The organism is Rheinheimera sp. B2H12, from assembly GCF_059620065.1.
The window spans coordinates 1,959,184-2,015,650 of the sequence record NZ_CM184363.1; the positions used below are offsets into that span (position 1 = coordinate 1,959,184).

General features: G+C 50.2%; 54 protein-coding genes and 3 tRNA genes (2 of these 57 running past the window's edge). 31 read left to right on the forward strand and 26 right to left on the reverse strand.

Translation table 11 applies throughout. The features are described 5' to 3' along the window. The 3 genes in view from AC53GJ_RS08505 to AC53GJ_RS08515 are tightly spaced (each overlapping or abutting the next) and all read left to right on the forward strand, a layout consistent with a single transcriptional unit that may run on beyond the window. Window positions 1–157, forward strand: the final stretch of a protein-coding gene (locus tag AC53GJ_RS08505; RefSeq protein ID WP_496732242.1) for a YjbF family lipoprotein. 566 nt of this gene lie to the left of the window's left edge; the window shows 157 of its 723 coding nt (coding positions 567–723); the start codon falls outside the window, past its left edge; the stop codon is at window positions 155–157. Then, window positions 147–911, forward strand: coding sequence for a capsule biosynthesis GfcC D2 domain-containing protein (locus tag AC53GJ_RS08510; RefSeq protein ID WP_496732243.1), 765 nt, complete (start codon window positions 147–149; stop codon window positions 909–911). The genes AC53GJ_RS08505 and AC53GJ_RS08510 overlap by 11 nt, the downstream gene beginning before the upstream one ends. Continuing rightward, window positions 911–3,010: a YjbH domain-containing protein gene (locus tag AC53GJ_RS08515; protein WP_496732244.1), complete on the forward strand. Its 2,100-nt coding sequence runs from the start codon at window positions 911–913 to the stop codon at window positions 3,008–3,010. The genes AC53GJ_RS08510 and AC53GJ_RS08515 overlap by 1 nt, the downstream gene beginning before the upstream one ends. Window positions 3,011–3,209: 199 nt before the next feature. Here AC53GJ_RS08515 and AC53GJ_RS08520 read toward each other — a convergent pair whose 3' ends face one another. Beyond that, window positions 3,210–4,247: a glycosyltransferase family protein gene (locus AC53GJ_RS08520; protein ID WP_496732245.1), complete on the reverse strand. Its 1,038-nt coding sequence runs from the start codon at window positions 4,245–4,247 to the stop codon at window positions 3,210–3,212. 12 nt (window positions 4,248–4,259) lie between these two features. Further along, complete coding sequence (locus AC53GJ_RS08525; protein ID WP_496732246.1) at window positions 4,260–4,844, reverse strand: thymidine kinase; 585 nt, start codon at window positions 4,842–4,844, stop codon at window positions 4,260–4,262. A gap of 119 nt (window positions 4,845–4,963) precedes the next feature. On the opposite strand from AC53GJ_RS08525, the gene AC53GJ_RS08530 reads away from it, so the two are divergent. The 5 genes from AC53GJ_RS08530 (at window position 4,964) to AC53GJ_RS08550 (ending at window position 7,126) form a co-directional block, all read left to right on the forward strand. Further along, a complete protein-coding gene (locus tag AC53GJ_RS08530; RefSeq protein ID WP_496732247.1) occupies window positions 4,964–5,239 on the forward strand; it encodes a hypothetical protein in 276 nt (91 codons plus the stop codon). A 76-nt stretch (window positions 5,240–5,315) separates the two neighbouring features. Further along, window positions 5,316–5,729, forward strand: a complete 414-nt coding sequence (locus tag AC53GJ_RS08535) for an MAPEG family protein (RefSeq protein WP_496732248.1) — start codon at window positions 5,316–5,318, stop codon at window positions 5,727–5,729. A 43-nt stretch (window positions 5,730–5,772) separates the two neighbouring features. Next, the gene (locus tag AC53GJ_RS08540) at window positions 5,773–6,213 is read left to right on the forward strand and encodes a YqaA family protein (protein WP_496732249.1); all 441 of its coding nucleotides are present in this window, start codon (window positions 5,773–5,775) and stop codon (window positions 6,211–6,213) included. 137 nt (window positions 6,214–6,350) lie between these two features. Then, window positions 6,351–6,749 carry a DUF2750 domain-containing protein gene (locus AC53GJ_RS08545; RefSeq protein WP_496732250.1) on the forward strand — a complete coding sequence of 133 codons (399 nt, stop codon included), beginning with the start codon at window positions 6,351–6,353 and terminating at the stop codon, window positions 6,747–6,749. A 227-nt stretch (window positions 6,750–6,976) separates the two neighbouring features. Then, window positions 6,977–7,126, forward strand: coding sequence for a bacterioferritin-associated ferredoxin (locus AC53GJ_RS08550; RefSeq protein WP_496732777.1), 150 nt, complete (start codon window positions 6,977–6,979; stop codon window positions 7,124–7,126). A 565-nt stretch (window positions 7,127–7,691) separates the two neighbouring features. On the opposite strand, the gene AC53GJ_RS08555 is transcribed toward AC53GJ_RS08550, so the two are convergent. Next, window positions 7,692–8,684: a transposase gene (locus tag AC53GJ_RS08555; protein WP_496732251.1), complete on the reverse strand. Its 993-nt coding sequence runs from the start codon at window positions 8,682–8,684 to the stop codon at window positions 7,692–7,694. A 437-nt stretch (window positions 8,685–9,121) separates the two neighbouring features. Between AC53GJ_RS08555 and AC53GJ_RS08560 the strand changes: the two genes are divergently transcribed. Further along, complete coding sequence (locus AC53GJ_RS08560; RefSeq protein WP_496732252.1) at window positions 9,122–10,033, forward strand: aspartoacylase; 912 nt, start codon at window positions 9,122–9,124, stop codon at window positions 10,031–10,033. A gap of 45 nt (window positions 10,034–10,078) precedes the next feature. Here the strand turns inward: AC53GJ_RS08560 and gloA are convergent, their stop codons facing one another. The 12 genes from gloA to AC53GJ_RS08620 form a co-directional block, all read right to left on the reverse strand. Beyond that, window positions 10,079–10,480, reverse strand: coding sequence for a lactoylglutathione lyase (gene gloA, locus AC53GJ_RS08565; RefSeq protein ID WP_496732253.1), 402 nt, complete (start codon window positions 10,478–10,480; stop codon window positions 10,079–10,081). Window positions 10,481–10,489: 9 nt separating this feature from the next. Continuing rightward, the gene (gene nth / locus AC53GJ_RS08570) at window positions 10,490–11,122 is read right to left on the reverse strand and encodes an endonuclease III (protein WP_496732254.1); all 633 of its coding nucleotides are present in this window, start codon (window positions 11,120–11,122) and stop codon (window positions 10,490–10,492) included. Continuing rightward, a complete protein-coding gene (locus AC53GJ_RS08575; RefSeq protein ID WP_496732255.1) occupies window positions 11,119–11,832 on the reverse strand; it encodes an electron transport complex subunit E in 714 nt (237 codons plus the stop codon). Before AC53GJ_RS08575 ends, nth begins: the two co-directional genes overlap by 4 nt. Window positions 11,833–11,845: 13 nt before the next feature. Next, window positions 11,846–12,466, reverse strand: coding sequence for an electron transport complex subunit RsxG (gene rsxG, locus AC53GJ_RS08580; protein WP_496732256.1), 621 nt, complete (start codon window positions 12,464–12,466; stop codon window positions 11,846–11,848). Then, a complete protein-coding gene (gene rsxD, locus AC53GJ_RS08585) occupies window positions 12,467–13,540 on the reverse strand; it encodes an electron transport complex subunit RsxD (protein WP_496732257.1) in 1,074 nt (357 codons plus the stop codon). Next, window positions 13,537–16,290, reverse strand: a complete 2,754-nt coding sequence (gene rsxC / locus AC53GJ_RS08590; protein ID WP_496732258.1) for an electron transport complex subunit RsxC — start codon at window positions 16,288–16,290, stop codon at window positions 13,537–13,539. The genes rsxD and rsxC overlap by 4 nt, the downstream gene beginning before the upstream one ends. After that, on the reverse strand, window positions 16,291–16,848 hold the full coding sequence (gene rsxB, locus AC53GJ_RS08595) for an electron transport complex subunit RsxB (RefSeq protein ID WP_496732259.1): 558 nt from the start codon (window positions 16,846–16,848) through the stop codon (window positions 16,291–16,293). 1 nt (window position 16,849) lies between these two features. Continuing rightward, a complete protein-coding gene (gene rsxA / locus AC53GJ_RS08600) occupies window positions 16,850–17,431 on the reverse strand; it encodes an electron transport complex subunit RsxA (protein WP_496732778.1) in 582 nt (193 codons plus the stop codon). Window positions 17,432–17,625: 194 nt separating this feature from the next. After that, a complete protein-coding gene (locus AC53GJ_RS08605) occupies window positions 17,626–19,548 on the reverse strand; it encodes an EAL domain-containing protein (protein ID WP_496732260.1) in 1,923 nt (640 codons plus the stop codon). A gap of 202 nt (window positions 19,549–19,750) precedes the next feature. Further along, window positions 19,751–19,827: transfer RNA gene (locus AC53GJ_RS08610), tRNA-Asn, on the reverse strand. 27 nt (window positions 19,828–19,854) lie between these two features. Then, window positions 19,855–19,931 (reverse strand) — tRNA-Asn (locus tag AC53GJ_RS08615). Between the two features lie 29 nt (window positions 19,932–19,960). Further along, window positions 19,961–20,037: transfer RNA gene (locus AC53GJ_RS08620), tRNA-Asn, on the reverse strand. Between the two features lie 538 nt (window positions 20,038–20,575). On the opposite strand from AC53GJ_RS08620, the gene AC53GJ_RS08625 reads away from it, so the two are divergent. The 3 genes from AC53GJ_RS08625 (at window position 20,576) to AC53GJ_RS08635 (ending at window position 24,989) form a co-directional block, all read left to right on the forward strand. Further along, complete coding sequence (locus AC53GJ_RS08625; protein ID WP_496732261.1) at window positions 20,576–21,988, forward strand: MATE family efflux transporter; 1,413 nt, start codon at window positions 20,576–20,578, stop codon at window positions 21,986–21,988. Then, window positions 21,988–23,991, forward strand: a complete 2,004-nt coding sequence (gene uvrB / locus AC53GJ_RS08630; protein ID WP_496732262.1) for an excinuclease ABC subunit UvrB — start codon at window positions 21,988–21,990, stop codon at window positions 23,989–23,991. The genes AC53GJ_RS08625 and uvrB overlap by 1 nt, the downstream gene beginning before the upstream one ends. A gap of 200 nt (window positions 23,992–24,191) precedes the next feature. Beyond that, complete coding sequence (locus AC53GJ_RS08635; RefSeq protein WP_496732263.1) at window positions 24,192–24,989, forward strand: putative porin; 798 nt, start codon at window positions 24,192–24,194, stop codon at window positions 24,987–24,989. A gap of 231 nt (window positions 24,990–25,220) precedes the next feature. Here AC53GJ_RS08635 and AC53GJ_RS08640 read toward each other — a convergent pair whose 3' ends face one another. Further along, window positions 25,221–26,156 (reverse strand): LysR family transcriptional regulator, encoded by a 936-nt coding sequence (locus AC53GJ_RS08640; protein ID WP_496732264.1) that lies wholly within the window; start codon window positions 26,154–26,156, stop codon window positions 25,221–25,223. Window positions 26,157–26,211: 55 nt separating this feature from the next. Here AC53GJ_RS08640 and AC53GJ_RS08645 point away from each other — a divergent pair, with 55 nt between their 5' ends. From AC53GJ_RS08645 to AC53GJ_RS08660, 4 genes are all read left to right on the forward strand, one after another. After that, window positions 26,212–27,357, forward strand: coding sequence for an efflux RND transporter periplasmic adaptor subunit (locus tag AC53GJ_RS08645; protein WP_496732265.1), 1,146 nt, complete (start codon window positions 26,212–26,214; stop codon window positions 27,355–27,357). 3 nt (window positions 27,358–27,360) lie between these two features. Further along, the gene (locus AC53GJ_RS08650; RefSeq protein WP_496732266.1) at window positions 27,361–30,444 is read left to right on the forward strand and encodes an efflux RND transporter permease subunit; all 3,084 of its coding nucleotides are present in this window, start codon (window positions 27,361–27,363) and stop codon (window positions 30,442–30,444) included. A gap of 103 nt (window positions 30,445–30,547) precedes the next feature. After that, a complete protein-coding gene (locus AC53GJ_RS08655) occupies window positions 30,548–31,321 on the forward strand; it encodes a type 2 periplasmic-binding domain-containing protein (protein ID WP_496732267.1) in 774 nt (257 codons plus the stop codon). Further along, window positions 31,318–33,090 carry a M14 family metallopeptidase gene (locus AC53GJ_RS08660; protein WP_496732268.1) on the forward strand — a complete coding sequence of 591 codons (1,773 nt, stop codon included), beginning with the start codon at window positions 31,318–31,320 and terminating at the stop codon, window positions 33,088–33,090. Before AC53GJ_RS08655 ends, AC53GJ_RS08660 begins: the two co-directional genes overlap by 4 nt. A gap of 87 nt (window positions 33,091–33,177) precedes the next feature. On the opposite strand, the gene AC53GJ_RS08665 is transcribed toward AC53GJ_RS08660, so the two are convergent. From AC53GJ_RS08665 to AC53GJ_RS08695, 7 genes are all read right to left on the reverse strand, one after another. Continuing rightward, a complete protein-coding gene (locus tag AC53GJ_RS08665; protein ID WP_496732269.1) occupies window positions 33,178–34,230 on the reverse strand; it encodes an efflux RND transporter periplasmic adaptor subunit in 1,053 nt (350 codons plus the stop codon). Window positions 34,231–34,416: 186 nt separating this feature from the next. Further along, window positions 34,417–35,217 (reverse strand): tryptophan synthase subunit alpha, encoded by an 801-nt coding sequence (gene trpA, locus AC53GJ_RS08670; protein ID WP_496732270.1) that lies wholly within the window; start codon window positions 35,215–35,217, stop codon window positions 34,417–34,419. Between the two features lie 62 nt (window positions 35,218–35,279). Further along, entirely contained in the window at window positions 35,280–36,479 is a 1,200-nt protein-coding gene (trpB, locus tag AC53GJ_RS08675) for a tryptophan synthase subunit beta (protein WP_496732272.1), read from the reverse strand. Beyond that, a complete protein-coding gene (gene trpCF / locus AC53GJ_RS08680) occupies window positions 36,472–37,851 on the reverse strand; it encodes a bifunctional indole-3-glycerol-phosphate synthase TrpC/phosphoribosylanthranilate isomerase TrpF (RefSeq protein WP_496732273.1) in 1,380 nt (459 codons plus the stop codon). The genes trpB and trpCF overlap by 8 nt, the downstream gene beginning before the upstream one ends. Further along, the gene (gene trpD, locus AC53GJ_RS08685; protein ID WP_496732275.1) at window positions 37,835–38,881 is read right to left on the reverse strand and encodes an anthranilate phosphoribosyltransferase; all 1,047 of its coding nucleotides are present in this window, start codon (window positions 38,879–38,881) and stop codon (window positions 37,835–37,837) included. The genes trpCF and trpD overlap by 17 nt, the downstream gene beginning before the upstream one ends. Next, complete coding sequence (locus AC53GJ_RS08690) at window positions 38,878–39,531, reverse strand: aminodeoxychorismate/anthranilate synthase component II (protein WP_496732276.1); 654 nt, start codon at window positions 39,529–39,531, stop codon at window positions 38,878–38,880. The genes trpD and AC53GJ_RS08690 overlap by 4 nt, the downstream gene beginning before the upstream one ends. Next, a complete protein-coding gene (locus AC53GJ_RS08695; protein ID WP_496732278.1) occupies window positions 39,528–41,114 on the reverse strand; it encodes an anthranilate synthase component 1 in 1,587 nt (528 codons plus the stop codon). The genes AC53GJ_RS08690 and AC53GJ_RS08695 overlap by 4 nt, the downstream gene beginning before the upstream one ends. 578 nt (window positions 41,115–41,692) lie before the next feature. On the opposite strand from AC53GJ_RS08695, the gene rnm reads away from it, so the two are divergent. The 5 genes from rnm to rluB all read left to right on the forward strand — a co-directional run bounded on the left by rnm (window position 41,693) and on the right by rluB (window position 45,766). Then, window positions 41,693–42,565, forward strand: coding sequence for an RNase RNM (rnm, locus tag AC53GJ_RS08700; protein ID WP_496732279.1), 873 nt, complete (start codon window positions 41,693–41,695; stop codon window positions 42,563–42,565). A gap of 115 nt (window positions 42,566–42,680) precedes the next feature. Beyond that, a complete protein-coding gene (locus AC53GJ_RS08705; RefSeq protein WP_496732281.1) occupies window positions 42,681–43,301 on the forward strand; it encodes an L-threonylcarbamoyladenylate synthase in 621 nt (206 codons plus the stop codon). Window positions 43,302–43,307: 6 nt separating this feature from the next. Beyond that, window positions 43,308–44,138: a segregation and condensation protein A gene (locus AC53GJ_RS08710; RefSeq protein WP_496732283.1), complete on the forward strand. Its 831-nt coding sequence runs from the start codon at window positions 43,308–43,310 to the stop codon at window positions 44,136–44,138. A 48-nt stretch (window positions 44,139–44,186) separates the two neighbouring features. Next, complete coding sequence (gene scpB / locus AC53GJ_RS08715; RefSeq protein ID WP_496732284.1) at window positions 44,187–44,816, forward strand: SMC-Scp complex subunit ScpB; 630 nt, start codon at window positions 44,187–44,189, stop codon at window positions 44,814–44,816. Beyond that, entirely contained in the window at window positions 44,813–45,766 is a 954-nt protein-coding gene (rluB, locus tag AC53GJ_RS08720) for a 23S rRNA pseudouridine(2605) synthase RluB (RefSeq protein WP_496732285.1), read from the forward strand. The genes scpB and rluB overlap by 4 nt, the downstream gene beginning before the upstream one ends. Window positions 45,767–45,848: 82 nt before the next feature. Here the strand turns inward: rluB and AC53GJ_RS08725 are convergent, their stop codons facing one another. The 3 genes from AC53GJ_RS08725 to fliK form a co-directional block, all read right to left on the reverse strand. Continuing rightward, the gene (locus tag AC53GJ_RS08725) at window positions 45,849–46,043 is read right to left on the reverse strand and encodes a hypothetical protein (protein WP_496732286.1); all 195 of its coding nucleotides are present in this window, start codon (window positions 46,041–46,043) and stop codon (window positions 45,849–45,851) included. A 205-nt stretch (window positions 46,044–46,248) separates the two neighbouring features. Beyond that, the gene (locus tag AC53GJ_RS08730) at window positions 46,249–46,551 is read right to left on the reverse strand and encodes an EscU/YscU/HrcU family type III secretion system export apparatus switch protein (protein WP_496732287.1); all 303 of its coding nucleotides are present in this window, start codon (window positions 46,549–46,551) and stop codon (window positions 46,249–46,251) included. A gap of 35 nt (window positions 46,552–46,586) precedes the next feature. Continuing rightward, window positions 46,587–48,692 (reverse strand): flagellar hook-length control protein FliK, encoded by a 2,106-nt coding sequence (gene fliK / locus AC53GJ_RS08735; RefSeq protein ID WP_496732288.1) that lies wholly within the window; start codon window positions 48,690–48,692, stop codon window positions 46,587–46,589. Window positions 48,693–48,792: 100 nt separating this feature from the next. Between fliK and ccmA the strand changes: the two genes are divergently transcribed. The 10 genes in view from ccmA to AC53GJ_RS08785 are tightly spaced (at most 1 nt apart) and all read left to right on the forward strand, a layout consistent with a single transcriptional unit that may run on beyond the window. Further along, complete coding sequence (gene ccmA / locus AC53GJ_RS08740; protein ID WP_496732290.1) at window positions 48,793–49,404, forward strand: cytochrome c biogenesis heme-transporting ATPase CcmA; 612 nt, start codon at window positions 48,793–48,795, stop codon at window positions 49,402–49,404. Continuing rightward, window positions 49,398–50,063 carry a heme exporter protein CcmB gene (gene ccmB, locus AC53GJ_RS08745; protein ID WP_496732291.1) on the forward strand — a complete coding sequence of 222 codons (666 nt, stop codon included), beginning with the start codon at window positions 49,398–49,400 and terminating at the stop codon, window positions 50,061–50,063. Before ccmA ends, ccmB begins: the two co-directional genes overlap by 7 nt. A 1-nt stretch (window position 50,064) precedes the next feature. Beyond that, window positions 50,065–50,844 (forward strand): heme ABC transporter permease, encoded by a 780-nt coding sequence (locus AC53GJ_RS08750; RefSeq protein WP_496732292.1) that lies wholly within the window; start codon window positions 50,065–50,067, stop codon window positions 50,842–50,844. After that, window positions 50,837–51,052 carry a heme exporter protein CcmD gene (gene ccmD / locus AC53GJ_RS08755; RefSeq protein WP_496732293.1) on the forward strand — a complete coding sequence of 72 codons (216 nt, stop codon included), beginning with the start codon at window positions 50,837–50,839 and terminating at the stop codon, window positions 51,050–51,052. The genes AC53GJ_RS08750 and ccmD overlap by 8 nt, the downstream gene beginning before the upstream one ends. Then, window positions 51,049–51,615 carry a cytochrome c maturation protein CcmE gene (ccmE, locus tag AC53GJ_RS08760; RefSeq protein WP_496732294.1) on the forward strand — a complete coding sequence of 189 codons (567 nt, stop codon included), beginning with the start codon at window positions 51,049–51,051 and terminating at the stop codon, window positions 51,613–51,615. The genes ccmD and ccmE overlap by 4 nt, the downstream gene beginning before the upstream one ends. Further along, window positions 51,612–53,594, forward strand: coding sequence for a heme lyase CcmF/NrfE family subunit (locus AC53GJ_RS08765; protein WP_496732295.1), 1,983 nt, complete (start codon window positions 51,612–51,614; stop codon window positions 53,592–53,594). The genes ccmE and AC53GJ_RS08765 overlap by 4 nt, the downstream gene beginning before the upstream one ends. Continuing rightward, a complete protein-coding gene (locus AC53GJ_RS08770; RefSeq protein WP_496732296.1) occupies window positions 53,587–54,201 on the forward strand; it encodes a redoxin family protein in 615 nt (204 codons plus the stop codon). Before AC53GJ_RS08765 ends, AC53GJ_RS08770 begins: the two co-directional genes overlap by 8 nt. Next, entirely contained in the window at window positions 54,191–54,718 is a 528-nt protein-coding gene (locus tag AC53GJ_RS08775; protein WP_496732297.1) for a cytochrome c-type biogenesis protein, read from the forward strand. Before AC53GJ_RS08770 ends, AC53GJ_RS08775 begins: the two co-directional genes overlap by 11 nt. Beyond that, on the forward strand, window positions 54,715–56,019 hold the full coding sequence (gene ccmI, locus AC53GJ_RS08780) for a c-type cytochrome biogenesis protein CcmI (protein ID WP_496732299.1): 1,305 nt from the start codon (window positions 54,715–54,717) through the stop codon (window positions 56,017–56,019). The genes AC53GJ_RS08775 and ccmI overlap by 4 nt, the downstream gene beginning before the upstream one ends. Then, window positions 56,003–56,467, forward strand: the 5' portion of a protein-coding gene (locus AC53GJ_RS08785) for an MlaA family lipoprotein (protein WP_496732301.1). Its footprint extends 285 nt past the window's final position; the window shows 465 of its 750 coding nt (coding positions 1–465); the start codon lies at window positions 56,003–56,005; its stop codon lies off the right edge, out of view. Before ccmI ends, AC53GJ_RS08785 begins: the two co-directional genes overlap by 17 nt.

A 56,467-nucleotide genomic window follows, 5' to 3' on the forward strand; every position in this document is an offset into this window, starting at 1 on the left:
TCAGAGCATAGCTATTAATCAGTTTTGGTTTGAACGTCGCAGTGGTCGTTTGTTGCAAAGTCAGCAGCAAGCGGCAGCTTTTGCGCCTGTGATGAAGTTGACTCATATCAGTAGCGCTTTGAAATTATTGCCAGCTGAGGTGCAAAGTGCGTCTTAAATTACCTTTGCATCGCCGCTGTTTAGCCGGCTTATGTTTGTTACTGACCACCAGTCTGCAGGCACAATCGCCAGCTGTGCTGGTGGAGTTTAATGGCCAGCAGCAAGGCTATTTCCAACAACCACGGCTAGCCGAAGTGCTGCTGACGGCCAGCAGTGATACCAGTCTGTATTGGCCGGCGGCACGATTATATAAACTTGATCCCAGTCAGATGGTGGCAGCTGAACAGTTACGCGGTGCGGTACTGGAACAATTACGTTTATTAAGTATTCACTGGCAGGCTGAACCGCTGGTGGCAGCTAATTTAATGCAATTACGCAGTCAATTGGCGAACTGGCGGCTGGCACAACCGCTGTCATTAGTACTGGATCCTGATCTGAGTCGGACCCGCGCCGAATTTAACCCCAGACTTGATGCGGGCTTGTACCTGTTACAAGCAAAACGGCGACCTGGTTTTATCACCCTCACCGGTTTAGGTGGTGATCAGTTTGTTGAACATAAAGCTGGCACTCTGGCTTATCAGTATCTGACGCAAGCCTATGGTATCGACCACAGTGGGGTTGATGACATTTATTGGCTGCACGCCGGGCCAGCACCAGTAAAATTACCTGTCGCCAGCTGGAATCGTAATCTGCAGCAATTGCCGCCGGGCAGTCTGTTATTTGTGCCTGTGCCTGCCAAATGGCTACCAGAGCCATGGCAAGATCTAAACCAGCAACTGCTGCAACTGCTGCAATTCAGGGTGTATAAATAATGAAGTGGCCTCAAGTGAAAGTATTTCGTTGGTCGTTGTTAACGCTGGCCTGTCAGTCAGCCTGGGCCGATGTCGAGCTGGCACCTTTGCCTGTGTATAGTCAGTTAAATCAAGGTGGTGTTGGCTTAATCCAAATGCCGACCGCCCGGATGAATGCAGACGGTGATTTTAGCCTTGGCTATCGCGATAACGAAGAATACCGTTTCTGGACTGCTTCAATGCAGTTATTTCCCTGGATGGAAACAACGGTTCGTTATACCGATGTCCGCACCCGGTTATACAGTGATGATCCTGATTTTTCTGGTGATCAGACGCTCAAAGACAAGGGGATTGATGTCAAGTTCAGGCTGTGGCAGGAATCTGCCTGGTTGCCGGCAGTTTCGGCTGGTTTCAGGGATTTTGGCGGCACTGGTTTTTTCGAAAGTGAATACGTCGCGCTTGCTAAACGTTGGGGCGATCTTGATCTGCATTTAGGCATTGGCTGGGGTTATCTTGGCCATCGTGGCAATATCGACAATCCGTTTTGTGATCTTGCTGATCGTTTTTGTAAAAGACCACGTGGCTTTCGTGGCAGCGGTGGCGGTTTTGATACCCAACGCTTTTTTAAAGGACCAGCGGCCATCTATGGTGGTTTTGAATACCAGACGCCGTGGCAGCCATTAAAACTGCAGTTGGAATATGATAGCAATACCTATAAGTTTGACAGGGCTGGGGTGCTAAAACAGGATAGCGCCTGGAACTACGCGGCGGTTTATCGTTATAACGACCAGTTGGATTTAACCCTGAGCCGTCAACGTGGCAATACCATGGGTTTTGGCGTCAATTATCGGTTTAATTTCCATACTGCCAGCCAGATCAAAATTGCACCGGCACCGCGGATGGTACCGGATCAATTACCTGCAGCCAGCAAGCAAGTGGAGAGGTTTGACCTTAGCCATAAGCTGTATTACGAAGCTGGTTTTGTGGTACAGAAATATCAGTTGTTGTCGGATACCGTTATTCTGCAGGGTTATTCGCTCAATTATCGCAATCAGGATGAGTTTATCAACCGGATTGGCCGGGTGCTGGCCACTGAATTACCTGAGACCGTAAAAAGCTATCGGGTGACCGAAGTTTCTGGCGCCATTCCGATGGTTGAAACTGTGATTGATGCCGATAAGTTTGTCCATTTTGCCCGCAGAGACAGCCTGGATGCGCAATTGGCGCCGGCTGTGTTGCGGCAACATCCAGCACCAGTGACGACGGACTGGGCCATGATTGTGGATAATTCCGGTTTTTACACCGGCGCTGATTTATTCTGGATCCAAACCTTTGGCAGTCCGGAACGGTTTTATATGTACCAGGGCGGTGTGCTGCTCAGTGCCGGTTATAACCTCGACAGCAACTGGTCACTAAATTCGACCGTTAAAGTGAATGTGCTGACTAACTTTGATGAGTTTAAATTCAGCCGTGATGCCTTTGAAACTGCTGTCCCCCGTGTCAGAACATTAGTGCGGGAATACGTGCAAGGCAATGATGTCGCCTTGGAAAATCTGTTCGGCTTATGGAAATCCGATCTGCAAAAAGATTGGTATGCTCAGGCCTACGCCGGTGTGCTGGAAACCATGTATAGCGGTGGCGGTGCTGAGGTGTTGTATCGACCGGTAGATTCCAGACTGGCGGTTGGGGTCGATTTAAACTATGTCGGACAACGGGATTACGACCGTACTTTTGGTTTGTTTGATTACCGGGTAATGACCGGGCATGTGACAGCCTACTGGCAGCCAGAGTTTATTGATGATGTGCTGCTGAAAATCAGCGCAGGTCGTTATCTGGCCAAAGACCATGGCGTGACTGTTGATTTCAGCCGCCGTTTTGACAGTGGTATTGTGGTGGGGGCTTATGCCACTAAGACCAATTTATCGGCCAAAGAATACGGCGAAGGCAGTTTCACCAAAGGGTTTTATCTGTCATTCCCGTTTGATGTATTTAGTATTTCGCCATCAATAGGTCGTGGTCAACTGCCGTGGATCCCGATTTCCAGAGATGGCGGCCAGCAACTGAACCGCCCTGCACAATTGTTCAGCCTGACCGATGTACGTTCACCTTTTAGCAAATAAAGCATAAACCGGCTGGAACATGAAAATGGCCAGCCATGTTTGTGTGGGCGAAAATGGGGCGAAGATGGCCAGCCATGTTTAGGCCGAAGATGGCCAGCCATGTTTGATGTAAAACCCTTAGGTTTTAAATGAGATATCGACCGCCAGTTATAGTTCTATCGACACACTGTCGGCTAACCGATGTGCTTTAATTCTGCTCTTAGATAAATTTGGTCTGTAACCACAAGTTTTTACTGTCAAAACTACCGCCAGCGAGCAGTTGACGACAGATATCTGCAGCGACATCCGGATATTGCACCTTGCGGGCAGGTGCTGGTCCTTGCAACCATGTTTTGATGTTGTCGGTGCTCAGTTGATGTTGGCTATCAGCCAATTGCAGTTGTTGCAATGCCAGCGCATTAGATGCTTGCTCCATTTGGCCTTGTAATGGCTTTACCATGATTTTTTTCTGCCATTGTAAGGCTTCGCTAATCAGTTCAAAGCCCGCATTACTTAACACTGCGCCAGCTTGCGCCAAATGTTGCTTAAATGAACTCACCGATGGCGGGTGAAAACGTAGTTGTTGCTGTTGACCCGTGATCCCGGGGCAGCCATAAATCTCAAACTGATAGCCTTTTAGCGGTAACAACCACTGCCTTACCGCTGTTGGATCTTCAAAAGGTAAATAAACTAATACTCGGTTCGGATCTGCGGATGGGAGACTGGATGGTAAATCAATGATGGGTGGCGCTATGGCGGCTCCGACAGCGTGATCAATATCGAAATGGTGCCAATGTAGACCGATATGTTGATCCGATGGAGCAAAATGCCGAAAGACTCTGCGGCTGAACCACGAATTATCCTGCAACGGTATTGGATGCAAAAAAGCGTATTGGTGCCCTAGCGCCAATACAGGTGTCCCCTGACGCTTGGCTGCCCAGGCGGTCACGGGCTCAAAATCGGTGATCACTAAGTCATAGCCGCGGGTATCCAGTGTTTGGATATCACTCCATAACTGGCGTAAATTGGCCTGACATACGCTTCGTAAATAATCAATCCGGCCAGCGCGGCTTGCGAAAGTTAAACCGCGCCTATGTTGCCAGTGGCCAAAGCATGGCATGTCAAATAATTGGTCTGTAGGGCGCCCACTAAACAAAAAGTCGACTTCGACGCCAAGTAGCTGCAGCTGTTTCGCCATCGCTCTGGCTCTGCTGATGTGACCGTTACCCGTTGCCTGGACGCCATATAACAGTCGCATTCATTGACTCCTTTATTCAGCTTGCCAGACTAACTCCTTAAAGTGAGCACGGCACATTGAAACATAACTGTCATTGCCACCAATTTGCACCTGTGAGCCAGTGGTGGCGGCTTTACCATCCTGATCCAACCGCACGACAAAGTTTGCTTTACGGCCGCAATGACAGATGGTTTTCAGTTCAACCAGTTTGTCAGCCCAGGCTAACAAGGCCTGGCTGCCGGCAAAAGTTTCGCCGAGAAAATCTGTTCTCAGGCCAAAAGCCAACACTGGTACATGAAGCTGGTCTACTACGTCGGTCAGTTGTTTAACTTGTTGTTTTGACAAAAACTGTGCTTCGTCAATCAGCACGCAATCAAGTTGTTGCTGTAGTTTTAATTGGCTGCATGCCTGGAAAAAATTTAGCTTATCGTCGAACAGCTGAGCATCCATCGCCAGCCCTATCCTTGAGCTGACTTTACCAATACCAAACCGGTCATCCAGTGCTGCAGTAAAGATGGCAGTATGCATGCCTCTTTCCTGATAGTTATAAGCACTTTGTAATAATGAGGTCGATTTACCGGCATTCATTGCCGAATAGTAAAAATACAACTGAGCCATGGGGATTCTCTTTTAAACACGCGTGCAGCAGTATATCAATTGCCGCTCAAGTTCCAAAGCAAGCCACCCATCAATTTATGGCTTCATATTTACATAAGATTGCGTCAGAAAAGTGACAAATGTTATGGATGGCTATGACTGCTCAAAGGCCAGCAAAAGAAGCTGAAAAGCGACTTATCCAGCAATGCATTTCATGGGGGTATATCTGGCTAAAAATATGCCGAAAAATCGATGGTAACAGTGGATGGCCTGAATTGGTTAGTGGATGGCCTGAATTGGTTATAGCGGCTATGCAAGCTATTTGTAAGCTTGATACAGCCCCTGTGTCGCTGGATGTAGCGAAAAAATCGTATTTTAGTGATCCTTTGGTATCTGTTTTATCTGGCTTAAGATAACTGTCGAATCACGCTGTTTTAATTGTGTCAGATGGTAGAATGCTTTACTTTAGGAGCCGCTTAAAACGGAGGTGGTATGGATAAGTTTTTAGTATTAACCGTTGTGCTGCAGGTGTTACTGATCAGCGTAATTCTGGTGATTATGGGACGTCGGCGCTTCGCTGCGGCCCGGAATAAAGAAATTCATATATCAGCCTTTCGAACAATGGAACTTGCCGGAGCCAACGAGCGGGTGATTACTGCCAGTCGTAACTTCGACAATCAGTTTCAGATGCCGATGCTTTTTATCTTCGGTGTTCTGTTTGTATTGCAGTTTGGTTTGGCTGATTTAGTCTTCGTGTTGTTGGCCTCCATGTTTGTCGTGCTTAGATTGTTGCATGCAGTGGTACATTTGACATCGAATCAGGTGCGGCAGCGGTTTAATTTGTTTCTGGCCAGTTGCGTTGTATTGTGGATTTTCTGGATCCGCTTTGCTGTGAAACTGCTCTAGTAGTGATTGAAGGCGTGATCAGCGCGTGTGATGGGTGTTTTTGATGGCAAATTGGCCTTGGGTATTGTTGTTTTTAAGTGCGTTGAGCTCGGCTACTGTGTTACCAGGCAGTTCGGAAGTTGTGCTGGCAACGATGTGGTGGCAGGGATTTAATCCATGGTGGTTATGGTTAGTGGCAACCAGTGGCAATCTATTAGGTTCATGCTTTAATTGGTGGCTTGGCGGGCAGCTCTTGCGTTTTCAACACAAACGCTGGTTTCCGGTTAGTGCTGAGCAACTTGAGCGGGCGCAAGGCTGGTTTCAGCGTTGGGGGCCGATGTCATTATTAATGTGTTGGTTGCCGGTCGTCGGGGATCCGCTAACCATCATGGCTGGTGTGCTAAAAATGCGACCTTGGCTGTTTTTATTGCTGGTAACTATTGCCAAAGGGAGTCGATATGCTTTGCTTTTGTTGTTGGCTGAACATCTGTTGCCAGCACCATAACGCGATAGCACGGCTAGTTGTCGATTTTTTGGCAGAAACTGTGTTCAAACTGCAGAACAAATGACAAAACTCTAGGCGAAATCACCGCTTTCGGTCATCATAGCGCAATTATTTAGACACCAAGAGAAGGTAATACAATGGAATACGCACTGACCGCAGAAGAACTGAAAAAAGTCACCCAATTGGATGCTGAACAGCGCTACGAGTATTTTATTAATGCAGTAGCCGATCTGGAAAAAATTTGGATCCTGACCGATGAAGAAGGTTTTGTGCTGGTCACCGCTGAAGATGAACGTTGCATCCCGGTTTGGCCTCATGCCGAAATTGCACAACTGTGGATTGAAGGTGACTGGGCAAATTGTTCGGCTCAGGCTGTCGACATTAGCACCTGGATTGACAAATGGACAGCGGGTTTGGATGGCGATGAGTTGTCCATTGCAATTTTCCCGCATGCAGACGAACCAGGCATTGTGATTGGGCCGGTCGAACTGCAGGAAACGCTGTTAGAAGCGATGCAAGATGATGCCAGCCATTAATCGATTGTCTTGAGCTCGTTTTGATTGTGAGCCCGAATATTTCAAGTCTGTGATCGGAAGTATTCGGGTGAGCAAAATTGAAGCAAAATTTCATTTTACTATTGATAACCATTCTTAATTAGATTACGATAACGGTGTTTTCAACATGCCTTATCGGAAACTATATGTATATCTGTGTGTGTAAAGCCGTCACTGACAAAACCATTCGCCAAAAAGTGGCAGAAGGCATGTGCTCTATGCGCGAGATGAAGCAGTGTCTTGGTGTGGGCAGCCAGTGCGGAAAATGTACCCCAGCGGCGCAAGACCTGCTAAATCGAAGCCTTACAGAACAAATGATTCCTTGCCGTGTTTTGGAACAGCAACGCCCAGCCGCATAAGTGAGAACCAATAGATATCTGTGGTTGTAAATCAACTCGACTATTTAAATTCAATCAACCCATCATCCGCTGTGGAATGTTAGCTAGTAGCTATTTTGCTGAAAACATTCTCATTAGCCATGCACCTAGCCACCCATCTTCTTTTTTAATTCACGCAGTGCTAATGCAGGCCATCCATATTTAAGATGTTAAATGTTTTCGTTTCTTGCAGAACCGCAGAACGGGATTTTGTGTAAGTCTGGCAGACTGCCAGTTTCGAAAGTGCTAATACAGGCCATCCATATTTAAAGTGCTAATGCAGGCCATCCATATTTAAGATGTTAAATGTTTTCGTTTCTTGCAGAACCGCAGAACGGGATTTTGTGTAAATCTGGCAGACTGCCAGTTTCGAAAGGAATACCCCGGGGCAAAAGAGATATGATTTTTCACAGCAAGGCGTTCGACTTACCTGCTGTTGACCACTTCAAATTGTGAGCATCGGCAGTAATTTTTGCAAATGTATTGCGTCTGCTTAAGTTCTGACTTTGTCACCATTGCTGCCGGTTGCGATCTGGTACCGAAACAATTACTTGTCACAACTAAAACTCTCAGGAAAGCTTCGCCTGCATGCGCAAATGCCATGTACAGAGTGTAGATTTAAATGCTGGCAATACTGTTTGACGGCACTAACAGTACCTATTACGTGAAAGAAATTTGTTTCAAGATGAAGGCAGTTATGAAGCCAGCGAGCGATAGGCACTCCAAGTCGAACTAACATTGATGGTAGTTTTACATTCATTGTCTGTGGTTTGGCAGCACGAATATGTCGACTCGTCCAGTCTAGAAGTTCAAGATAATCGGAAAAACAGTAGGAGATATGTTCTTGCCCGCTCTTTACATCGATATCATCAGAGAAAGGTAGTAACTTGCCATGAAAGATACCGCGAACAGCGTTGCCGAGCCGATTTTGGATACTGGTATAGTCTGAAGTTTGTGGGGATTCAGCGATTTTTGCGCGCATCGGATTAAGATCAACATACGCCATCACACTGAGTAGCGCTTTTTCCCCCAGCAATGCCTGACATTTAAAACGTCCTTCCCAAAACCGTCCGGTGCATTCGTCTTCAGCATTGGCGAGTCTGGCAATGTGCTCATTTAGACATCGCATAAACCAACTAATATCACAGAGCCGGTTGCGATACTTTTCAACTATTGAATCAACAACTTGTCTTTCAGCTTCGCCACTGGATTCCCCGGCGAGTTCACGTTCAGCCAGTGCAGGTAAATGAAAAAGCATTTGCCAATGTTGTAAAACCTCTAGTTTGCTCCAGCTTTTGGCTTTGGCTGTATCGACCCGGACAACAAGATGATAGTGGTTGGTCATCAGGGCATAAGCGGCAATGTCGATAGCGAACATTTGTGTGAGTAGAGCCAAGCGTTCAGTCATCCATTCTCGGCGATGTTCAAAGTTGTAAGTGTCTGTTATACCACATAAAAAAGCACGTCGAACACATCGACTGACCAAGTGGTAGTAACAAGTTTGGCTTACTGCTATCTGGAATTTACGTGCAGTTGGCATGGCATAATCCAAAATCAATAATTAACTAAATGTAAATATAGATGCAAAAGTGTAATAAGTTAAGGTTTGAATAATTTATTTATTGCGCCGTAAAATTCGGATTAAATTGAAGCCTATTATTTGGAGTCTGGTGCCTTAGAGTCGATCATCTTTTCAGGGATGGCATGCTTATACCTAGCTTGGATGTGTGGCTGGCCTGTATTAGTTCGTACATGGCTGGGTTGAATTCATTTGATAGCTCGTTTTTATGCAGCTCAAATTATGGATGGCCTAAATATGTTTAGCTGAACAATTCACTTTTTATCCTTTATTTTTGCATTTATATATGTTTTTTATTCAAATGAATGCTTTCGTGCGGCATAATGCGATCTTTTGTTGCTGCAGTTTAGTGGTTGCAGCTTATAATTTACCGTTTTTTTGCTTGCTCAGAGGTCGTGATGTATAAAACTCCGCAAACTCCAATTCGTACTGTCGCTGTGGTCGGTGGTACCCATGGTAATGAATTTTCAGGAATTTACCTTGAGAAGCGCTATCGCGCCCAGCCGGAGCTCATCCAGCGTAGTAGTTTTACCAGCCGTACCTTGTTTGCTAATCCGATGGCGCACCAGGCGAATAAAAGGTATCTGGACAGTGATTTAAACCGGCAGTTTAAAACTGTTGATTTAGCAGATGCCAACCTTACGAATTACGAGCAAAGCCGGGCTAAAGTAATTAATGTCGAACTGGGCCCAAAAGGGCAGGCTAAAACGGACTTTATTATCGATTTGCATAATACCACCAGTAATATGGGCGCTTGTCTGATCCTGACCCAGCCTGGCCGGATTTATAATCTATTAGCAGGTTATATCAAATTGAAAATGCCGGAGGCCGTGATTTCCCGAGATGAAGATCATTTTGCTGCCGAAGATCATGCGTTATTGTGCACGGTCGGAACTTTTGGAGTTATCGTCGAAGTAGGACCACAATCCCAGTCAGTATTACGTCAGGATGTGCTGGAACAGATGGATGAAATGACTCAGCATATCCTTGATTTTATTGAACACTACAATCTTGGTACCTTGCCGCAATTACCAGAAAAGGTTGAGGCTTTCCGTTATTTACATAGTATTAAGCTGCCGATGAATGACCAGGGTGAACGTTTAGGTATGGTGCACCGGCAAGTGCAGGATTGTGATTATCAAGCTATTCTGCCCGGACAACCACTGTTTGCCATGTTTGATGGTTCTGAGCAAACCTATCAGGGCACTGAGGTGGTGTATCCAACCTTTATTAATGAAGCGGCCTATTACGACAACAATTTGGCAATGTCACTGAACGATAAAGTCTGGATTGTGATTGCCCAGGATTAATCCACCGGTAGTAAACGGAAGGGCGGCTATTCCGCCCTTTAGTGATTATAATTCGGTGTAATGTGCTTTTTTCTGAATAAGTTCAATTGCATAGTTATCCGGATCTCGAACAAATGCAATTTCAGTTGTACCACCTTTCACTGGTCCTGGTTCACGGCTAATCACGCCACCACGAGTACGGATTTGGTCGCAGGCACTGTAAACATTGTCCACTTCCAACGCGATATGGCCAAAAGCATTGCCCAACTCGTACTGATTTACGCCATAGTTATAAGTCAACTCTAATACGGCGCCGGCAGATTCATCGTGATAACCAACAAAGGCAAGGGTGTATTGGTATTCCGGATTATCAGACTGTCGTAACAGTTTCATTCCCAATACTTCGGTATAGAATTCTATTGAACGTTCCAGGTTAGTCACCCGCAACATGGTATGCAGCATTCTCATCGGACACTCCTAATCGGTTTTCTCTTTAAATTCACACAGATCTTCCACTAAACAACTGCCACATTTTGGCTTACGAGCCATGCAAGTGTAGCGGCCATGCAGGATTAACCAATGATGGACATCCAGTTTAAATTCGGCTGGCACAACTTTGAGTAACTTTTGTTCTACCTCGTCGACATTTTTACCTGGTGCAAAATTCATCCGGTTACTGACACGAAAAATATGGGTGTCCACAGCGATAGTGGGCCAGCCAAAGGCCGTATTCAGCACAACATTGGCCGTTTTGCGGCCAACGCCTGGTAAGGCTTCCAGCGCTTCGCGATTTTCTGGTACTTCACCTTGATGTTTTTCCAGCAAAATACGACAGGTTTTAATCACATTTTCGGCTTTAGAATTAAACAGGCCAATGGTTTTTATATAGTTTTTTACCCCATCGACCCCGAGGGCCAGCATAGTCGCTGGCGTATTTGCCACCGGAAATAACAACCGGGTTGCTTTATTAACCCCGACATCTGTTGCTTGAGCCGATAACAATACCGCAATTAATAGTTCAAACGGACTGCTATATTCCAGTTCGGTGGTTGGTTTAGGGTTATTCGCTCTGAGTCTGGTTAAAATTTCAGTTCGTTTTTGCTGATTCATCCGCCGCTGTTCTCTGCAGTTGCTACCTGTGTCACCCTGGCTCTGGTCCTGGTCGGTTTTGCTTGCTGTACACGGTTTTTCTGTCTTAAATCAATGGCATTTTTTGCCGCAATTAAAAAACCTAGGACCAAAAAAGCGCCAGGTGGCAGGATTGCGAGTAGCAGATTACTGTCACTATGAAACAGCTGAATTTTCAGCACAGTGGCCCAATCGCCCAACAGATTATTCGCGCCATCAAACAGGGTGCCTTGACCGAGGATTTCACGGATGGCCCCCAAAGCCACCAGCACGGCGGTGAAACCAGCGCCCATCATCAGACCATCGGCCATGGCTGGCAACAACGGGTTTTTCGAAGCAAAAGCTTCGGCGCGGCCAATAACAATACAGTTGGTGACAATCAGCGGAATAAAAATCCCCAGCGACTGATACAACTGATAAGTATAAGCATGCATCAGTTGTTCGATGGCCGTCACCACGGCCGCTATCACCATCACAAAGACCGGGATCCGGATTTCGTTCGGCACCTGATGACGGATCAGTGACACCACCAGATTGGTTGATGTCAGTACCAGCATGGTCGCAAGACCCAGCCCAAGTGCGTTGGTTACATTGGAGCTGGTTGCCAGTAACGGACAAAGGCCAAGCAGTTGCACCAGCCCCGGGTTATTTTTCCACAAACCCTGGCGGGCGATTTCCCGATATTGTTGCATAGTTACCTCAGGCTCACTGACATTTAGACTGTTGATCGGCCAATTCAGGGTGTTGGGTTAGATATAATGCGGTCCGTTTGACCGCGGCCACCACAGCTCGCGGCGTGATAGTTGCACCGGCAAACTGATCAAACTGGCCACCATCTTTTTTCACGGCAAATCTTTTGTCATCAGCACCTTGCACTTGCTGTTGCTGGAAACTGTGGATCCAATCCCCTTTGCGTGTTTCTATTTTATCACCAAGGCCGGGCGTTTCTTTATGCGTCAGAGTCCGGACTGCTAAAATGGTGCCATCCGGTTGAATGGCGGCTAGCAGCTGAATGTTGCCACTATAACCATCCGGTGCCGTGGTTTCAGTGACATAAGCTGCCAACTGACCTTGCTGGCGCCAGCGATAGACTTTGGCCTGTGGTTGGGCAAAGACGGCTGGTTCTGCCACCAAGATGCAGTCATTCAATAAATCGGCACTGGCGGCGCCAGCAGGCAGAACCTCCTGCAATAAACGCAATTTTTCAAGTTCGGCCTGACGGGCAATTTCTGGTGCTGTCAGTTGATTGATACCGGCCACCAACAACACACAAATTGCGGCGGCTCCTCCAAGTAATAATGCATTTTTACTTACAAATTTAAGCACTTAGCGTCCTCCTTTGTCTGGATGCGCTCTGTGACCATAGGTTCTGGGTCTGGTGTAATAATCAATCAGTGGCACAGCCAGATTCGCCAGCATCACGGCAAATGCAACGGCGTCCGGAAAGCCACCATAACGACGGATAATAAATATCAATATACCAATCAGCGCGCCATAAACTAAGCGGCCTTTGGTGGTCGTTGAGGCTGAGACCGGATCTGTGGCAATAAAAAATGCCGCCAACATGGTGCCGCCAGATAACAGATGAAACAGTGGACTGGCATTCAAATCAGGGCTTATCAGCCAAGCCAGGCTGCTGGCGATGGTCAGACCGCCCAGTAAGGCCAAAGGAATGCGCCATTGAATAACTTTTTGTTGTAGCAACCACAAGCCACCCAGTAAATAGGCCAGATTGACCCAGTTCCAGCCGACGCCACCCAGACTGTCAAATACTGGTTGTTGCTGGCTTTCCGGCACGGTCCGACCCGCGGCTAAATCGGTTTTTAGCGTATCCAGTGGGGTGGCCATCGTCATGCCATCCGCATCGGTTTTCAATTGGGTCAAGCTGTAGCCAGCGCAACTGAAGTTGGTAAATACCGCGCAAATCGGATCGGCAATACTTTGTGGCTGCGCCTGCAATTGCTGTGGCGGTAACCAACTGGTCATTTGTTGCGGAAATGAAACCAAGAGCATGACATAAGCAGCCATCGCCGGATTAAACAGGTTATTGCCAAGGCCACCATACAATTGTTTTACAATGATAATTGCGAAGGCCGTGCCACCCACAATAATCCACCATGGCGCATAAGAAGGAATGGCCACCGCTAACAGCACTGCAGTTAATAGAGCGCTGTTATCTTTTAAACGTGGCAATACCGGCTTGGCTCTAAGTTTCAGCACCAGGGCTTCACTGGCCCAAGCGGTGATCACGGCCAGCAGAATTTGCAGCAGAACGGCATAACCGAAAAAATAACATTGTGCTGCAATTCCCGGGATACATGCCAATGTCACAGTGCGCATCAGGACCGAGGTATGTTGCTGACTGTGATGATGCGGTGAGCTGGCAATTCTAAAACTCATGCGGGGTCCTTAGGTTCGGTGGCCTGTTGCGCTTTTTTCGCTTTGGCGCGGGCAATGGCAGCAGCGATGGCTGTAGCTTTTAGATCCGCTGCGGTTTCTGCATTACTTTCAACGGCATGTGTGGCTGGTTTGTATTCTGCCGGACTGTCAGTCTGTGCGTTAACCTCAGTTTGCTGCTGGGCTTTTTTCGCTTTAGCACGGGCGATAGCAGCTGCGACAGCGGCAGCTCTTGGATCTGCGGCTACGGCGCTATCTGTCTCACCGTCACCGGAAAGAGTGGGTGTCTTGGTTACTGGTTCTTCAGCAGCAAGGGTGGCTGGCTTGAGTGCTGGCTTGAGTTCTGCCTGACCTGCTGTCTCAGCTGCAGACCTGTCTTGCTGCTGGGCTTTTTTCGCTTTAGCACGGGCGATAGCAGCTGCGACAGCGGCAGCTCTTGGATCAGCGGCTGCGGCGCTATCGGCCTCACCGTCACCGGAAAGAGTGGGTGTCTTGGTTACTGGTTCTTCAGCAGCAAGGGTGGCTGGCTTGAGTTCTGCCTGACCTGCTGTCTCAGCTGCAGACCCGTCTTGCTGCTGGGCTTTTTTCGCTTTAGCACGGGCGATAGCAGCTGCGACAGCGGCAGCTCTTGGATCAGTGGCTGCGGCGCTATCTGTCTCACCGTCACCGGAAAGAGTGGGTGTCTTGGTTACTGGTTCTTCAGCAGCAAGGGTGGCTGGCTTGAGTGCTGGCTTGAGTTCTGCCTGACCTGCTGTCTCAGCTGCAGACCCGTCTTGCTGCTGGGCTTTTTTCGCTTTAGCACGGGCGATAGCAGCTGCGACAGCGGCAGCTCTTGGATCAGCGGCTGCGGCGCTATCGGCCTCACCGTCACCGGAAAGAGTGGGTGTCTTGGTTACTGGTTCTTCAGCAGCAAGGGTGGCTGGCTTGAGTGCTGGCTTGAGTTCTGCCTGACCTGCTGTCTCTGCTGCAGCCCCGTCTTGTTGCTGGGCTTTTTTCGCTTTAGCACGGGCGATAGCAGCCGCGACAGCATCACTTCGATTGCTGCTGGCGGTTTCGTTAACATTGGCTGGCTCACCATCGGAGGCGGTGACAGTTTCGTTAACAATGGCTGTCTTGTTTGTGGTTTCAGCTGCAGATTTGGCTTGTTGATAAGCTCTGGCTTCGGCTTTTTTCTGCTCGCGGGCGGCAATGATTTGTTCGCGGCTCAGGGTTTCTGCTGGGCTCTCAACATGGCTGGCCTGAATTCTGGCTTGTGCTGCTGCCACTTCGCGTTGCTTTTGCTGCTCTGCCATTTGTTGCTGGCGTTGCGCTGCCAGCGCTTGATTTCGGGCGTTGCGTTGTTGTTTTTCCCGTTCTAACCGTTCATTGCGGGCTTCAAAACGGGCTTTGGCCTGTTCTGCTTTTAATTCTTCCCGGCTTTGTTCACGGATTTCAGCTTTCGCGACACGATAATAATGCACCAGCGGAATTTCACTGGGGCAGACATAAGCACAGGCACCGCATTCAATACAATCGGCCAGGTTGTATTCTTTTAGCTTGTCTTGATCTTTGGCTTTGCTGTACCACAACAGTTGCTGTGGTAACAAAGTTGCCGGGCACACTTCGGCACAGGCACCACAGCGGATACAGTCCAATTCAGCTCCGGCCACCGGCAGCTCGGCCTGAGTTGGGGCCAGGATGCAGTTGCTGGTTTTCACCAAGGGCACTTGCAGTGAGGGCAGGGTAAAGCCCATCATGGGGCCTCCCATAATCACCCGCTGATTGATTTCCGGCGCGAAGCCGCAGTGATCGAGCAAAGTGCCAACTGGTGTTCCAATCAGAGCATGGATATTTTGCGGTTGTGATAAGGTTTGTCCCACCACGGTAACAATCCTGGAGATCAGCGGAATATCATCCAGCACAGCTTGGGCAATCGCAAAGGCAGTGCCAACGTTTTGCATCACAATGCCAATATCCAGCGGGCGACGGCCGGCTGGTACTTCTTTACTGGTCAGCAGTTGGATCAGTTGTTTTTCACCACCAGAGGGATACTTGGCAGGCACCACCCTGACCAGATAACTGTCACGCTGACTGGTTGCCGCCTGCATGGCCGTAATGGCATCAGGTTTATCATCTTCAATCCCAATCAGCACTGCGGCCGGATTGAGCAATTGACACAAAATATCAATGCCTTTGACAATAGTGGTAGCGTATTCCTGCATCAACACCGCATCAGCTGTGATATAGGGCTCACATTCGACCGCATTAATAATCAGATAATCTACGCCGGTACTGGCAGCTGATTTAATATGGGTTGGGAAACCTGCGCCGCCCATGCCAGCAATACCCGCTTGCTGGATCCGCTCCAACAACTCATGTCGTTGAGCACTTTCCAGATCAAGTGGAAAACGTTCACGCCATTGCTCAAGGCCATCTGGTGCTATCACCACACAAGGCTCTGGCAAGGCAGAAGGGTGGGCTGATGGATGCGCTTCGATGGCCAGCACTGAGCCTGAAGTCGGTGCATGTACAGGTACTGCCATCGCATTACTGGCATAGGTCAGTGGCTGTCCTTTGAGCACCCGATCACCAGGCTGCACCAGCACAGTACCTGCCACACCAATATGTTGACGTAATGGCACATAAAGCCTGTCCGGCAGCGACATGCGGCCAATGGGCTTCTGTTGGGTTTGTTGCTTGCGGGCTGGCGGATGGATACCACCGTGAAAATCCCACAACTGACCTGCTTTAATTTGCTGAAATAAAGACTGCACTTAGTTGGTCTCCACCACTTTGACCGGAATTGCCTGCAAATCCCATTTCCATCTTTCGGCGGTTGTAGCAATCGGGATCATATCAATACAGTTAACCGGACAAGGTTCCACACAGAGATCGCAGCCGGTACATTCATCACTGAGCACGGTATGCATTTGTTTGGACGCGCCGAGAATAGCGTCAACCGGGCAAGCCTGGATGCATTTAGTGCAGCCAATACATTCATCTTCGCGAATAAACGCCACTTTTTTGATAGCAGGGCCAGCAGCGCCATCCAGCGGTTTGGCTTCAACGCCCATTAAATCGGCCAGTTTTTTAATCGCGGCATCGCCGCCAGGTGGGCATTTATTGATGGCATCGCCATTGGCGATGGCTTCGGCATAAGGCCGGCAACCTGGGTAACCACATTGACCACATTGGGTTTGCGGCAAAATATCGTCTATCTGATCAACCAGTGGATCAGCTTCTACTTTAAAGCGCAACGCGGCATAACCCAGCACAGCCCCAAATACCAGCGCCAGGCATCCTATTGCTATCAGTGCAACTAACATCGACATATTAAACCTTGACCAGACCGGTGAAGCCCATAAAGGCCAGTGACATCAGACCCGCAGTAATCAGGCCAATAGCCGCGCCGCGAAATACCACCGGCACATCGGCACTGGCCAGCCGCTCGCGCATCGCCGCGAATAACACCAGCACCAGAGAAAAACCAACAGCAGCACCAAAACCATAAATCACGGAGCCGAACAAGCCATGATTCGCATTGACATTGAGCAAGGCGACGCCAAGCACGGCGCAGTTGGTGGTGATCAGCGGCAGGAAAATACCCAGCAGCCGATACAACGCTGGGCTGGTTTTATGCACCACCATTTCGGTAAATTGCACCACCACAGCGATCACCAGGATAAAACTCAGGGTACGCAGGTAACTGAGTTCGAGCGGTGCCAGGATATATTGTTCAACCAGATAGCTGCATAATGAAGCCAGTGTCAGCACAAAAGTGGTCGCCAGACACATGCCGATGGCGGTATCCAGCTTGTTAGATACCCCCATAAAAGGGCAGAGGCCAAGAAATTTGACCAGCACAAAATTATTGACCAGTATAGTACTGACTAACAGCAGCAAAAATTCAGTCATCATCAATGCATTACCAGGTTATCTGCTTCGAAGCAGGCTTCGTTCGTACATAGCACGACTAACCTCGCCAGAAGGCTGTTTTTTGGGTGCGCTATTATGCGGACTTTGCGTCAGGCAAACAACCCGATAAATAGCAAGGTTTTGCATTTATAGGTACAAATATGCAGCAGTGCTGTTTTTTTCTGCACACTGCATTACAACGGCGCTGGTTTGCCAATGTAGTAACCTTGGGTGCCATCAATAAATAACGACTCCAGGGTATGTTTTTCTTCCTGCGATTCGACACTTTCTGCCAGCACAGCCACTCCAATCCGATGCGCCAGATCGATCATCAACCGCATAAAATATTGATTGTTTTTATCTTCATCAATCTGTCGGGTATAGCTGCCGTCCATTTTAATAAAGTCCGGTTTTAAATCACGGAAAAATTTAAAAGACGTGATGCCGGTGCCAAACTTTTCCACTGTCAGTCTGCTACCGCAGCGGTGCAACATATCAATAAAACGTTTACTGGTTTTCAAATTCTGTTGCATGCCAAATTCACTGACTTCAAACACCAGTTTGCTGGCCAGGGTGGCATCTTTTAATAACCGTCGCTCCAGCCAGATGACAAAATGATCATCATGTACGCTGCGCGGCGACAGGTTGATACCAAAATACTGATCCTGCAAATTACGATGTTTAATGGCCGTAATGCCGGTTTCGACAATCAACCGATCAATTTCAGTGATTTTATCCAGTTTTTCTGCCATCGCCAGAAAAGCGGCGGTGGGTAATAACTGATTTTCCATGGTTTTAAACCGCACCAACATTTCACTATAGGTCTTCGACGAACGGTTGGATGGCTGGATACTCTGGATCAGTAACGACAATCTGTTGTTATTAATCACATCTTCAATCACCAGTCGCCAATTCTGATTACCATAGCTACTGGCTGCCAGATCACCGCCAGCGCTTTCTTTTTGCAGATGCCAGCTATTACTTTGTTTGGTTTGCGCCAGACTGATCGACATGTCGGCAACAGCCAGTAATTCGCCTAGCGCTTTACCGGTTTCATAACCGACCAAACCGGTATAGGCCACTGAATCAAGTTCGGTCAGTTGTTGATATTCATTCAGCCGGCTTTGCAATTGCTGGGCAAAATTTTCCGCTTCTTTGGCGGTCACACGGGGCAGTAATAAACCAAAGTCTGAACTGTTTAAGCGGAATAACTGGAAATCGCGGTAATTTCCGGCAACTTTTTGCAAAATTGCCGCCACAGCCTGAATATATTTATCACCTTCCTGGTAACCACGACTTTGGTTGATTTGTTGTAATTCAGTACAGCGGCTGATGGCAAAAATACCAAAATCAATCTGACCGCCTTCTGCCAGTTGCTCTTGATAATATTGCATAAATTTGTTGCGATTAGGCAAACCAGTGACAGCGTCTTTAAAGGCATCCTCCGTCGCCTGACGGGCATGCTGCGACATTTGCTGAAATTGTTGTTGGCTAAAACTGGCAAACTTCGCCATGGCCTGACCAACGCTATCAAATTCGCCTGGCAGTTCCTGCAGTTGTAAATCTGCTTGTGGATCGCGCATAAAACGTTCGATCGACTGACTAATACTGTAATTTAACCGTTTCAGCAGGTTTTTTTGCAGCACCGGCATACAAAGCGCGGGCAGCAGACAGAGTAATAAAGGTGCCAATAAAATCAACAACAGCGATTGCCGGAATACGGCATCGGTCTGATCAAAGTCAGGTTGAAAACTCAGTTGCAGGTTCAGGTCCTGGTTTTTCATCACCGCAGCCTGGCGCTGGATACCGGCTAACTGATAGAGGCTGTCCAGCCAACCGGCCTTGGCGGTGGCAGCATTATGTTCATGCAGCACCACGCCATCGAGCTGACTTAACATCAGTAATTGCGGGTTACTGCTGGCTCTGATCTGCTGGACTAAGGTTTTATAGTCATTACCGACAAAATTCTTCAGTTGGTGCGCGATGGCATTTTGCTGTAATTGATAGATCTGATTGATTTGTTGTTGCTGGTTCAGCAGCAGTGCCTTCACCCCCAGTGCAGTCAGCAGGAAATAACACAGCAACTGAATGATAAATAAGGTGCGTAATATTTTCATAACGACAGTTTTTCCATGTTGCAGGACAACTCGATCTGAGCATCGGCTGAATCAACTATAGACGGCATCCTGAAGATGCAGGACTCGTGATTTAAAAGTCAATTAAAACAAAAAATTGCGATAAAGGAAATAAAGATATAGCGGCTTTGGCAGAGAGAATATAGAAACATCAGAATAGACAGTAAAGGTTACTGTGTGAAGGTGGCTCCCCAGGTTGGACTCGAACCAACGACCTACGGATTAACAGTCCGCCGCTCTAACCGGCTGAGCTACTAGGGAATTCTAACGGTTATGGTTATTTCAGTTTGGCTCCCCAGGTTGGACTCGAACCAACGACCTACGGATTAACAGTCCGCCGCTCTAACCGGCTGAGCTACTAGGGAACTGAAATAACATGTTGCAATCTACAGCTTGGCTCCCCAGGTTGGACTCGAACCAACGACCTACGGATTAACAGTCCGCCGCTCTAACCGGCTGAGCTACTAGGGAACTGTGTACTGCAACGGGGCGCCATACTAATGCGCCGCTTTAAGGCTGTCAACACTTTCACCTGATGAAATTACGCATTCTGGTTCACTTGCCGATTGTTTAGGCAAAGTGATGAAAAAGTAACAAGTTCAGCTGCTTTCTGCCGGTTTTTTGCCATGGTGGCCATTCACTTTCGCCAGATCGGCCACAGGGCAGTCAGGGTAAGGCCTAGCGCAGGTTACTCACAGAATCTGTGGATATCTTTGTGGATGACAGGTGTTCCTCCTGTGTGAAGCCAGTAATAATGCGGCTTAGCGCCAAATCAATATCTGCAGCTAAAAATATTATTATGTTTTGATTCAGTGGCTTACAAAAATGCGACGAATGGCATTTGGCTGGTATTTCCATGCCTTGCTGAAAATTTCAGCAAGGTGACAATTGTGAACTGTTTTACGTCAGATCTGTTATCTCGCTGCATTGCTGCATTTTTTTCTAGCGGATGCAGCCCTGGACTGGTTTTTTCACTACAATAGCGCACCCGCGCTTAAAGACCTGCATTATGAGTAAAACTGCTGTTGCCAAAATTTCGATGACTGAGGGCGATATTCGTCAGACATTGACCCGGATGACGGTACCTATGTTGTTTGGCATGATCACCTTAATGTCGTTTAACTTAGTGGATACCTTTTTTATTTCCATGCTGGGTACCCGCGAACTGGCGGCTGTCAGTTTCACCTTTCCGGTGACCTTTACTGTGATCAGTCTGGCGATTGGTCTGAGTATCGGCACTTCGGCACTGATTGCAAAAGCACTGGGCAGTGGCAACAATACCGCTGCCAAAGCGGATGGGTTGGCAGCTTTATGGCTATCTGCTTATTTAGTGCTGTTACTGTCGGCACTGGGCTATCTGTGGATGGATCCATTGTTCAGATTACTCGGCGCCAAAGACGATACCTTGCCTTTTATCCATGACTACATGCAGTGGTGGTTTGCCGGTTCGGTGTTATTAATCACTCCGATGATTGGCAATGCGGTTCTCAGAGCCGCTGGTGATACCAAAACCCCCAGCTTAATGATGGCTTGCTCCGGCTTAATTAATGCGGTGCTGGATCCAATGTTGATCTTTGGTTTTGGCCCTATCCCGGCCATGGGGGTGGAAGGCGCTGCTATTGCCAGTGTTATTTCCTGGCTGGTCGGCTTTTTTCTGATCCTCTATTTGATTCTGTATCGCCGATCCTTGGTTGACCGTGGTCATCAGCCACTGGCAGTGTTTATCCCTATTTGCCGCCGCATCCTGCAAATTGGTTTACCGGCGGCTGGCGCGAATATGCTGACGCCGCTGGCCATGGCAGTGCTGACGGCGGTGATGGCCAATTATGGTGCCCATGCGGTGGCGGCTTATGGTGTCGGCGCCCGGCTGGAAAGTATTGCCTGTCTGGTGGTGCTGGCGTTATCGATGACCTTGCCACCTTTCGTCAGCCAGAATTTAGGCGCCGGTCAGTTGCAGCGGGTGCAAACCGGTTATCGGCTTTGCATTCGTTTTGTGTTGGGCTGGCAGTTGGCGGTCTACCTGTTGCTGGCGGCAACGGCCTGGTGGGTGGCAGGCTGGTTTAGTTCGGATCCAGAAGTGCTGTCGTTGATCCGCAGCTTTATCTGGATTTTACCGCTCGGTTATGGCTTGCAAGGTATTGTGATCCTGACCAATTCGTCTTTTAATGCCTTGCACTTACCGATGCGGGCGCTGGCACTCAGTGTGGTGAGATTGTTTGTGTTTTACGTACCTATGGCCTGGCTGGGTGGCAAACTCTTTGGCGTACTTGGGGTGTATACCGGTGCTTTACTGGCCAATGTCCTGATCGCGACTGTGGCATACTTCTGGTTTAGCCGTACTTTAACTCAGTTGCAACAGGCGCATGCACAGCACAGTGTCGTCAGTGACCGAACCGAAGCTTTGACGATAAAGGATGTCTGATGTCACGAGATTTTGAACTGCAATCCCATTATCAACCCGCTGGCGATCAGCCAACGGCCATTGCTGCCCTGGTCGATGGCTTAGAAGCCGGGCTGGCACACCAGACTTTGCTTGGCGTGACCGGCTCCGGCAAAACCTTCACCATGGCCAATGTGATTGCCAAACTAAACCGGCCGACCCTGATCATGGCGCACAACAAAACGCTGGCGGCGCAACTTTATGGCGAAATGAAAGAGTTTTTCCCCAATAACGCTGTCGAATATTTTGTGTCTTATTACGATTATTACCAGCCGGAAGCTTATGTGCCGGCCAGCGACACTTTTATCGAAAAAGATGCCTCGATTAACGAGCATATCGAGCAGATGCGGTTGTCAGCCACCAAAGCTCTGATGGAGCGACGTGATGTGGTCATTATCGCCTCAGTGTCGGCCATTTATGGTTTGGGTGATCCTGAATCTTATATGAAAATGCTGTTGCATCTGAAAGTAGGCGATATTGTTGATCAGCGTTTTATTTTGCGCCGGCTGGCCGAATTACAATATCAGCGCAACGATTTAGCTTTTGAACGTGCCACTTATCGGGTGCGCGGAGATGTGATTGACATTTTCCCTGCTGAATCTGATGAGCTGGCGGTGCGGCTGGAACTGTTTGATGAAGAGATAGAGCGCATCAGCTTATTTGATCCACTGACCGGTGCGGTGGAGAAAGTGGTGGCGCGTTATACCATTTACCCGAAAACTCACTATGTCACACCGCGGGAAAAAATTCTGGAAGCGGTGGAGAAAATCAAAGTCGAGCTGGTCAGTCGCCGCGCCCAGTTATTGGCGGATAATAAGCTGATTGAAGAACAACGGATAGCTCAGCGCACCCAGTTTGATTTGGAAATGATGGTGGAGCTGGGATATTGCTCGGGCATTGAAAACTATTCCCGGTATTTATCGGGACGGGCCGACGGTGAACCACCACCGACTTTATTGGATTATTTTCCTGCCGATGGTCTGATGTTTATTGATGAATCCCATGTCACCATTTCGCAAATTGGCGCCATGTTTAAAGGCGACCGCTCGCGGAAGGAAAATCTGGTGAACTATGGTTTTCGTCTGCCCTCGGCGCTGGATAACAGGCCGTTGAAATTTGACGAGTTTGAAGCCATAGCGCCACAACGGATTTATGTTTCGGCGACACCTGCGGCTTACGAGCTGGAAAAATCGGCCGGTGAAGTGGTGGAGCAAGTGGTCAGGCCAACCGGTTTAATTGATCCGGTGATTGAGATCCGGCCGGTGGCAACCCAGGTCGATGACTTATTATCAGAAGCCTATCGCTGTGCCAAACTGGGCGAACGGATCCTGGTGACGACGCTGACCAAAAAGATGGCGGAAGATCTGACCGATTACCTGAATGAACATGAGGTCAAAGTCCGCTATTTACACTCTGATATCGATACTGTGGAGCGGGTTGAAATTATCCGCGACTTGCGGCTCGGCGTATTTGACGTGCTGGTCGGCATTAACTTATTGCGCGAAGGTCTGGATATTCCGGAAGTGTCGCTGGTGGCAATTCTGGATGCGGATAAAGAAGGCTTCCTGCGCTCAGAGCGCTCATTGATTCAAACCATAGGCCGGGCGGCTCGCAACGTAAAAGGCAAAGCCATTTTGTATGCCGACCGTATCACCGGTTCAATGCAAAAAGCCATCGATGAAACGGACCGGCGGCGGGCGAAACAGGTCAGTTATAATCAATTGCATGGCATCACCCCAACCCAGATTTCGAAAAAAATCGGCGATGTGATGGATTTAGGCCAGGATGCCAAAGCCGCGCAGCAACTGCCAAAAGTGGCGGAGCAGCTGAAACTGGTCAAAGGCAAAACACCTTATCAGGTGCAGGCTGAAATTAAAAAATTGGAAGCGCAGATGCTGCAGCACGCGAAAAATCTGGAGTTTGAGCAAGCTGCCATGCTACGTGACCAGGTTCATGCACTGAAGCAAGCTTTGCTCGAAATTTGATAAGATTAATGTTTGCTGAATGCGCCTTATGGCGCATTTTTTTTGAAGATTATTTTTATTTTAATTTTATATCTATATGATTTTAAAGTGTAATAAAATGTTTTTTGCATAAAATTCCGATTATTTCTTTGGTTCAGTTTTGATTAAGGTTGTGCTTGTTATTATGTACTCGAATTCATCACAAGCCAGAGGGCATTTTTATGAAATCTTACGTCTTAACTGCATTATTCTCTGTGATCTCTGCCGGTGCTATGGCGGACTCTTATCAATCACAAACTGACGTCAACTATGGCTGGGCAAACCTGGACAATGGTGATTTATCCAACTGGGATCTGAAACAACGTTTTTATCTGGCACCGGTACAGACTCAAGGCGCAGTGCCACTGGCTGAAGCTGCTTTTATGCAGCGCCAGGCCAGCCTCAGTGCCGGTTTTAATCGTCTGACCGCGAACCCGGATAATTTTGCTAAGTCACACCTGAACAGCTGGTCCTTAGGCGGTGAATATATGGACAGCCAGCACAATTTTTACGGTGCGCTGGACTGGGAATTTATCAACGGCAGTAAAGCTTACGAAGGTAACGCTAAACTGGGTTATTTTGTGCAAAATGACTGGCTGGTGACCGCTGATCTGTACCATACCAAAGACTGGCAAGGTCAAACTCAGATGGAATATGGTGCCAGCACCAAGAAGTTACTGGATTTAAACACCGGTGATTTTATCGCGCTGACCGGTGGTTTCCGTAATCTGCACCACAGCACCGATACCTTATACGAAGTGGGCGCTGATTATTACTTAGGCAAAAACTTATCGGTTGGTTTGGGTTATCAATGGCTGTCACCAGGCGTATTCCAGACCGAAAACGACGGTTTTGAAGTGCGCAGTCAGTGGTTTGCCTTACCGAATCTGGCGCTGAATGCTTCGGTTGGCCGGATTTATCAGGATGACCTGGGTCTGCGCGAAACGGCTTATCAAGTCGGTGCCAGCTACCGGTTCTAATAGAGCCAGCTGTTCCCCCGTATTTTGCTGATTGTTTTGCCCCGCCTCGCGGGGCTTTTTTTTAACTGATTTTCGGATAGAACACGCCAGACAAGCAAGTTCGATTTCTTTAAATTTGTTATTAATCAGTAATTTGATGGTATCCAACCTACGCATTTTGAGCTGTAACTTCAATTTTTTAAACATACAAGGTCGCACTTCTTGGTGAGTCCGACCTAAAAAATATATAAATCATCTGGTTGTATTCAATTCTACATGCTGAGGATGCGGGTTGTTGCCAAGCAGCATACCTGTCCATTGTTGCCATAAAAACTCCGCCACCGGTCCCATTAATTGATCGCGGTGTCTGACCAGATGAACATCGCCCTGGATCCGTTGTGGAAAATCATCCAGCTGTAATTGCACTAACTCGCCATTGGCCAGTTCAGACTGCACCTGATGGCTGGCCACCATGCCCCAGCCCAGACTGGCGAGTAAGGCATGCTTGAGTGCCAGACTGTTATTCACTTTAACCCGATGCGCGCTTTGCAGCGGCAGTAGTTTGCCGCTGTCAAAATCAAGTGCTTGCGAATCAGCCACCAATTGTGGCAAGGCATGTAACTGCCGGATTTGGGTTAAAGGCTCTGCCAGCCGTTGCAATAATTGCGGGCTTGCCACCAGCGTTAAATCAAACTCGCCGACGCTCTGCGGCAGAAATTCGCCCAGACTTATAAAAACCGGAAACCAGGGGCTAATGGCGAGATCGGTCTGTTGGTGCTTTAATTTTTCCAATGCTAACAAGCGGTAATCAAAACTGATGGATAATTCTGTGTGCGGAAATCGTTGTTGCGCCAGCCCGATAGCGGCCAGATAAGGTTTTGCATCGACTGATTCATCGATCGCAATCCGCAAGCTGGCTTCCGCACCCTGACTTAAATGCCGCGCCAGCGATTTTAACTGGGCACTATGATGCAGAACCTGGCGGGCTTGTTGAAAATAACGTTCGCCGGCAGGGGTCAGTTTCAACCGGTATGCACTGCGATCGACCAGGGTAAAACCGCATTGTTGTTCCAGTTTGCGCAATGCCATGCTGAGCGCCGGTTGGGTTTTATGCAGTTTCAGCGCAGCTTGTTGCAGGCTGTCACTCTGGTTGATGGCTTCGAGGATCGACAATGCAGTGATGTTCATAAGTTTTAGTTATCAAGATTAGCAATAAATATAAATTTAACTTTAAAGACTGGCCTTGTATAGTTCCTGGTTGGAGCTGGACAAAGAATCCGAACAATTGCTGGAGAGATGGATGATGGTGAAAAAGTTGGTATGGGTCGCAGTGATCAGCAGTTTGACGCTGGTGGCTTGCTCAAAAGCGCCGCAAAGCACGAATGAAGTAGTGGTAAGACCGGTAAAATTATTTCAGCTGACAGATCTGCATACTGGCGCTATCCGGCAATTTCCGGCGCTGGTGGAACCAACTGAAAACGCCCGCTTGACCTTCAGGGTGGCAGGCAAACTGACAGCGCTGAAGGTGCGGCCGGGCCAGCATGTGGAGAAAGGTCAATTGCTGGCAGCACTGGATCAAACCGATTTTAAGTTAAAACAGCAACAGGCACAGGCCAAATATCAACTGGCGAAAGCTCAGTTTGATCGTGCCGCGAGTTTGATCAAGCAGAAGTTAGTGTCGCAGGCCATGTTTGACGAGGCAAAAGCCCAGTTGCAGGTGGCAGAGGCCGATCTGAAAACCAGTGAAACCAACCTCAGTTACACCCAAATGCTGGCACCCTTTACTGGCACTGTGTCACGTTCTCTGGTGGAAAATCATGAAAACGTAGCGGCGCAGCAAGCGGTATTGGAATTACAACTGCGGGATATGGTCGATGTCGTGATCCAGGTGCCAGAGGATGTGATTGCCTCAGTCCGCCGGGAGATTGAATATCAGCCGGATGTGGTGTTTGATTCTTATCCGAGCCTGCGCTACAAAGCCAGCCTGAAAGAGTGGGATACCAGAGCCGATACCGCCACCAATAGTTTTAAAGTCGTGTTCAGCATGGCAACCCCGAAAGAATTTAATGTGTTCTCCGGCATGACCGCCAATGTGATTGCGGATTTAACCAAGTTTACCAGCCTGGATGTGTCAGCATTGCGGGTACCGGCGACGGCGGTGTTTGCCGCCAACGATCAGCCGGTTGATCATCCGGAACGTTTTGTCTGGGTGTATCAGCCGGATAAACAACAAGTGCAACGCCGTGCTGTCAAAACCGGCCGTTTAACCGCCGACGGCATCGAAATTGTATCCGGGCTGGCGATTGGGGAACAAGTGGTGACTGCTGGTACCCAGCAATTGACCGAGGGCCAGCAAGTGCGGCCATGGCAACGGGAGCGGGGGCTGTAACGGATGGATGCTGCACAGTATTTTATTAAAAACACCACCTCATCCTGGCTGGTGGCCTTGATCTTACTTTTTGGCGGCATCAGCGCTTATACCGGGCTTGGTCAACTGGAAGATCCGCAATTTACCCTCAAACAGGCGATGGTAATCACGCAGTACCCTGGCGCTTCACCGCAACAAGTGGAAGAAGAAGTCAGTTATCCACTGGAGAATGCCATCCAGCAATTACCTTATGTTGATCATGTCACCTCGATTTCGACTGCCGGTCAGTCGCAAATTATGGTCGAGATGAAAGGTATTTATCGTGCCAAAGAATTAAAGCAAATCTGGGACGAGCTCAGACGCAAAGTCAATGACTTGACGCCGCAATTGCCGCCCGGCGTCAAACCGCCAATGGTGAATGACGATTTTGGTGACGTCTACGGCATGCTCTATGCCATTACCGGCCAGGGTTATACCGATGACGAACTGCGCGATTATGTCGATATTTTGCGCCGCGAGCTGGTGCTGGTTGATGGGGTCGGCAAAGTTTCAGTCGGTGGACGGCAACAGGAACAGGTGATTGTGGAGATTTCCCGCTCCAGACTGGCGTCCCTTGGTATCCCGCCACAACAGATTGCCAGCTTATTACAAACGCAGAATGTAGTGTCTAATGCTGGCTCTATTCAGGTCGGGCCGGACAGTGTGCGAATTTATCCGAGCGGCGAGTTTCAGTCCGTGGCTGAGCTGGAACAACTGATTATCAGTAATCCGGCGGCAAAAGAACTGATTTATTTAGGTGATGTAGCGCGGGTCTATCGCGACAATCAGGAAATTCCGTCGCATATTATCCGTTTTGGGGGTGAACATGCGCTGACCCTGGGGGTGTCTTTTACTGCCGGTGTCAATGTGGTGAATGTGGGTAAAGCCGTCACCGCGCGGTTGGCGGAGCTGGAATATACCAGGCCGATCGGCATGGATGTTGGGGTCATTTACAATCAGCCGGCGGAAGTAGAACAGAGCGTTGACGGTTTTATTCTGAATCTGGTGGAATCTGTTGTGATCGTCATCCTGGTGCTGCTGGTCTTTATGGGGCTAAAAAGTGGCTTTCTGATTGGCTTGATTTTACTGCTGACGGTACTGGGTACTTTTATTTTCATGCAGCAAATGCAGATTGAACTGCAGCGGGTGTCGCTCGGCGCCTTGATCATCGCTCTTGGTATGCTGGTTGATAATGCCATCGTGGTGGTGGAAGGGATATTGATTGGCATGCAGCGGCGTTTGTCGTTATCGCAAGCGGCATCGCAAATCGTTCGTCAGACGCAATGGCCGCTGTTAGGGGCCACAGTGATTGCGGTGACTGCCTTTGCGCCTATCGGCTTGTCCAGTGACGCCACAGGTGAGTTTGCCGGCAGTTTATTCTGGGTATTGCTGGTCAGCTTGTTATTAAGCTGGGTCACAGCCATCACCCTGACGCCATTTTTTGCCAGTTTGTTGTTTAAAAATGCCCAATTGACGGCAAGTCAGGCCGATGTACAGCCTAATGTCGATGAAAACATGCTGTACCGCGGTTTGATTTTTGATGTGTATCGCGCCATGTTGCATTTTGTGCTGACGTACCGGCTGCTCAGTTACAGCCTGATGATCCTGATGCTGGTGGTGGCTGTGATTGGTTTTGGTAAAGTCAAACAAGTGTTTTTCCCGGCCTCCAACACGCCCATTTTTCTGGTGGATTTATGGCAACCGGCTGGCACAGATATCCGGCATTCGCTGGATGAAGCACAACAAGTGTCGGCTTATCTGCAGCAACAATCCGAAGTCGATGCGGTGACTTTAACCACAGGACGCGGTGCCGATCGTTTTATGCTGACCTATCAGCCAGAAAAAGTCTACCCGGCTTACAGCCAGTTGATCGTACGGGTGAAAGACAAAGCAGATTTAGTACCTGTGATGACACGGCTGCGTGATTATATCGAGCAACAACATCCGAGGCTGGAGCAGAAACTTAAAAGGTTGGAAGTAGGGCCTTCTACTGCGGCTAAAATTGAAGCCCGTTTTAGTGGTGCTGATCCCGAAGTGTTAAGGCAATTAGGTGAACAAGCCAAAATGGTGCTGATGGCGGATGCCGCAGCCCGAAATATCAGAGATGACTGGCGTGGCCGGGTCAAGGTGCTGCGGCCGCATTTTAATGAGGCAGCGGCCCGACGGGCTGGCATTAGTAAACAGGATATCGATGATGTTTTGCTCACTCACGTCAACGGCAAAGCAGTTGGCATTTATCGGGATGGCACCCATTTGTTGCCGATTATCAGCCGGCCACCAGCGGCTGAACGGCATAGTATTGATGCCTTGTCGGATTTGCAGGTCTATAGTCCGAAATTAAACCGTTATATCCCGATAAGTCAGGTGGTCAGTAGTTTTGATCTGGTATTTGAAGATCCGCAAATTATGCGGCGGGATCGCAAGCGGACCCTGACGCTGATGGCGGACCACGATATTCTGGGGGATGGTACTGCTGCGCAGTTACTGGCCAGGGTGAAACCGCAGATTGAAGCCATAGCGCTGCCAACAGGCTACGCTCTGACCTGGGGCGGAGAGTTGGAAGCTCAGACCAAAGCGCAAAAAGCCTTATTTGGCTCCTTGCCGCTTGGCTACCTGATTATGTTTGTGGTGACAGTGCTGCTGTTTAATTCCAGTCGGGATGCGCTGGTGATTTGGGCCTGTGTGCCTTTAGCCATTATTGGTGTCACGCTGGGGCTCTTGGTGGTGAACGTGCCATTTGGCTTTATGGCTTTGCTGGGCTTTTTAAGTTTATCTGGCATGCTGGTGAAAAACGGCATTGTGCTGCTGGATCAGATTAGGCTGGAACTCAGTGAAGGCCGCGAGGCTTTTGCCGCTGTGTTCCACAGTGCGGTCAGTCGGGTGCGGCCAGTCGCGATGGCGGCTATTACCACTATTCTTGGTATGATCCCCTTGGTGGCAGATGACTTTTTTGCCAGTATGGCGGTCGTCATCATGTTTGGCCTTGGTTTTGCCACTATTCTGACGTTGTTATTTTTACCCTTATTGTACTGCTCTGTGTATCGGATTAAATCAGTGCCGGTGCATTAACTCAGAGTACAGGCGCCGGTAACACAGCTTTTTTATCCTGGGCTGTACTTTTACCGGCGCTTGCCTTAGGCTGCTGAGCACTCGAGTTCAAACGTTTAGCACCATGAACCCATCATTTTTTTTCCCTTGTTTGTTAGTGCTGAGCTTGTTAAGTCCGGCGGCTATAGCACAGCCTGCAGGACCCCAAGCAACTGGCAACAGTCTGACGCTGGTCGTCGACAATTATCCGCCTTATATCGATGAGCAGTCGCCTGCTCAGGGCCTGTTGACGGAATTGGTGGTAGCTGCTTTTCAATCGCAGGGCATCACTACAACGTTAGAGTTTAAGCCCTGGCAACATATCCGTCAGGCTGCCGCAGCACCACAGCATGCTTCATTTTTGTGGTTTAAAGAGAAAGAACTGGAACAAGACTGGTTATTCTCTGAGCCTGTGGTGCATTTACGCCAGGTCCTGATCAGTCTTACCAGCCAAACTGCTGTACCAGAGCGGCTGGATCAGTTAGCTGACTACCGGCTTGGTGTGACTCAGGGTTACTTTTATGGTGCCAGGTTTGAAGCGGCCAAAGCTGAATTTCGGTTAACCACGGCAGTTTCGGATTACCAGACCTTACAGTTATTAGTAACAGGCAAAGTTGATTTTATCCTGATGGATCCTATTGTCGCGCATCAGTTAAGTCAGAGTTTGCCACAACAAACAGTGAAATTGAGGGTTCTGTCGAAACCGCTCTTGACAGCTAAACCTGCTTATCTGGTATGTTCAAGAAACTACCTGCCTTGTCATGGCATTATTCAGCAATTTAACCGCGGCTTGGCCCTGCAACAGCAAAATGGCCTGCAGCGGCGTTTATTCGGTGTCGGAGTCACCTCATTACCATGAAGTTATTGTCTTTTTGTTGTCTGGCTGCCCTGGCGCTGCCGTTACAGGCGGCTGATCATTTACCCCCATTGCCAGCCTGGCAGGGCCACTCGGAACAGTTAATTCAGTTACAACATCCCTGGGTGACGCCGGCTGAAACCACAGGTCTGACCGATAGCCCGGATTATGCTCAAACGCTTAGTTACTTAAAAAAACTGGTGGCCAGTTCGCCGCAATTAAGGTTGGAAGTCATTGGCCAAAGCCCGCAAGGGCGTGACATCTATCTGGTCAAAGCCAGCTCGCAGCCCGATTTAGCCGGTAAAAATGGTCGGCCGACCTTGCTGGTACAAGCCGGTATTCACAGCGGCGAGATTGATGGCAAAGATGCCGGTCTGATGTTATTACGTGATATCGCCCATGGCGATAAAGCGGCTTTACTGGCAGGTGCGGATCTGCTGTTTATTCCGATTTTGTCGGTGGATGCGCACGAAAGACGGGGTCAGTTTAACCGGATGAATCAGCGTGGACCTGTCCATCAGGGCTGGCGCAGTAATGCGCAGAATCTGAACATCAACCGCGATTATGCCAAGGCCGATAGCCTGGAAATGCATGCGGTGTTGAAAGTACTGAACCAGTATCAGCCGGATCTGTATATTGATGTGCATGTGACAGACGGTGAAGATTATCAGTACGATATTACCTATGGTTTTAATGAACCCTTTGCCAGCCTGAGTCCAAATGCGGCCAGTTGGCTGGCACAAGTGTACCGTCCTGCGGTCGATAAAGCGTTAAACCGGCAGGGCCATATTCCCGGGCCACTGGTGTTTGGCCTGGATAGGTTGGATTTTGCCAAAGGTCTGAGTGGCTGGACGGCCAGCCCGCGTTTTTCCAATGGGTATGGTGATGTGCGCCATTTGCCGACAGTGTTAGTGGAAAATCACAGCCTGAAGCCTTATAAACAACGGGTGCTTGGCACTTATCTGTTACTGGAGCAAAGTTTAAAACTGCTGAATGAACAAGGTAAAGTGTTACAGCTGGCGAAACAGGCGGATCAGAATGCCCGGCCACAACGGCAGGTGCTGGCGTTTAAAGCGGCGGAGCAAGCTGATCCAATTCCATTTAAAGGCATCAGTTATGAAATTGCCAAGAGCGATATCAGCAAAACGCCTTATGTCAAATGGACCGGCCAACCAAAAGACTATGCCGAATTACCTGTGTACTGGGAAAAAGTACCGGCGGTAGAAGTGGAGGTGCCGGCGGCTTTCTGGATCCCACCACAGTATCAGGATGTGATTGCAAGGCTGGCGTTACATGGCATCGAAATGACACGGCTGAGCCAGCCCAAACAGCTTGAGTTACTCCAGTGGGTGGCGCAAGATCCACAGTTTGCTAAAGCACCCTTTGAGGGCCGGATTGGTGTCAGTGCCAGTTTTACCGCGCAATGGCTGCAGTATCAATTGCCGGCGGGGTCAGTGCGGATCAGCACCGATCAACCTTTAGGCCGCCTGGCAGTGGCATTATTAGCCCCGCAGGGCCCGGACTCATTTTTTAGCTGGGGTTTTTTCCATGGCATGTTTGAGCGGACTGAATATTTTGAAACTTATGCGCTGTTGCCCTGGATTGAACAACAACTGGCGACCGACAGCCGGTTAAAACAGGATTTTGCGGCGGCAGAACAAGCCGATGCCAATTTGAAAAAGGATGGTCAGGCCCGTTTGATGTGGTTTTATCAGCGTTCGCCTTTTTATGATCAAACTTATCTGAAATATCCGGTCTTGCTGGAAAAGTAAACCACAGGCGGTGTTGGATGGTTGGTCGGACACTTGGTGTAACGACCAACCCGCTGATTGAGCTGCAGTCCGATCCAAAGCAGTCTATTAAGGCGGCGCGTCGCGGCTGATCAGTTCCACCTGCTGGCCACTGACCAGTCCTTGTTGACCTCTTACCACCAGTTTGTCGCCCGGTTTGACATCCGATTGCACAATATAATAAGCATCCAGCGAGCCGAGGATATCGACCTTCAGCCGTTCCACACTGCCATCGCTTTTGACCCGCCAGGTATGATAAGTGATGCCTTCCAGTTCCACCGCGTCATAGGGCACTTTACTGATGTTATCTGCTTGCACCGCCATGGTAATTTCCTGCCGGTAGCCGACCAGCAAATCGCGTTTATCTTTGGCCGGATGGTCAAAATACAAGGTCAAATGTTCCGCCGAAGAGTCCAGCTGTTGGCTGACTTCACGCAGTTTTAGCGGTTTGCCATTAAAATCAAACCTGTGGCCTTGTAAACTCAGGGTATTTTGATAGGCCATGATCGGCAGCTTGCATTCCAGCTGCTTGTTTTGGGTCGACATCAATTGCAGTATCGGTTGGCCTTCGGCCAGCTGGGCACCGGGCTCTGAGTTCACCGCAATCACCTGGGCATCAAAAGGGGCATAATGCGACAGCCGCTTAAACCGGACTTGCGCCGATTGCAGCTCCAGCGCTAAGCGCTGCATTTTCAGACCGGCACTGTCCAGTTGCAGCTTCAATTTATTCAGCTCTGCCGATGAAGCCAGGCCTTTTTTACTCAGCATATTGGCGCGGTTATATTCATCTTCGGCAAAGGTCTTGGCGATCCGTGCCGATTCAATATCCGTTTTGATTAATGCCAGGTTACGGCTGAAATAACCATCGTCCTGCTTGGCCACGAGCTGACCTTTACGCACCGAAGTGCCGACCGGCAGCAATTGCAATAATTCAGCGCTGGCATGGCTGGCGATCCGGTAAGTGACAGGTGCGGCCACCACACAGGGCAGGGTGTGAATGACATCACTGCCATGATGCAGCGCTTGTTCAATTGAGACTCTTTTGGCATTGGCGGTTTGCGCCATGCTCCAGCAGGGGACACACAATCCGATACAGAACAGCACCACAGATCTGGCTTTCATTCACATCTCCACAAACAACCGCCACGACCACACCGGCAGCAATCGGGTCATTTTACCTGCGAAGTGGCGGCACGTCCTGTATTTTTATCGATGCACAGCGCTATGACAGCTCAGCAGCATGGTGCCGATGGGGTGAAGCTGGGATGCAGATGGGATCAGGGCTGATCCCATCCTGGTCGTTTGGGATTAAGTCGCAGCTTTCATGCTGCGGACAAACTCAGCCAATTCGCTTAGCAACAGCGCGGGTTGCTGCAGATGGCGTTCAATAATCTGCACTATCGCTGAGCCAGAAATGGCCCCGGCGGCCCCGGCGGCTAACGCGGCTTTGACGTGTTCTGGTTTGGATATCCCAAAGCCAAGCAAGGTTGGGGCTGCGTTCACATCCCGCAGTTGCTGCACCAATTGTGAAGCTGGCATGGTGGCTGCCGTTTCAGTGCCGGTGACACCAGCGCGGCTGAGCAGATAGGTATAACCCCGGCCATAACTGGCCAGCTCGTTTAAGCCATCTTGGGTGATGTTCGGCGGGGCGATAAAAATCTGCGCTATGTCATGCTTTTGCGCCACAGTTCTGAACATTTTACTTTCGTGCAGCGGCACGTCGGCGATTAAAATCGAATCGACACCCGCCGCTTTGGCAGTGGCATAAAAATGTTCAATACCACGGGCTAACACCAGATTGCTATACAGCAACAAGCCAATCGGGATACTGCTGTGATAAGCCCGGATCCGGGTGATCAGCTCAAAACACTGCGCCGGTGTCACGCCAGATGCTAAAGCCCGGATATTGGCGTTTTGGATGGTGGGACCATCGGCAATGGGATCAGAGAACGGGATCCCCAATTCCAGCGCATCCGCGCCGTTGTCGATCAGGGTTTTGATAATCTCAAACGACAGCTCTAACGATGGGTCACCGATGGTGACAAAAGGCACAAAAGCGCCTTGTTGCTGGCTTTTGAGGCGGTGAAACATATCATCATAACGTTGCATGGTTGATCCTTGAGCAGCGCATTGCTGCAAAGGGCCTGGCAGCCAGGCCGGAAAATGAATAATTACGCTTGTGCTGCGGCTTGCTCCGCTAGCACCGCCATTACATGACCTAAATCTTTATCACCACGGCCGGATAAATTCACCAAAAGGACGGTCGGCTCAGTGGCAACGGTCGCCATTTTGATGGCATGCGCCAGCGCATGTGAGCTTTCCAGTGCTGGAATAATGCCTTCGTTTTTCGCCAGTAACTGAAAGGCAGCCAGTGCTTCGTCGTCGTTAATCGCCACATACTGAGCGCGGCCAATCGAGGCCAGATAGGTATGTTGTGGCCCGACAGCCGGGTAATCCAAACCCGCAGAAATAGAATAAGACTCTTCAATCTGGCCGTCGGCGGTTTGCATAATAGCCGTGTAAGCACCATGCAGAATACCAAAACTGCCGGTCGATAACGCCGCGCCGTGTTGGTGGGTGTGAATGCCCATGCCGCCTGGTTCAACGCCAATCAGTTGTACATTTTCCTCGGCGATAAAATCGGCAAACATGCCGATGGCATTAGAGCCACCCCCGACACAAGCCAGCACTGCATCAGGCAATTTACCCTCAGCTGCCAGAATTTGTTGTTTGGCTTCTTCGCCAATCATTTTCTGGAATTCACGTACTATGGTCGGGAACGGATGAGGACCGGCGGCGGTGCCCAGCAGGTAATGGCTGGTGGCGTAGCTGGCGGACCAATCGCGCATCGCTTCATTGACCGCATCTTTTAAAGTGCCGGAGCCGGCAGTGACCGGGATCACAGTCGCGCCCATCAGTTTCATCCGAAACACGTTCGGTTGCTGGCGCTCGATATCCTTGGCACCCATATAAATTTTGCAGTTCAGACCCAGCAGGGCACAGGCCAGTGCTGTGGCGACCCCATGCTGACCGGCGCCGGTTTCTGCAATAATGTCTTTTTTGCCCATCCGCTTGGCCAGTAATGCCTGTCCCAGCACCTGATTGGTTTTATGGGCGCCACCGTGCAATAAATCTTCACGTTTTAAATAAATTTTCACCAGCGGGTTTGGACTGATATTGCGACACAGCGTCAGCGGCGTTGGCCGACCGGCATAATGCGTTAACAAGTGCTGGAATTCGGCATGAAAAGCCGGATCGTCCTGGGCGTCAATAAAAGCCTGCTCCAGCTGGCGCAGGGCCGGTACTAACAGTTCTGGCACAAACATGCCGCCATATTCACCGAAATAAGGGTTAAGGGTGGGCTTATTCATAGCTAAATTCTCTGATCTGTTGAAAGGCGGTGGCAACTTTGACCGGATCTTTGATGCCGGGGGCAGATTCCAGTCCTGAATTCATATCCAGGCCATGCACGGCCAGGGGTAAAGCGGCGCTGACATTGTCCGGGGTTAAACCGCCAGCCAGCATCACAGGTTTATCGCCAAGCTGTTGCTGCAATAAAGACCAGTCAAATTGCAGGCCGGTGCCACCCGGAATGCCGGGCTGAAAACTGTCCAGCAACACGGCATCGGCATAAGGACTAAAACCGGGTAGCCGATCTTTCACCCGATAGGCTTTCCAGATTTGCACTGTCGCTGGCAATAAACTGCGTAATTGCTGCAGATAAACATCATCTTCATCGCCATGCAGTTGCACCACGGCCAGGCCAAGCGCTTTGGCCGTCATCGCCACCTGAGCTGCAGCTTCGTTGACAAAAACGCCGACATAATGCAGAGGGGCGGCTGCCATAATAGCAGCGGCCTGGCTTTGACTGACAAAGCGGGGTGAAGCTGGATAAAAAATCAAACCACCATAATAGGCTCCGGCTTTGGCCACAGTAACGGCTTGTTCCGGCCTGGTTAAACCACAGACTTTGTGCTGGCCCAGCGTCAGGGCATGCACGGCAGATTTCAGATCAGCTTGGGCCATCAAGGAGCTACCGACCAAAAAAGCCTTGGCGACTTTGCGTAAATGCCGCACCTGATGGTTCTCTCTGATGCCAGATTCCGAAACTATCGGGGTGCCAGGGGGGATCAACTTGGCCAGCCGGAAGCTGGTTTGCAGATCGGTCGATAAATCGCGCAGGTTGCGGTTATTAATGCCAATCAGCTCAGCCTTCAGCGCCACAGCCCGGATGGTTTCCTGCTCATCACTGACTTCCGTCAGCACTGTCATCTTCAGGCGATGCGCCAGATCGGCTAAAGTGCGGTACTCGGCATCGCTCAGCACCGACAGCATTAATAACACCGCATCGGCCCCATGATAACGACCGAGGTAAATCTGATAAGGGTCGATAATAAAATCTTTATGCAGTAAAGGCTGACTGACTTTTTGCCGCATCTGCGCCAGATAGCTGTAGCTGCCCTGAAAGAATTTCTGATCCGTCAGTACCGAGATACAGTCGGCGTATTTGCCGTAGACGGCGGCAATCTCGTCCAGATTAAAATCGGCCCGGATCAACCCTTTCGAAGGCGAGGCCTTTTTACATTCCAGAATAAAACGGGCACCGGGTTGTAGCAAAGCCTGTAAAAAACTGCGGCTGGCTGGTTGGACCGCGTCAATAAACTCAGCTAGTGGTTGCTGTTGTTTTAATTCAGCAACTTCGAGCCGTTTATGCGCAATGATAGTGTCAAGCACGTTCGCCATGACTAATCTCCTGTAAGGTGGCCAGTGCTTGCGCTGCCCCTTGCTGTTGTAAATGGCTGAGTACTTGCTGGGTCAGTAGCGCTAAATCCTCGCCCTGACCACAAATTTTCCGCATCGCTGCCACATTGGCAGCAATAGCGGCCAGATGGGCAAATGGCGCAGAGCCTGCCAGAATAGCTTGGCTGGCGGCGGCATTGTCGGCCGGTAATCCACCTGCCAGCTCGGTCAGCGCTATCGTTGGCAGACCAAAATCGGCGGCGGTCAAACAAAATTGATGTAACTGGCCGTCTCTGACTTCCGTCACCTGAGTGACGCCGTGCAGTGCAATTTCATCGCAGCCAGCACCATGCACCACCCAGGCCCGTTTAACTCCCAGTTGCAATAAGGCTTGCGCCATCAAATCGCACAAAGCCGGGTCATACACGCCCAACAACTGAAACTGCGGTGCCACCGGGTTTAATAATGGCCCCAATAAGTTAAACAGCGTTCTGGTCTTTAAGGCAGTACGCACCGGCATGGCATGGCGGATCCCCGGATGATAAACCGGTGCAAATAAAAAACTAACCCCAGCTTGTTGCAACGCTAATGCAGCCGTGGCCGGTGCTTGCTGGATATTCACGCCCAGTTGTTCCAATAAATCTGCCGAACCACTTTGTGACGATACGCTGCGATTGCCATGTTTGGCCACTTTCAGGCCAAATTCTGGTGCTACCAGCGCCGCAGTGGTCGAGATATTAATGGTATTGCTGCCATCGCCACCGGTGCCACAGCAATCAATACAGGCAAAATCCAGTGCCGGAAATGGCGTGGCGGCCTGGCGAAACGCCAGCGCAGCACCTGCCACTTCATCGGCGGTTTCGCCTTTGAGTTTGAGTGCAATCAGCACCGCGGCTAACAACACAGGTTCGACGTCACCACGCGCCACTGCGGCAAAAAAAACTTCGCTTTGCTGCTGGCTCCAACTTTCGCCCGCCAGTAGCTGATGCAAGTAGGGTTGCGCAGCAAAGGTGTCAGGGTTTGGCTGGCTCATATCACACCTCCAACTGGCTGTCCGTTGGCGGTGAGATAAGCCAGACTTTGTGCCAGTAAAGGTTTACCCAGCGTCGTTAAAATCGACTCCGGGTGGAACTGAAAGCCAAGCACCCGATGTGCTTCATGCACAATCGCCATCGGGATCTGCTGATAGCGGGCAATCACCTGCAGCTCTGCTGGTACTTCGGTCGCCATCAGGGAGTGATAACGCGCCACCGGAAAGGGCCTTGGTAAATTGGCAAACACTGGATGTTGATCTAATTCAATCAGTGAGGTTTTACCATGCACGGTTTCACCGGCGCGGCCAACCACACCGCCATAATGTTCCACCAGGGCTTGATGACCCAGACAAATGCCCAGCATCGGAAAACGCCCGGCACAAAGCTTGATCAGTTCCGGCATGGCGCCGGCGGCGGCAGGGGCGCCTGGCCCAGGGGAGAGCAACAGCACAATCTGCCGACCAGCTTGTTGTTGCTGTCGCATCTGTTCAAAAATATAACTGGCCGGGACTGTGTTGCGATACAAAATCAATTCGCAGTCAAGCTGAGCTAATTCATCAACCAGGTTATAGGTAAAAGAATCTTTGTTATCGAGCAAAAATACTAAGGTCTGTGCCTGAGTGGCAGCCGTTATTGGCTTGGTTGTCATTGGGCACCTCCGGCAGCCAGCACTGCATTAATCACCGCTTGCGCTTTGCTGCGGGTTTCATCCGCTTCCGCCTGGGCGACTGAGTCAAACACCACCCCAGCCCCGGCCTGAATATAAGCAGTGCCATTGGCAACATAAGCGCTGCGGATCACGATACAACTGTCAAAATCACCATTGCCGGCCAGATAACCCACAGCACCGCCATAACTGCCGCGTCTTTTGCCTTCCACTTGACGAATAAGCTCTGCCGCCCGAACTTTAGGTGCACCAACTAAAGTGCCCATATTCATACAAGCCTGATAGGCATGCAGGGCATCCAGCTGTGGTTTTAAGGTGCCCACCACGCGGGAGACCAGATGCATCACATAAGAGTAACGGTCAACTTTGAGTAATTCTTTCACATAACGACTGCCGGGCACGCTGATCCTGGCCACATCGTTGCGCGCCAAATCGACCAGCATCAAATGCTCGGCTTTTTCTTTTTCATCCTGGCGCAGTTCCAGCTCAATCCGGCTGTCCAAATCGGCATCAATGCCGCCTTTGCCGTTAAAACCGCGACGTCTGGTGCCGGCAATAGGATAAATTTCGACCTGACGATTGGCGGCAGAAAACTTCAGCGCAGATTCTGGTGAAGCGCCAAACAGGGTAAAGCCACTGTCACTGAGGTAAAACATATAAGGGCTGGGGTTTTGTTGTTTCAGCCTGGCATAAGCGCTTAATGGGCTGGGGCACGGCAAACTAAAACAACGACTCGGCACCACCTGAAACACATCACCGGCGATAATATTTTGCTTCAGCGCTTCAACTTGCGCGACAAAATCTGCATCGCTGATGTCCACCGCAACTTCGTGTTGAGCCAAAGCTGTGTTGTTGCTGGCGGGCTGAAATAGCGGGGTTTGACTGAGTCGGCGACTCAGTTGCTCTAACCTTTTACCAATGGCAAAACAGCAGACCATCGCCTGGTCGCCACAAAACACATTACCAATCAACCTGGCCTGTTGCTGCTGGTGATCCAGCACTAACACCGTTTCGGCCAGATAAAACAGATAATCCGGGCAAGCATTGTCACGGCTTGGCACTTGCGGTAATTCTTCCGCCACTGCCACCATGTCGTACCCGATGACGCCGCCAAGAAAAATGGCAAAAGGCTCGTCGCTGTGGTTTTTTAATTGTTGTTGCAAGGTGCGTAACACTGAAAACGGATTGGCGACGGTCAGCTTGCTGTCTTCATCCAGCAGCGGATCGGGCCGTTCAAAGGTCACGATTAACTGGCGTGCAGTGCGTTGTTGGCTGGCAACCGGCGGCAAGTGTTGCTGTAAAAATGTCAGCACGGCCAGACCGTTATCGGACACAGCATCAATAGTGACTTGCTGATCGCGACATTCCAGCCGGACGGCGGCGTCCAGCAACATCAGCGTTTTCAGATGGTCTTTGCTGTCGATTTCGGCAGATTCAAGTAACAGCGAATAAGGGCTGTCAGCACAAAGTTGCTGATAACAACCTAAGGCATCGCTCTGGTAAGGAATGGCCTGGGCAATACTGGCGACTTCGCCGGTTTGCTGGGTAATTTGACTAAATATCATTGGTAGTTCCTGTCGATCCCGCAGCGCGGGGCTTGTCTGGCAACCAGACTAAGCAAATGAAAAGTTACAATCGTCCAACACCGGGCCTGAGCCCCCTACGGAAAATTGCCACCATCGCCACGAGATTAAAGCCACTAAACTCATCTGTTGTTCCTGTCTGTTGTTTTTTTAAACTTGGTTAAAAATGTCGAAAAAAAAGGCCCGTTATCTGAACGGGCCTTGGGGTTTATTTTGGGTAAACAACGCCAACACACGTCCGGTTAAGGAGTATGCCACCACCAGGTGATTGCAGTTGTCAGCTGAACTTGTTGTAACATCGTCAGACTACCCTTGAATACATTGGTTGCTATCAAACCGCAAAAGCAGGGCGCTCGTCAAGTGACTGCAGCAGAAATCTGTAAATAAAACGGATAAATGGCTGGATGGCCACGATTTATGTTCGGGTAGCAAAGATGAGCGGCTGGCCGCCAAGACGTAGTCAAAAGCAAAAGGGGCCAAATTTTAAGGTTCAGCGAAAGTGTCCTGCATGCAGTTGGCTTCTATGGCACAATAGCGGCCTGATAGTTGCCGGATTTGTTATGAAAATAGATTTACACAGTCACACCAATTGTTCAGACGGGTTATTAAGTCCGGAGGATTTAGTCTGCCGTGCCGTGGAAAAAAAAGTGCAGGTGCTGGCTATTACCGATCATGACAGCACCCATGGTCTGGCGCGGGCTGCGGCGCAGATTGCCAGCGCGCAGTTACCGTTGCAACTGATTAATGGCGTTGAAATTTCTACTTCCTGGTATGAATTTGAAATTCATATCGTGGGGCTTAACATTAATCCCGACTGTGCGCTGTTTCAACATAGATTAGAGAGTCAGCAGCAACGCCGGCTGGAAAGAGCCACCGAAATGGCACGGCGGCTGACCAAATTTCAGGTGCCGGATTGTTTGCCAGCGGTATTGGCTATTGCCAATGGTGCTGCGATAACCCGCACCCATTTTGCCCGTCATCTGGTGCAAATTGGTAAAGCCAGTTCGATGAATAATGTGTTTAAAAAATATCTGGCACGCGGCAAAGCCGGTTATGTGCCGAATAACTGGGTGGCACTGACTGAAGCTGTGCAGTGGATCCATGACGCCGGTGGTATTGCTGTGCTGGCTCATCCGCTCAAATACAATCTGAATGGCAAATGGCTGACCAAATTAGTCCGCGAATTTGCCCTGGCTGGTGGCAATGCGGTCGAAGTGGCGTCACCGCAACAAACGCCGGTGCAAAAACGGGAGATTTGGCGGTTATGTCAGTTATTTGAGTTAACAGCGTCAGTCGGCAGCGATTTTCATCAGCCGACCGACTGGAACGAATTAGGCCGCGGTTTATATCTGACGGATGATATTGTACCGCTCTGGTCGAATTGGGATTTACCAGCCGCTGTTGCGCCAGTGCAGGCAATTGCGCTTGAATAATAGCTAAATCCTTGCTATTGCTAATAAATATTAATTCACAGATGGTTGAACTCAGTACTGAGTTGTCAACCCTTTGGTTTGACAATTGCTGGCACTGGCCGGCAGGGAGCATGTGATGAGCCAGTTTTTTTATGTCCACCCGGAATCACCGCAAAGCCGGTTAATTAAACAAGCCGTGCATATTATCAAACAGGGCGGCGTAGTGGTGTTGCCGACCGACAGTGGCTATGCCCTCGGCTGTCAATTGGCAGACAAGGATGCGATGGCGCGGATGTTGCAAATTCGCCAGATCAGCGGCGATCATCATTTCAGCTTATTGTGCCGGGACTTATCCGAACTGTCGGTGTATGCCAAGGTCGAGAACACTGCGTTCCGGTTGCTGAAAAACAATACCCCGGGCCCTTACACCTTTATTCTGCGTGGCACCAAAGAAGTCCCTAAGCGGCTGCTGAACGAGAAGAAGAAAACGGTTGGTTTAAGGATACCCGATCATAAAATTACCCTGGCGCTGCTGGCAGAGCTGGGTGAACCTTTAATGTCGACCAGTTTGATTTTGCCGCAGCAGGATTTTGCCGAATCCGATCCGGAAGAATTACGCGATCAATTGGAGCGGCAGGTGGACCTCATTCTGCATGGCGGTGTGCTGCCTGGTAACCCGACCACAGTGATAGATTTATCCGACGATATCGCTGTGGTGGTGCGTGAAGGTGCCGGTGATGTCAGACCCTTTCTGTAAGCGCTGATGCCGAACCCATCGCAAGCTGCAGAGCAGGCCCTGGCACCGCTGACAGTGCAAGCGCCGTTACCTTTGGCGTTTGTCCGGGGGGAAGCGGTGCTGGAGCGACCGGAGGATCTGTATATTCCGCCGGATGCGCTGGAAGTGTTGCTGGAAGCATTTGAAGGGCCGCTGGATTTCCTGCTTTATCTAATCCGCAAACATAAATTTGATATTGTTGATCTACCCGTCAGTGAAATCACCTTGCAGTATATGGCCTATATTGACCTGATGCAGGGCATGAACTTTGAACTGGCAGCAGAATATCTGGTGATGGCGGCGATGCTGGCGGAAATTAAATCCCGCTTGTTATTACCACGCCATGAGCATCAGCCCGAAGCTGAGCTGGACCCGCGTGCGGAACTGATCCGCCGGTTGCAGGAATACGAGCAATTTAAACAAGCGGCAACTGAGCTGGATTTGCAGCCGCGCCAGGAGCGGGACTTTTTTCCGGTGCGGGCCGAACTGGCGGACAATTTTGCGCCTTTGCTGATTTTGCCGGATGTGTCATTACAGGATTTAGTCGCGGCTTTAGCAGAGGTCGCCAAGCGGGTGAAAGATTTCCAGCATCATCATATTTCAAAAGAAAAACTGTCAACCCGTGAGCGGATGAGTCAGATTTTACAGCTGTTAAAAGAACAGGCTGGTTATTTGCAGTTTGGTCAGTGTTTTAGTCCGGAAGAGGGCCGGGCCGGGGTGGTGGTCAGTTTTCTGGCGGTGCTGGAACTGGTGAAAGAAAAACTGGTGCTGCTGGAACAAGTTCAAGCCTATGGTCAGATCCATCTGAAATTGGCATAATGCGCGCCTTTTGTCAGATTGAGTCTGATGGCAACAGCAGGAAGTCAGATGGCGGTGAAAATCAGCGAGACGCAATTGAGTCAGTTACTGGAAGCGACCCTGTTTGCCAGTGAGCGGCCGCTGACCATCACTGATCTGACTGAGACTGTGCTCTGTGATTTTGTGCTCAGTAAAAAACGTTTGCAACAAGCCTTGCAACAACTGATGCAGGATTATCAGGGCCGCGGTATTGAACTGGTCGAAACTGCCACTGGCTACCGCTTTCAGACCAAAACCGAATGGAGTGCCTATCTGGCCAGGTTATGGCCCGAGCGCTCGCCACGGTATTCACGCGCAGTGCTGGAAACTTTGGCGCTGATTGCCTATCGTCAACCTATTACCCGCGGCGAAATTGAAGCGGTACGTGGAGTGACGGTCAGCAGCCCTATTATCCGGACTTTGCTGGACCGGCAATGGATCAAAGTGGTGGGGCATAAAGAGGTGCCGGGCCGCCCCGGTTTGTATGCAACCACCAGCGAGTTTTTAACATATTTCGGGCTGAAAGACTTAGCTGCTTTGCCCGCTTTAACCGAGTTTTCAGCCCAGTCGGTACTAAATACCGACACTGAAGCTTTATTTAATACTGCCGCGACCGCTGTTGCGGCCAACACAGTCGGGATGACTGAGGAGACCTTATGAGTGAAAAGTTACAAAAAGTGCTGGCCCGTTCCGGTGTCGGTTCGCGCCGTGAAATGGAAAGCTGGATCAGTGCCGGTCGCGTGACTATTGATGGCAAAGTTGCCACTTTGGGTGATCGGGTATTGCCAACCCAAGCGGTGCGGGTCGACGGTCATCCGGTGAAACTGGCGGCAGAAACCGATCAGATCTGCCGGGTGATTGCTTATCACAAACCTGAAGGCGAAATTTGTTCCCGTACCGATCCGGAAGGCCGGCCCACAGTGTTTGACCGCTTGCCCAAAATGCGCGGCGCGCGCTGGATTGCCATTGGCCGGCTGGATATCAATACGTCCGGTTTATTGCTGTTCACCACCGATGGTGAACTGGCAAACCGCTTGATGCACCCTAAATTTGAAGTTGAGCGTGAATACGCAGTCCGGGTGTTTGGTGAAGTGACAGATGCCATGATCCAGAAACTCAGAACCGGGGTTGAACTGGAAGACGGTAAAGCCGCCTTTAAAAAAATCAAAGCCAGTGGCGGTGAAGGCATTAACAAATGGTTTAACGTCACCCTGACTGAAGGCCGCAACCGCGAAGTTCGACGGATGTGGGAATCGCAGGGCGCGGTGGTAAACCGGCTGATCCGGGTGCGTTATGGTGATTTAATGTTACCTAAGCATTTACCGGCCGGTGGTTATACTGAATATGCACTGGAAGAGGTGAACTATCTGCGCAAGATAGTGCATCTGGATTACGAAACAGAAACGCTGGCCAAGCCAGAAGATAAAGACGAGCGTCGCCGCCGGATGGCTTCAATTAAACGGGCTGTGCGTAAACACCAGATTTTACTGAAAAACCCGGAAGCCGCTGCCAAAGCTGAAAAAGCCAAAGCGGCGAAAGAAAAACCGGCGGCTAAAACCGGTAAAAATGGCAAACCATCGTTCCGTGGTAAACAACGGACTCGTGATTAACGGGCCAGCCTGAAAGCTGGCTTTCCCAGTCGTCGGTGTGGTGCATCAGTTGATGTCCACAACGACGGCGGGAATGATGGGATCAATAATAAACATCTGAGGCTTGGTGGATTTGCGGCTCATCCTGCAAATCTTCGAAACTGATGGCAAAGTGCTGCTGTTGGTCGTGGATATCCTGCAGATACACAGCTCTGTCCTGCGCATCAATCCAGCTTACGATGCCAACGCCTTTTTTGCTTTGACATAACATGCCGAGTTTCAGGTCTTGTACGTTCATGGTCAGGCTCCTGTTCAGTTGATATTCATTTAAGACTTATCAGGTTAGACGAACAAATTCGCTTTACAGATCTCCGACCAGTTGTAATTGCAGCTAAACACAGAAAATATAACTGAATTTATTTTTCAACTTTGCCAAATTAGCCCTCACCACGGCGACAGCCTGATGCCGTATCTATGCGAAGCCGTCATGCACAGGGCCAGTCTCAGCTTTTAAAATCAATATGCTGGTGAATATTGGTCCATTGTTCCGGGAATTTACCTTGTACAACATAGGAAAACGCAATTAATTCGGCGATGATCAGATACAACTCTTTGGGGATCTGATCACCCAGCTCCATTTGCCGGAGTAATTGATTCAGTGCCTCATCTTCGTGGATCAGCACCCCATGTTCGCGCGCCAGAGCCACAATTTCATCGGCCAGCTCACCATGACCCTTTGCGACTATGGTGGGGGCATTTTTGCCGTCGTACTGCAAGGCAACGGCGGCTTTCACCTGATCTTTCATCTGTCACTCCAATGGCGGGCTGGTTACAGTTGGACTTAGACTTTAACCGCCAATAAACTGTTATTGCGCTGATACAGCTGGGATGGAATTTTGCCCAGTTGGCACTGCGCTTCGGTGACTTCCAGCCCCTGCATTTTCAAACGGTCTTTAAGCAGTGGTAAAAACTGCTGCGCCATCGCCAGTGGGCCAGCCTGTTCGGTATAAAACTGCAAACTCACCTGCAAACCTGTCAGTCTGACCTGCACCAATAACTTGCCTTGGCTGGCTAAATCAAACTTCATCGTTAATTGCCACTGGGTGCGTTTTTGCCCTGGCGTGCTGCCATCGGCTTCACGTTCCGTCAGTGCCAATTCGGCAAAACGACTGTCGCCTTGTTGCAATAATGGCAATTGAATAAACAATTGCTGGCTCTGGCCGGGTTGCTGTTGTTGCTCAAGAGTCGCCAGCTGCGCACCTTGCATGGTACTGGCATGACCGGCTAACTGCCTTAGCAGTTGGCTGCTCTGCGCAGGTTCAAGCTGCGCGATCAGTTGCTGCAACTTGGCGCTGGGTGCCGCTTTAGTTTCAGTTTGCGGTAACTGACTCAGCCGGCCCAGCAGTAATTGGATCGCCAGCGCCAAAGTCGCGGCCGCTGCCGGGGTGGCGGCGGGGGATAACAGCGGCTGCGGATTAAATTGCAGTGCAGCAGTCAGTTGTTGTTGCAACAATGGCTGGCTGCTAATGGCTTTCGCGCTGTCCAGACTATGCTGGCGGATTTCAGTGAGCACCGCCTGCACTGCCGGTGGCAACTCCGGATCGAGCCTGAGTGGATCTACTGCAGGTTGGCTCAGTGGTAACAGTTGCCGCCATAACGGTGCCACATCGAGCATGGCTGTTTTACCAGGCTGTGCAATAGTCGCTGCCGGGCTGGCTGCTGCTTGCCACTGTAAAGGCCGGTTAAACTGACTGCTGTCAACTTTGACCGCTGCTGCGGTCGCGACAGTTTCGGTGCTGGCGGCCACTTGTAATTGCCAGTCTGCGCCTGCTTTAGCCGGTGGCAGCAAGCGCCATTGCAACGGCATCGCCTGCTGCTGCAAGGACAACGACGCTGCCGGACTCGCAGCCACTGCTGGCAGCGTGGTACTGATTGGCGTCCCGGCGCTGTGCGCCATTTGGGTCGCAGTTGGCGTGGTGGTTAGCGTAGCAGTTTGCGTAGCAGCAACCAGCGTCGGCAATAACTGCCGGCTTTGCGCTATGGTCAGCGTCTGGCTCAGGCTGTTATTTGCCATGCTGGCAGGAACCGCAGTGACCGCTGTCGCTGGCTGCGGCATTGATGATGCAGCAGAAGCCGAAGCTGTGGCTGTATTGGTTGTCAAGGCAGCGTGGATCTGTGGGGTACTGGTCGCGGCCGCCGTTGCTTCCGTCTTGCCGCTGGCCGTCAGCAGGATTTTGATCTGCAATTGACCCGCTGACACTTGCAGCAGCAGTTGTGCTGCCATCGGAGTTTGCGCTGGCCAATTGGTCGCTGCCGGCAACCACTGCAGTGGCAACTGTACTTGCCGTTGATTGCTTAATGTCAGTAACAACTGGTTGTCCTGCCGCTCCAGGCTGACAGGTAAAGGTAAAACCTGGTGCGCAGCAGCGGTACCGGCTTGTGGCTGCGCGGCGGCCAGTGGCTGCAGTAACTTCAATAGCTGAGCTGGTGCAATGGTAAAGAGCGCTGTGTTGGTTTTGGCCTGGGGTTGTAATAATAGCTGGCCGTCGGCTTGAGGCGTCAGTTGCAGTTGAAAAGTGCTCTGTGGCCCTTGTGGCGCCGGGGCGGTGGCAGGCATTACAGCCGGACTTGCCGTCAACTGCACACTTAGCTGAGGCGTTAATTGCAAACGAATCGGGCTGCCTGGCGTAGGTTGTGAGGTTGCCGTGCCGGTTAAAGGCATGCTGCTGCCAGACAAGGCCGAAGTTAATAATGCCGCTTGCGCCTGTGTCAGACTAATCTGGGCTATGCCCTGAGGCGTGTTGATTTGCAACTGCGGCTGGCCGTCACGGCCTTGGCCAAGCGTCGCCTGATAAGACAGATCCGGCTGCAGTTTTAAAGGCGACAAAGCACCGCCTCTTACAGTGGCTTGGCTACTCAGTTGGGCATCAAGATTGATCTGGTTCATAATTCTGGCTGTTATTGCGGCTATCAAGGTTATAGCGCATTCGTATTCTACTGCCAATATGCTAAGATGCGCGCTGTTTTTTTCAGAGTCAGCCGGTATTGTGTTCAGCGCCACTCAGTTAACTTGTGTCCGTCAGGACCGGATCTTATTTGAAGCCCTTGACCTTCGTCTGGCGGCGGGCGAGCTATTACAGATCGGTGGCAAAAATGGCGCCGGTAAAACCAGTTTATTGCGCATTCTGGCTGGCTTAACTGCACCGGATGAAGGTGAACTGCTGTGGCAGGGCCAACCGCTGGCGAACAGTGATTTTAGCAGTCAGCTTTGTTATATCGGCCACTTAAGCGGGGTGCAACCCCAACTCACCGCACTGGAAAATCTGGCCTTCTGGCGGGCCGCCTTTGCGCTCAAAGCGGCCGATGATTTTCAGTTGCTGGCCATGTTGGGGCTGGCTGGCCTGGAAGATATTCCTTGTCAGATGTTATCCGCCGGTCAGCAGCGGCGGGTGTCGTTGGCGCGGTTATGGCTGACCTCTGCCACCCTCTGGATCCTCGATGAGCCTTTTACTGCTTTGGATCAGTCGGCCATTGCCGTGCTACAACAGCAATTTGGGCAGCATTTAGCCAAAGGCGGCAGCATTATTCTGACCACCCATCAGCCGCTCAGTCAGCATTTCCCTCAGGCCAGATTACTGGAGCTAATGTACCGATGGTAATTTTCCGCCAGGCTTTTTTGCGCGAGTGGCGCCTGTTGGCCCGGCAAAAAGCCGACTGGCTCAATCCAATGATGTTTTTTATTATTGTGCTGACGTTGTTCCCGTTAGGCGTTGGCGCTAAACCTAATCTGCTGGTTGAAATTGCCCCAGGTATTATCTGGATAGCAGCCTTACTCAGTGTGCTGCTGGCAACAGAGCGGCTGTTTAAAGATGATTACCGCCAGGGCACGCTAGAGCAGTTAGTTGCGGCGCAACAGCCATTGCTGCCTTATGTGCTGGCGAAAATGCTCAGCAGTTGGTGCAGCACGGCGTTGCCATTATTGCTGATGTCGCCATTGATAGCTTTGTTACTTGGCTTATCCATGCCAGGCTGGCAAGCGGTGGTCCTAACCTTACTGCTTGGTACGCCGCTGCTGAATATGCTGGCAGTGCTGGGGGCTGCCCTGACTTTATCGGCAGATAAAGGTGGTATTTTGCTGGCTTTACTGATTTTACCTTTGTATATTCCGCTGCTGATTTTTGCCAGCGCAGCCGTTGAAAATGCCAGTATGGGACTGAGCTATAGCGCCCAATTGGCCGTACTGGCTGCCATGTTATGTCTGGCGCTGGCGCTGGTGCCACTAGCGGTGTTAAAAGCATTAAAAATAAACGTGGGGTGATATGTTTAAATGGCTTGATCCATATGCAAAACCGCAGACTTTATATCGTTTGTGTGGGTTATGGTATCCCTGGCTGATGGCAGCAGCTGTGCTGGTGTTATTGCTCAGTACCCTGTGGGGATTGGCTTTTACCCCGGCTGATTATCAGCAAGGTGATAGTTACCGCATTATTCATATCCATGTGCCGGCGGCGATCTGGTCGATGGGTGCTTATAGCAGCATGGCGATTGCAGCCTTGATTGCGCTGGTCTGGCAAGTTAAAGCTGCCCAATGGGCGGTGGGCGCTATTGCGCCTATCGGCGCGGTATTTACCCTGATTGCGCTTTTTACCGGTATGGCCTGGGGCAAGCCGATGTGGGGTACCTGGTGGGTATGGGATGCCAGACTGACCTCAGAACTGATTTTATTATTTTTATACCTTGGGGTCATGGCGCTCGCCGGTGCTTTTGCTGATCGCCAGACCGGCGCCAAAGTCTCTGCCGTGCTGGCGCTGGTCGGCGTGGTGAATTTACCGATCATCCATTTTTCTGTCGAATGGTGGAACACTTTGCATCAGGGCGCCACTATCACCAAATTTGCCAAACCGTCCATTGATGCGTCGATGTTATGGCCGCTGTTGCTTGGCATTGTTGGTTTTGGATTATTACTGGCAGCTTTAACTTGTTTGCGTTTACGTACCGCCATTTTAGAAAATGAACAACACCGGCCCTGGGTGCGGCAGTTATGCCAACAGTTGGCAGCACCACAGGTCCGGGCAACCCGGGAGTCCGCTGATGCCTGAACTTTATTTTGACAGCTGGCAAGCTTTTCTGCAGATGGGCGGATACGCCTTATACGTCTGGATTTCATTTGGCAGTACTTATCTGCTGTTGGCTATTTTGGCCTGGTACAGTCATCGTAGTCAGCGTCAGTTGCTGCAAAACCTGGCTGCCAAACAAGCCCGCGAACACCGCATCAGACAACAGCAACAACAGGAGCAGACTGAATGAATCCAAGAAGAAAACAACGGTTGTTAGCCGTCAGCGCTATGTTGTTACTGCTCGGTGGTGCTGTGGCTGCAATGTTGTATGCATTACAGGAAAATGTCGATTTATTTTATACCCCGTCGCAGTTGGTGGATGGTCTTGGCAAAGACAAAGTCAAACCTGTACCAGGTCAACGGTTGCGGATTGGCGGTATGGTGGTGAAAGGTTCAGTAAAACGGGATGAACACAGTTTAAAAGTCAGCTTTGATTTGGTCGATACTGGGCCGACTGTGACCGTGACCTATGAAGGCATTTTGCCGGATTTATTCCGTGAGGGGCAGGGCATTGTGGCACAGGGTACCCTGATGGATGCCACCACTATTGCCGCGACCGAAGTGCTGGCTAAACATGACGAAGAATATATGCCACCTGAAGTTGCCGAAGCGATGAAAGGCATTAAACACGTGGCGCCATCGAAAACTTATCCGGCGGCAACTGGTTATCAGCCAAAAGCAGCGGGTCCGGCTGAATCTGCAGCCGGTGATGTAAAGCCTGCACAGCAACAGCCAGCGGGAGTGCTGCCATGATACCGGAAATAGGTCAGCTGGCGCTGACGTTTGCTTTTGGTTTGTCTGCCTTGCTGGCAACCTTTCCGCTGTATGGCAGCTTCAGCGGCCATCAGCGTGCACTGTTAATGGCCAAACCCTTGGCGATTGGCATGTTTTTATTCAGCGCCTTGGCTATGGGCTGCCTGATTGCTGCTTTTTTACAGAATGACTTTACCGTCATTAACGTTGCCAGTAATTCCAGCAGTATTTTGCCCTGGTATTATCAGATCACTGCCAGCTTTGGTTCACACGAAGGTTCAATGCTGTTGTGGGTCACTATGCTGACGTTGTGGACTGCGCTGGTGGCGTGTTTTTCCAAATCTTTACCCTTGTTGATGCAAGGCCGTATTCTGGCCGTGCTGGGGATTATTTGTGTTGGTTTTACCGCTTTTTCACTGTTCATGTCCAACCCTTTTGCCCGCAGTCTGCCGTTTTATCCGGTAGAGGGCCGGGATCTGAATCCGCTGTTGCAGGATTTTGGCATGATAGTGCATCCGCCTTTGTTGTACCTGGGTTATGTTGGTTTTGCCGTGTCTTTTGCTTTTGCCATTGCGGCTTTGCTTGGTGGTAAATTTGACAGTACCTGGGCGCGCTGGGCCAGGCCCTGGACCTTAGCGGCCTGGTTGTTCCTAACCCTTGGCATTATGCTGGGTAGCTGGTGGGCCTATAACGAACTGGGCTGGGGTGGCTGGTGGTTCTGGGATCCGGTTGAGAATGCTTCTTTTATGCCCTGGCTGGTTGGTACTGCCTTGTTACATTCACTGGCTGTGACGGAGAAACGTGGCACTTTTAAATCCTGGACTGTATTACTGGCCATTGCCGCCTTTTCCCTCAGTCTGATGGGGGCGTTTTTAGTGCGTTCCGGCGTGTTGGTGTCAGTGCATTCTTTTGCTTCTGATCCAAGCCGCGGTTTGTATTTACTGGCCTTTTTATTGCTGGTGGTTGGTGGTTCGCTGTTTTTATATGCACTGCGGATGAACGCAGTACGCTCACAAAGCCGTTATCAGCTGTTTAGCCGCGAAGTGTTGTTGTGGGGCAATAACGTGTTTTTATTGACCGCGACGCTGGTGGTGTTTCTCGGCACTTTATATCCACTGTTCCATAAAGAGTTGGGACTAGGGTCAATTTCCATTGGTGAGCCGTTTTTTAATCAGTTGTTTTATTACCTGGTGATCCCTTTTAGTTTGTTATTAGGGCTTGGCCCCTGGGTGCGCTGGAAACAACAAAGCCTGCCTCCGCTGTTGAAACCACTGACGCTGGTGTTGATTGGTGCCCTGACGCTGGCGCTGGGTTATATGAGCCTGACCATTGGTTTTGCTGCCAATCTGGCATTGCTGGGGTTATTACTGGGTGCCTGGGTCGGCTGGTCCGCCATTGTTGAAGTCTGGCAGCGGTTACAACAGCTCGGTGGTGTTGGTGCTGGCATCAGTCGTTTGCAACTGAGTCACTGGGGCATGACCATCGCTCATATTGGCTTTGCCGTGCTGGTGATAGGGGTGGCTATGACCAAAACGCTGAGTGTCGAAAAAGATGTCCGGATGAAAATTGGCGATACGGTACAGCTGAACGAATACGATTTCACCTTAAGTGATGTGTATGCGCTCAATGGTCCCAATTATGGCGGTCAGGCGGCAGAGCTGGAAGTGTATAGCGCCGGCGAAAAAGTAACGCATCTGCACGCGGAAAAACGCTTTTATGCGTTGCAAAAAACTGTGATGACCGAAGCTGCGGTGCATGCTCGGTTAAGCCGGGATCTGTATGTGGCGCTTGGCGAAGAATTGCCCGGCCCGTCCTGGGCGCTGCGGATTTATGTTAAACCTTTTGTGCGCTGGATTTGGCTCGGTGGTTTATTGATGGCGCTGGGTGGTCTGATTGCGCTGTTAGATCCAAGATATCGGCGGCGGCAGTCAGCCGCGATGGCAACAGCTGAAGTAAAAAGTGAGGGTCAACATGCGTAAGTTAATGTTTTTCCTTCCTTTTGTACTTTTCATTGCCATGAGTGTATTTTTATTCAGTGGTTTGTTCTCTGATCCGCGCCAGCATGGGTCTGCCTTATTGCAGCGTGATTTACCTGCTTTTCAGTTGCCGGAATTAATGTCCGGTCAGCTCAAAACTGCAGAGGATTTACGCGGCCAGCCGTATTTACTGAATGTGTGGGGCACCTGGTGTCCCACTTGTAATGCTGAACTTGGCTTTCTGACTGAGTTACGCCAGCAGGGCGTGCGCATTATCGGACTCTATTATGTGCAACCGCTGGACGCGGCCTTTGGCGAAAGTTTTGATGTGGCGGCGTTGCAAGACGATGTGCGCCGTAAACTGGCAGAGCAGGGCGATCCCTATCAATTTAATTTACTGGATGAAAAGCGCAGTCTGATTTTTGATTTGGGGGTGACAGGTGCGCCGGAAACCTTTTTGATTGATCAGCATGGTAAAATCCGCGCGCATCATGTCGGCGATATTCATCCGCAAAACTGGCCGGCGTTGGCGGCGCAATATCAGGCCTTGCTGGCTGAAAGCGCAAACCAGAGTGCAGCCACTCAACAGGAGGTGGTCCATGTTAAATAAGTTGAGCCGCCACTGGTGGCTGCTGAGCGTCAGCGCCTTGCTGTTGGCAGCTACTTTGAGCGGATCAGGCCAGGCAGCAGAAGAACTGCTGCAATTTCAGTCCTCTGAACAACAGGCGTTGTTTCGCGAGCTCACCGCCGAACTGCGCTGCCCTAAGTGTCAGAATCAGAATATTGCTGATTCCAATGCGGTAGTCGCGGTGGATATGCGGCAAAAAACTTATCAGTTGGTGCAACAAGGGCAGAATAAGCAACAAGTGCTGGCTTATATGAAACAACGTTATGGAGACTTTGTGCATTATCAGCCGCCAGTACAATGGAGCACCATTTGGCTCTGGTTATTACCTGTTGGTTTGTTAACCAGCATGTTTGTTTTTATGTTGAGAAAAGGCAAAGCAGACCCAGCGCCACAGCTGCAGCAACCACAATTCGATAGCGAATTACAGGCCATTATTGATGAAGTGAGCGTGCCTGACAGTCTACAGAGCCCACAGCAGGGCAGGAGAAACCAGTCATGACAGCGCCACTGCTTTTAGTCGCGTTACTGATGATGATTGCCAGCCTGGTGATTATTTTCTGGCCCCGACGGGCCTCAGTCGAGTTTAACCAAAGCCGGACCGAACTATTCCGCGAACGGTTACAACTGTTGGTGCTGGCACGGGATAACGGTGAATTAGCACCAGCAGATTTTGCCCAGGCGGCAGCTGAACTGAAACAACATTTTGTTGAATCTGCACCTGTGACGCCGACGCTGACATCCGCGACTGCTGCTGGCCGGTTGTTGTATCTGGCGCTGTGCTTGCTGCTGTTACTGGTCGGTACCAGCTATTGGCTGACCGGTCATTATAAAAGCCTGAATGATTGGGTGCTGGCACAGCAAAGCCTGCCGTCCTATGGTGAGCGGGCCCTGCTCAACAAAGGCGAGCCATTGTCAGATGAAGAAATCAGCTTATTCGCGCTGGCACTACGCACTAAACTCGCGGTCGAAGGTGACGATGCCGTCGCTTGGTTTGTGCTCGGCCGCATCTGGTTTTCGCAAGGCTTGGTTGAGGAGTCGTTAGAGGCTTTTGAAAAAGCACTGGTGCTGACACCAGAGCGCGTTAATCTGCGGTTAAGCTACGCGCAGGCACTTTTAGTCACCGAAAGTGCGGAAAATATGCAAAAAGCAGCACAGAGTCTCGGACTGGTGCTGCAAAAAGAACCCGGTAATACCGATGCGCTGTCGATGCTGGCGCTGATAGCGCAGCAGCGCGGCGATATCAAGGAAGCGCGGGCAGCCTGGGAATTATTATTGGCCCAGTTACAACCGGCAGATCCGCGTTATCCGATGATCCAGCAGCAATTGGCAGCATTAAATGGCAGTGTTGTAGCCACTGTTCCGGCGACAACAGTCCCGGTGGCAACTACGCCTGACACCAGCATGGGTAATGGCAGCGAGCCAGCTGCGAAAGATCCGGCTGGCAGTGAACGGCGTATTGTCATTCAGTTAACCATCAGTGACAGCCTGGCGGCGAAATTCGCTAATGCCAGTTTGTTTGTGGTTGCCAAAGCTGTTGCTGGATCACCAATGCCATTGGCGGTGCAGAAATTGCCGGTTGTTGCCGGTCGCCAGCAAATTGAATTGACCTCTGCCATGGTGATGCAACCAGGTTGGGGTCTGGATAATGTGGAGCAGGTGGTGGTGTCAGCCCGTATCAGTCAATCTGGTGCGGTCAGCAAAACTGCCGGCGATCCGGAAATTGTGTCCGATGTTTTAACTTTTAGCCAGGGTCAGCCGTTGACCCTCACCATGGAGCTTAGCGGTGAAACCACTGATTAACACCACCCTGATTTTGTCCGCACTGTGGCTGGCTGGCTGCAGTAGCACGCAACAGCCAGCAACCACAGCGGCGCCAGTGAATGATGCCAGAGATCCTTTTGAATCATTAAACAGGTCGTTCTGGACTTTTAACTACGATTATCTGGATGCTTATGTGTTACGTCCGGTCACTGTCGGTTATATGGCGGTGGTACCAAAACCAGCGCGTACCGGCTTGAGTAATGTGGTGAACAACCTCAATGAACCCGCCAATTTTTTCAACGGTTTGTTACAGGGCAAACCATCAGGCTCTGCGGTCAGCGCAGGACGTTTTTTGCTGAACAGCACGGTCGGCGTGGTTGGTTTATTTGATGTGGCCACACCGATGGGGCTGGCCGAGCGGCCGGAAGATTTCGGTCAGACGCTCGGCGTTTGGGGTGTTGGTCATGGCCCTTATCTGATGATCCCG

What these genes read in the sequence shown, in the direction of transcription:
- AC53GJ_RS08515 (WP_496732244.1), top strand. Translation starts at nt 911, where the DNA reads ATGAAGTGGCCTCAAGTGAAAGTATTTCGTTGGTCGTTGTTAACGCTG.
- AC53GJ_RS08520 (WP_496732245.1), bottom strand. Translation starts at nt 4,247, where the DNA reads ATGCGACTGTTATATGGCGTCCAGGCAACGGGTAACGGTCACATCAGC.
- AC53GJ_RS08525 (WP_496732246.1), bottom strand. Translation starts at nt 4,844, where the DNA reads ATGGCTCAGTTGTATTTTTACTATTCGGCAATGAATGCCGGTAAATCG.
- AC53GJ_RS08530 (WP_496732247.1), top strand. Translation starts at nt 4,964, where the DNA reads ATGTTATGGATGGCTATGACTGCTCAAAGGCCAGCAAAAGAAGCTGAA.
- AC53GJ_RS08535 (WP_496732248.1), top strand. Translation starts at nt 5,316, where the DNA reads ATGGATAAGTTTTTAGTATTAACCGTTGTGCTGCAGGTGTTACTGATC.
- AC53GJ_RS08540 (WP_496732249.1), top strand. Translation starts at nt 5,773, where the DNA reads ATGGCAAATTGGCCTTGGGTATTGTTGTTTTTAAGTGCGTTGAGCTCG.
- AC53GJ_RS08545 (WP_496732250.1), top strand. Translation starts at nt 6,351, where the DNA reads ATGGAATACGCACTGACCGCAGAAGAACTGAAAAAAGTCACCCAATTG.
- AC53GJ_RS08550 (WP_496732777.1), top strand. Translation starts at nt 6,977, where the DNA reads ATGTGCTCTATGCGCGAGATGAAGCAGTGTCTTGGTGTGGGCAGCCAG.
- AC53GJ_RS08555 (WP_496732251.1), bottom strand. Translation starts at nt 8,684, where the DNA reads ATGCCAACTGCACGTAAATTCCAGATAGCAGTAAGCCAAACTTGTTAC.
- AC53GJ_RS08560 (WP_496732252.1), top strand. Translation starts at nt 9,122, where the DNA reads ATGTATAAAACTCCGCAAACTCCAATTCGTACTGTCGCTGTGGTCGGT.
- gloA (WP_496732253.1), bottom strand. Translation starts at nt 10,480, where the DNA reads ATGAGAATGCTGCATACCATGTTGCGGGTGACTAACCTGGAACGTTCA.
- nth (WP_496732254.1), bottom strand. Translation starts at nt 11,122, where the DNA reads ATGAATCAGCAAAAACGAACTGAAATTTTAACCAGACTCAGAGCGAAT.
- AC53GJ_RS08575 (WP_496732255.1), bottom strand. Translation starts at nt 11,832, where the DNA reads ATGCAACAATATCGGGAAATCGCCCGCCAGGGTTTGTGGAAAAATAAC.
- rsxD (WP_496732257.1), bottom strand. Translation starts at nt 13,540, where the DNA reads ATGAGTTTTAGAATTGCCAGCTCACCGCATCATCACAGTCAGCAACAT.
- rsxB (WP_496732259.1), bottom strand. Translation starts at nt 16,848, where the DNA reads ATGTCGATGTTAGTTGCACTGATAGCAATAGGATGCCTGGCGCTGGTA.
- rsxA (WP_496732778.1), bottom strand. Translation starts at nt 17,431, where the DNA reads ATGACTGAATTTTTGCTGCTGTTAGTCAGTACTATACTGGTCAATAAT.
- AC53GJ_RS08605 (WP_496732260.1), bottom strand. Translation starts at nt 19,548, where the DNA reads ATGAAAATATTACGCACCTTATTTATCATTCAGTTGCTGTGTTATTTC.
- AC53GJ_RS08625 (WP_496732261.1), top strand. Translation starts at nt 20,576, where the DNA reads ATGAGTAAAACTGCTGTTGCCAAAATTTCGATGACTGAGGGCGATATT.
- uvrB (WP_496732262.1), top strand. Translation starts at nt 21,988, where the DNA reads ATGTCACGAGATTTTGAACTGCAATCCCATTATCAACCCGCTGGCGAT.
- AC53GJ_RS08635 (WP_496732263.1), top strand. Translation starts at nt 24,192, where the DNA reads ATGAAATCTTACGTCTTAACTGCATTATTCTCTGTGATCTCTGCCGGT.
- AC53GJ_RS08640 (WP_496732264.1), bottom strand. Translation starts at nt 26,156, where the DNA reads ATGAACATCACTGCATTGTCGATCCTCGAAGCCATCAACCAGAGTGAC.
- AC53GJ_RS08650 (WP_496732266.1), top strand. Translation starts at nt 27,361, where the DNA reads ATGGATGCTGCACAGTATTTTATTAAAAACACCACCTCATCCTGGCTG.
- AC53GJ_RS08655 (WP_496732267.1), top strand. Translation starts at nt 30,548, where the DNA reads ATGAACCCATCATTTTTTTTCCCTTGTTTGTTAGTGCTGAGCTTGTTA.
- AC53GJ_RS08660 (WP_496732268.1), top strand. Translation starts at nt 31,318, where the DNA reads ATGAAGTTATTGTCTTTTTGTTGTCTGGCTGCCCTGGCGCTGCCGTTA.
- AC53GJ_RS08665 (WP_496732269.1), bottom strand. Translation starts at nt 34,230, where the DNA reads ATGAAAGCCAGATCTGTGGTGCTGTTCTGTATCGGATTGTGTGTCCCC.
- trpA (WP_496732270.1), bottom strand. Translation starts at nt 35,217, where the DNA reads ATGCAACGTTATGATGATATGTTTCACCGCCTCAAAAGCCAGCAACAA.
- trpB (WP_496732272.1), bottom strand. Translation starts at nt 36,479, where the DNA reads ATGAATAAGCCCACCCTTAACCCTTATTTCGGTGAATATGGCGGCATG.
- trpCF (WP_496732273.1), bottom strand. Translation starts at nt 37,851, where the DNA reads ATGGCGAACGTGCTTGACACTATCATTGCGCATAAACGGCTCGAAGTT.
- trpD (WP_496732275.1), bottom strand. Translation starts at nt 38,881, where the DNA reads ATGAGCCAGCCAAACCCTGACACCTTTGCTGCGCAACCCTACTTGCAT.
- AC53GJ_RS08690 (WP_496732276.1), bottom strand. Translation starts at nt 39,531, where the DNA reads ATGACAACCAAGCCAATAACGGCTGCCACTCAGGCACAGACCTTAGTA.
- AC53GJ_RS08695 (WP_496732278.1), bottom strand. Translation starts at nt 41,114, where the DNA reads ATGATATTTAGTCAAATTACCCAGCAAACCGGCGAAGTCGCCAGTATT.
- rnm (WP_496732279.1), top strand. Translation starts at nt 41,693, where the DNA reads ATGAAAATAGATTTACACAGTCACACCAATTGTTCAGACGGGTTATTA.
- AC53GJ_RS08705 (WP_496732281.1), top strand. Translation starts at nt 42,681, where the DNA reads ATGAGCCAGTTTTTTTATGTCCACCCGGAATCACCGCAAAGCCGGTTA.
- AC53GJ_RS08710 (WP_496732283.1), top strand. Translation starts at nt 43,308, where the DNA reads ATGCCGAACCCATCGCAAGCTGCAGAGCAGGCCCTGGCACCGCTGACA.
- scpB (WP_496732284.1), top strand. Translation starts at nt 44,187, where the DNA reads ATGGCGGTGAAAATCAGCGAGACGCAATTGAGTCAGTTACTGGAAGCG.
- rluB (WP_496732285.1), top strand. Translation starts at nt 44,813, where the DNA reads ATGAGTGAAAAGTTACAAAAAGTGCTGGCCCGTTCCGGTGTCGGTTCG.
- AC53GJ_RS08725 (WP_496732286.1), bottom strand. Translation starts at nt 46,043, where the DNA reads ATGAACGTACAAGACCTGAAACTCGGCATGTTATGTCAAAGCAAAAAA.
- AC53GJ_RS08730 (WP_496732287.1), bottom strand. Translation starts at nt 46,551, where the DNA reads ATGAAAGATCAGGTGAAAGCCGCCGTTGCCTTGCAGTACGACGGCAAA.
- fliK (WP_496732288.1), bottom strand. Translation starts at nt 48,692, where the DNA reads ATGAACCAGATCAATCTTGATGCCCAACTGAGTAGCCAAGCCACTGTA.
- ccmB (WP_496732291.1), top strand. Translation starts at nt 49,398, where the DNA reads ATGGTAATTTTCCGCCAGGCTTTTTTGCGCGAGTGGCGCCTGTTGGCC.
- AC53GJ_RS08750 (WP_496732292.1), top strand. Translation starts at nt 50,065, where the DNA reads ATGTTTAAATGGCTTGATCCATATGCAAAACCGCAGACTTTATATCGT.
- ccmD (WP_496732293.1), top strand. Translation starts at nt 50,837, where the DNA reads ATGCCTGAACTTTATTTTGACAGCTGGCAAGCTTTTCTGCAGATGGGC.
- ccmE (WP_496732294.1), top strand. Translation starts at nt 51,049, where the DNA reads ATGAATCCAAGAAGAAAACAACGGTTGTTAGCCGTCAGCGCTATGTTG.
- AC53GJ_RS08765 (WP_496732295.1), top strand. Translation starts at nt 51,612, where the DNA reads ATGATACCGGAAATAGGTCAGCTGGCGCTGACGTTTGCTTTTGGTTTG.
- AC53GJ_RS08770 (WP_496732296.1), top strand. Translation starts at nt 53,587, where the DNA reads ATGCGTAAGTTAATGTTTTTCCTTCCTTTTGTACTTTTCATTGCCATG.
- AC53GJ_RS08775 (WP_496732297.1), top strand. Translation starts at nt 54,191, where the DNA reads ATGTTAAATAAGTTGAGCCGCCACTGGTGGCTGCTGAGCGTCAGCGCC.
- ccmI (WP_496732299.1), top strand. Translation starts at nt 54,715, where the DNA reads ATGACAGCGCCACTGCTTTTAGTCGCGTTACTGATGATGATTGCCAGC.